Raw genomic sequence first — 40,682 nt, 5'->3', positions numbered from 1 at the left:
ATACAACACAACTTTTCTTCATAATTCATCTGATTTCGTTCTTTTTTGAATTTCATAATATAGTATAATATAATAAATATATAGTGTTCTTAACGATATTTTCTAAAAAATCAAGTTATTTAAAAACTAAAAGTTTGTATTTTATTATCTTTTAATAAATTGTATAATTCTGGATAATCTGACTCAATTATTATTTCTCAAAATCAACACTTCAGTCATTTTTCATTCTCGTAAGGTATACCTACTACAACAAAACAAGATCATCCTAATATTTTTCATTTTTTAAATACTTTGTAGTCTAATTTATAGTTTCAAGTCAAGTTTTCATGTTCAAACTTTTTATCTGTAAGAGAATTTTTGCAATTTTTTTTTAATTTATCTGTCATTTTCACTTCTTTTAACAATTTTTTCTCTTCAGATAAATCTTTGATAAATTTATTGTAGAACTCTTTGTATAAATCACCTCAAAGTATGCTTAATTGCATTAGAAAATTTCCATAGCGTCATCTCTCATGCATCCAGTTGTATGTCTTGCCATTTATTATTTCTTTAGCTAACATTTCAATTTTTTCTCTATTCTCATGGGCTTTTTTATACATTCAAAGCATTTTGGTTGTTTTTAGTAGGCAAAGAAGGGACTAAATCTTTAAACGGAATACTGTCGTGTAAATCCTCTTTATGGATTAATCATTTTTTCACTAATTCATTAATTCTTTTCCTTAATCAGGATATATCATCTTTATGGAATTTTTTTAGTGGTTTTGTCTCTGATGCGTATTGGGTCATATATGTTTCTTCTCATACCATGAACCTTTTCTTTTCCTCAAGCATTCTATTGAGTGACACAACATCCATACATACAACAAGTTTTTTTTTTATACCAGAGTTGTAGTTGTTGTAAAATATTACTTGTGCATTCATTTAATATTATTCAAATATATAAAAAGATGATTTTTCTTGATCTTCTTTTGCTTTGTCGATTATCATATCAATATACAAAAATCAGTCCTTATTTTTTTTATTCAATTTCTTAATGCTCATAATGTTTTTTTTCCAAAAGCTATCATTTTCTATCCACTCCAATACATAATCAATAGTCTTTCAGTCATATCATTTTCTTTCCAGCTTCCTATACTCAGCATATTGATCTTGTATATACTTCTCACTTCCTACTTTATCTATAATAGTCCTCATAGACTTTTTGTTTTTATATGCTTGTGCTGTAAATTTCTTTACAGATGGTATAAAATCTGTCACCTCGCCAGAGGTTTCTTTTATTTCTTTCACAATAGTTACATTATTATCCTTATCCTTATCCTTATCCCTATCCCTATCCCTATCCTTATCCCTATCCTTATCCTTATCGGTATAGTTCGTATCCGATTGTATACGTTTGTATTCAATCGTATTCGATTGTATGCGTTCGTACTGTTTCGTATTCCGTCTCTTATCGACGTTCTCACGGTTCTTTTGACACTTTTTCTTATATTTTTTCTCGTCTCTATCAAACTGATTCTTAAATGTTATATAACAAATGTCAACTACTGGATCGTGAGAATCGTATCATTCTTGTTTGTGATAATCTCTAATTTTTCTAAATAATTTGCCTATTTGTTCATCAGACAATCAATCAAATATTTCCAAACTGTCGTCATGTATAAGATAGTTTTTTTTCATTTTTTACTATAAAATAAAAACCTCATAGCACACCGACCAAGGAAGCTATAAGGCTTTTACCGTTTGTTTATACACCGTAATGCATAACTTTCATAAGGACTGCCCCTCATTTTCAAACTCAAACGATGGTCGGTGTTTGATACACTCACTATAACAATTTACATAAATAATGCAACTATATCTGCCACTAAAAGCATAAACAATATTATAGCTACAAAACATGCAAATTGTTGTACTCAATTGTGAAACATTTTGGTTTCAGTAATAAATTAAAAAGGACATTGTTCTCTTCATGCTTCATATCAAGTTTGTAAAGCATGATCTATACATGAATGGATATCATCTATTTCATCGGTGGATATACATATCATCTTTTGTATCTGTTTTGTCAAATAAGGTTCTATTTTATTTTTAATGTATCAATTTATGAATCAATCTATTTTCCTTTCTAATTCATAATCACTTACTTTTTTTTCAATATATTCATCAATCTTTTGGGATAGATGCTTAGATACATTGGAGTTAAACTCGTTCATTCGTGATGAAGTAAAATTCTTTGACTGATTAAACATAACTTCTTCTCACATTTTCTGCAATTCTTTATTTATCTCATCTTCAATTTTTTGTTTTTTTATTGTGTTTATATCATCTTCTAGGCAATACCTCAAGTATCACGAAAGAGATTTGTGTCATTCAATGTTTTCTTTTATGTACTTGTCTATAACATCTTGTGCGTTAAAATCTATTTCTATCTTCATGATAATATAATAATAAATTAAATATTTAATCAGTAATTATTCTCTTTTGCTTTCTCTCGTTGACTATCTGTAAGTGGTCTTGTTCTGCGTCTTTTCTTTGCTTCTTTTGGTATTGGTACTGCATATTTTCGAGGATGTACATTATATGTTGTTCATGCTCTATACTCTTTTTCTCGTTGCCCTGCAACACAATAATTTGTTCAATTTTTATCGGAATATATAAAAATAGCTTTTTGCTTATCTTCTAACGCTTCTTGCTCACTTTTGTCACTAACATAACACCAATCTCATTCTTTAAGTTCTCTGCTACCGACATGTATGTCGTTACCATATTCTTCATAGATGTACGTTGAAGATCACACTTCATCAATAAAATCTGTAACTTTTCTTTTAGGCATTATATAATATTAGATAATAAAACTATAGCCATCATAAATAACATTAGTATAGCATACGCTATAACTCAAAACATAAAATTATCGTTCATCATGTCGGGGTATTGTTATAGTATAAAATATAATAGATAAAAATAATCACATTATAATCATTGAAACAATGCTTAGCCCTGCAATATTAGCTATTACTCATCCCATAACGCCTGCAATAAACATTCATACGTTTACTTGTTTTTTATTCATGTTCTCTAATTATTAGATAAAAAAAAATTATTCAAATAGTAATATACAATAAAAAAAACATTCAATGATAAAAAAAGTTTTCAATTATAAATTTTATTGTTATCATTTATATATTTATCTTATAAAGATTGATTATTGACTAAATCAATACAATTTTCGCAAACTGTGCATATATACGTTTTTATTTTGTTTCTTTCCTCTGGCGTGATTTTACCTCTTCAATGCATATAGTTTTTTATTCTGTCCAATTTAACCCTTGCTTTACGTGCGATTTTTGCAACTGGTATTTCGCACGTTCTTATCATTTCTTTAGTATACATAGCGTTTTTGTAATAATATTATAAATAAAAGGAACTCATAAAATTGATATTTCAGACGCTGTGTCTTCAACGTCTTTTATTGTCTTATAATGTCGCATTCAGTTTTTATAAGATTTAGCTTTCACTATTAACCTTGCGTATAAAGTTTTTTGTAAGTCATCACTATTCATATTGCAACAAATAAACAAATAAAAAACTCAAAAGGTATAGACTCTATAAATCAAATGGCATATTTAAATCTAGTCATAGCATTGTAGTTTGTATAAATTTATTTAATAACTCTACTGTAAAATTTGTTTTTGTCTGTTTTTATAAGTTTATGATATACGTTTTTGTATTTTTTGGGTATTTTTGCTTTGTTTGTTGTTTCTCAATAAAAATCGAACTTTTCGTTTGTCGTCATTATTAGGCTATACATTGCAAAATCTCTTTCTTCTTCCGTTTCGCATACATATACTCTTGTAATAGGGTTTTTTGCATTGGAATAAATGTTTGGATCTGTTTTCGTTCAATAAACATATGTCATAATAATAATAATATAAGGGTGTAAAATGGTTTTATATTGTCATGTTGTCGTAATAATCAATTGTTATTGGCGAGCATTGGTATTCTCAAAATGTAACAAATCGATTTTTATTCTTTTGAAATACGTTGATCCTGTAATCAGACAAGTATTCATTCATCTTGCGTTTTGTTGATTCGGTATACCGTCAATCTGTGTTCAATTTGATATCATCGTTTGTTTTGTCTTTGATAACAATGTGTGTATATTCGTATAATATACCTTCTTTATCCTCGGTTTCTCGTTTGCATGTGTTATGAGATAATCTCTCAATTGTTGCACCTTTTGGGCATAGGTCAACAAAATGTTGAAGTTTCTTGTAGTTGTTCATGATATTAATAGTATAATATAATAAATAGTGTGATATTATTTTTGTTCTGTTGCTTCTTTAAGCTCTTCTCGGTCTATTTCTTCAATGTTTGGCAATAAATCAGTAATTAATAAGTTGTCTATATTGTCATACATTTCTTCTAATAAATACTTGGCGTTCTCTACGTCTTCGATTGTTTCAGGGTTAAAATGCAAGTTCACAAGTCGAGTTGCTCTGTTAGTTCGTCAGTTGTAAGTCATAATATAATATATAATATTGTAAAATAGATGTGGATATGAGATAGCATTGGTTACTCTACTGGCAACTATAGCTTAATAGCTACCATCTCAATATCACGATGACAACGTTATATTTATATTTATTAATAAATCAATAGATTTTACACTAAAAAGTGTAATTATATCTTGTATTGTAGTTAGGAACTGTATTTTGGTGCTTACGTAGTAGCTCCAAATACTGAAATATATATAAAAACTGTTTTACTTAATTATGATGTTATATCTAATCTAGAAAAGAAGGGGGATTTCTCATTTAGCTTCATTTATAAACAAAACAACAATACATAATACACAATATATACTCTCAACTCTTACCCTCAACTCTTACTCTCAATTCATAGTCTCAACTCTTACCCTCAACTCTTACTCTCAATTCTTACTCTCAATTCTTACTATCTACCATTATTTCAATATTTCACACCCAAATTATAGTACTAATTCTAATGCTTAATTTCTTACAAAACACGCACAAAAAAAACCTAAAAAGGGATCATTTTTTACAAAAATATACAAAAAATACACAAGATAGCTGTGTATTTCGTAATTTATCAAATGTCAAGTTACAGGAACTACCTATAGTTTGATAGGGTTTCACTGTATGTAGAGTATAAAGTCCAACATATTGACAATCCGAACTAATAGTTGATATTACTAGGTTGTGTATTTAGTTGCGATAATTGGTATTATAGTAACTAAATGTGTAGTTGTCATCGATACTATGTAAAATATAGGGGGCATGGGGGGGGTGTCGCCTCGCAACATTTATATATATATATTAGTTACACACACACGCAGCAAAAACAAAAAGAGGCATAAAAATTTGTTTGTAAATTTTCTGTATATTTTTTTTGAGTACTAAAAAGGGTAACTAAGAAGTTACCGTTCTAAAGGTTGATTTTCTAAGAAACATATGTATATTATATTAATATTTACATTATAGAAGTGAGATGCGTAAGACGGTTAAGAAGAGGTTGCTAGAGGTACTGGATCATGTAGCTGCGTGTTATACGTATCTTAGGGATAATTTTGTATGTTGGAAATGTGGGAAGAGCAATATGAGGACTCCAGACATGCAGTATAGTCATATAATTTCTAGGGCACAGAATGGAAGAATGAAGTATTATCATAAGAATGCTAAGACGTTGTGTTTGGTGTGTCATAAGTATTGGCGGCATTTGAATCCAACATTGGCATGAGAATGGTTTCAGGAGAATTATCCTGAGTTAGATGCTGAGTTGAAGGATATGAATGCGAACAGACCATTGGGTTCTATAAAGTTACAAGTTTTTGAGGATCAGTTAGAGTGGTTTATTGAGCAATTATCCACTATGGACTGGCAACGTCTCTCTAAGCACGTTTGAGTAAAGAGGTATGGGGTTTTATGTAAGATAATGGGAAATAAAGAGGATCGAAGGAGTGTTGTTTATAAATAGTATTGATATTTTACAGTAGAATGTTTACAGTAAATATGAAACCATATAAAGCTTCCTTGTGATTTATTGCAATAGCACACTTATGGTAGGCGTTAGCTAGAAGTGTTAATGTACAAACTTGTGTTGTATCGATGGCGCGCTCGTCTGATAATAACTAGCAAAAGTGTTTATTCCCGCCTCTGGGAAAAACTCCAAAGCATAGCGTACGTATGTGATGGTGAAGAGCCGAAAGGTTCTTTTTTTTATTAAATAAAAAACTGGCATATAGCCAGCTTATCGATTTTCTTTTTTATTGTGGTATCTCCGTAATATGAGATTTATTATATCTTCTATTTTTTTGCCTTCGTGTAGTCAATACCTCATTATAAAGTCTACCGTTGCTTCTTTTATGTTTTTACCGTAGCACGGTAGCATTGTTGCTAAGTCTGTATCAAAGAATATTTCTTTGTAGAACATATATTTTCCTTTACTTAATCTATCAGTAATCTTAATTAGCCTATCACATCACGTATATTCTTTGTGTAGACTTTCTAAACTTTTTTTACTTAGATGCTCCATATTATTTATCAAACAATTTAAAACCTTGCTCATGTAGTAGTATAATCATATCTGCTAGTGCGTTTGGTATACTATCTGATGGTACTTGCTCTACATAGTCATCGTATATTGCGTATGACACCCAAAAGTTTTTATTGTGTTTTTTGAAAAAAAGGTGTGGGTTTCTTTCAATGCGTAAATAATGGTCTGATCATAAAGTTTCTGGCAACAAATCAATCATTTCTGCTACTGTTGGGGCTATAAGATAATGTTCATCATATCCATTTTCAGGAATCTTTCACTTTTGTCAAAAGTCTAGAGGGATAGAAAAAAGTTCTATTCAAGATCAAGCATAATCCCCATGGAAAGGGACAAATTCTCAGTCTTTTTGATTGTATTGCTTATGTGGTTTTCTGGTGTCTTTAAAACAGAAATATCAATAGTCTTGAGGATACCCTATATCTTTTAGTTTCTTACATCTTTCTAGTGATGGTGTGTTCATAATATAACTATATTATAAAATAAATCCTCTGTTTACTAGTTCATCATATGCATAATCAACACATTGTTCTAGTGTTCATACGCAGTCTATAGGTCGTGATTTTTCTGTATAATCTATCTTATAAGAAAGGTTTATGAATAATTTATACATATTTTTTCAATCTACTTTTCATATACTAACTATATGTAGGTAAGTATCTTCATTTATAATAGCTTCTATTTTTTCACAATACTCACCTGGATTAAGACTGATCTTTTCTATCTTTTCTAATGTATCCATTAGTCTATATTATCAATTAAATGTGGGTGCTAGTATTTGTTCCCTATTATTTATCAAACAATTTAAAACCTTTCTCATGTAGTAGTATTATCATATCTGCTAGTGCATTTGGTAATTTTCATACTGTTGTTTCTGTCACACAATACTCAATCTCACCGTTACTAAAATCTATGTCATACTTTTCTAAGTAAAATCAATCACATCCTTTCATTATCCTTAATCAGTCTAAAGAAATAAAGTCTTTTGTTATAATATAAATCATCTCTGCTACTGTTGGTTGGTGTAAATCTATCATAACTTTCCTTCTCATTCAGCCACCAATCCTATCCTCCATTATATATCAAGGTTTTTGAGGATACCCTATCTCTTTTAGTTTCTTACATCTTTCTAGTGATGGTGTGTTCATTATAAATCATTTTCACAAATAAAAGCTACTAATTTTTCTATCAACTCTCTATTCTCTTTGTATCGTTCTTTTCATCAAAACCTATGGTATAGTATGTCTAATATTCTTTTTTGTCTTGGTTTTTCTGGTTTAGTTAGTTCTGCTCGATTAATACACATTATTCTATATTATTTATCAAATGAGTAAAAATAGTCTTTTATTTGTTCTTCTGTATGGTATACACATCAATCAATCCCATAGCGATCTTCGTAAATATTTACACTAGTCCATCAAGGAGTTATCTCGGACATGCTACATGTCATTGTGTAGCAACTATATATCAAAAACATTGGTACTTCAAACATTAGTCTATATTAATTAAAATAAATACGTTCTTCTTCTTTGGTGCAATACCTTATTTCATCCTGTCCGTATCGACTACAAAGATTCTTGTCAGAATTGTAACAATACGAAATTGTCTCTTTTACTCAGTTTCAATCGTTTTTAGGTATGTGATTCTTTTTTATAGAGAATATTGTAAAATAAGTTATATTTACGGCGTCCCAAGTATGTGCTACTTTGTCTCATATCTTAAACTTTGGTATATTCATTAGTTTATATTATCAAGTAAAATTACTTTCTTTCTATTACATATGTGATAACAAGAGAACTACAAACTATAGTTACTGCATTTGTTATATCTCATTGACTTGCAAAGTATAAAGATCACAGTATTAGCAATACCATTGCTACGATGTCTTTTATTTTCATTAGTCTATATTATTAAGTAAATGTGTGTGTTCGTAACGGTTGCCAACAACTTCATCTTGCATCTTTCCATCTGCTCGTACTCTGTATTTAGGTGTCATTATCAACATAGGTTAGAAATGTAAAGGTCTGAGTTTATAGCTAAACATGCAATAATAAGAAGAATGGCTATCCCTCATCAAAGCAAGTAAGGTCTTGCGTCGTAAAAGTCTACTTCGTACAAAGTGTCTCACTGTACGTAGTCTATTCATAGTCCATCTAACATATCTATAGTTTCTTGTGTAACCGTTACTGTTTTATATTTCATAATAGTATAATTAAGATATTAAAACATCAATTTCCTCTTTTGATAAGTTTAGTTCCTTGAAGAATTCTTTTTCTTCTTCAGTGAACTCACACATTTTTCTTGCATCTTCGCAAGATAAAATTCAAGTCTGTCAAAATTGCCAATCTATATAACCATCGCAACAAAACGCATAAACACCATCTTTTCTGTATAAGTCTGAGTCTGACCAATCGTTAGGTTGGAACTGTATATAGTCGTACTTATCTTCTGATCGTTTGCTTCATCATCAAGGATAATAAATATTAATCTTTCAATGATACTTTTCGAAAATCTTTGTTTTTCGAAGTATTGAACCAATAAAATCAAAAGAAAAATCGTGATATACAAAAACCTTTCGCAAAGGTGTGTGTTCCAAAAAAGTTCACTTAAATCATTCATGTACGTCTGACATTTTTGTCATTCATATTTTATTAGATGATTTTGATATTTTTTTTTGTTCTACGTTTTTACATACTTTCTTGTTGAATCTTTCTCTTTGTATTTCATCAATTTTTTTTAACAAAATCTTGTCAACATATCAAATTCAGTGTACCATTTCATATTCTTCAGTTTTGTATTTAGATATCTCTACCTCTCAAATAAAAGTATCTTCAGTAACTGATCAATCTTTTATGTATCATATTCACTTTGTCATCTTTATAATTAGTTATAAAACAGCTTACTTAATTTACAGATATTCACCATAATCACATCAATGGAAACCACAAAACCAATGAAAGGCATATGTATCTCAATATGTACTTTTCTCTAACTCTCATACACAAGCCACATCAGGTCATCAAGGTCGTTTTTTAATTACTTTGTATTTGTTCATAATATATAGTTGTATAAATTTATTTGCATTTTTGTTCAAGGTAGTCTTTGAATTTGCATCAATTTTCATTAACATCGTTCATAATTGATTCTACTGTGTAACCTAAGGGTTTTGCAATGCTTGTCCTATGACATATATTACATTTGTCCTGTAGGTCACTTACTTCTGAAGAAAAAATATTTGTATTGTTAGATAATCAAACTATTATCATGCAAAGAACAAATATAAGTGTTTGTTTTCTTGTTTTCATATAAAAAATTACGTTGTAAACGTAAACTTTATATTTTTTTTTTACATAAAATCAAGTCTTTTTATAAAAGTGTTGCTTTTGAAGGGTATTTTTGTATACCATAAGTAATATTTATATCTTTTTTAAAAAATGAGTTATAGTTATGATAGAAAAATGAATACTTCTTCTATTATTGATGAGGTTTCCAGAAGACTAAACTTTAGTAAAGAAAAAACAAAAACTGTTATAGATGAATTTATTGAGGTTATGTCTATTTGAATAAAAGATGAGTGAAAAGTACTATTGAGATGATTTTGAACTTTTTATAAATCTATGTATACAGGTAGAGAGACTTTAGATTTACGTACTTGAGAAAGGGTTCATACTAATTCTGTAAGTGTTGTAAAATTTAAACCATGAAAATCATTAAAAAGAATAGTTAGATAATTGTTTATTATTAATTCTTTTATGTCTAAAAGTAAGTGAAGAAGTTGATACGACGAAAAGCACAGAGCTAAAATATGTTTATCTATGATATTGGAATTTCTTAGATTACATGATGAGTTCAGAAAAGATGCTTCTGTAACTTCTTTTTCTCTACTGTCGTTCCAGACTTGGATTACTGGAAAACTTTATAAAAGAAATTTGACTGATGCCAAAAAACAAAAAAATTGCAATTAGTTGATCTTGAATAACAAAAGATGTTCTTTTGTGAAAAAAGACAAGAGGCATGAATGGTTCTTGTCCTTTTTATAAGACTCCAGAAGCTCTTGCTAATAGAATTGTAGAATATTTTAACTGAGGAATGTGTTCGAGAAAAAAAAGAATAAAAGTTTGAAAAGATTCTTATAAGGAATTGTATGTACCTAATCCTTCTCTATGAGATCTTTCTTTTTTTTTGTGATTTAGGGACAAGAGTAGTTTATACAAGTATGCAAAAAGATCTGACGAGTTTGATTACCTAATTAAAAGAGCAAAGACCCTTATAGAAGTGGAATATGAGAAATTACTACATGAAAATCCTACAGCTGCTATATTTGCTCTTAAAAATTATTGATGGAGTGATGTTGTTAGGCATGAAGATGCTGATTGAGGTAAAATATCTAGTAACAAAATAGTTATAGAACATGTAGTAAGAAGAATATGAGAATGAAAAGTTATTAATTCAAAAGATTTAGATGATAATATCGTTGAATGAAACTTAGAACAGGAAATGTCTTCCACAAAAACATAGAGTCTGACAAAAAGATAAAGATTAATAGGTGAGGTACTAGGTCAGGCAAAACATATTCTATACTACAAATAATCTGGAGATGGCTTATTACTGGTTACCTAGACTCAGAAGTTAACACTGAAGATTGTGTTTTTTGAAAAAAATGAGAATTAAAACAGTATCCAGAATGAGAAGAGGAATCTGCTAGTTGGATATGTACTGTTGTTAGAAAGTTTAAGAGTGACTTAAAATCAACAGTAATAAGGGATTTTGAGCAGATAATAGTTGATACATGAACTGTTTTTCTATTAAACAAAGAACATAGGAACAAAACAGATAAAACTTACACCTACAGATGAAGAATGGTAGAGTTTATGTGAGCAGATGATCAAGAAAAAATTAAGGGTAAGCGTCGTGATATATTATATTGTAATGAAGCTAATGCTTTAACGTTCCAAGAAGAATTTTTCCAGTTGATAGTCCGTACTAATGACAAAATATTTTTAGATTTTAATCCAGATAGTGAAGACATTTGGATAAATACAGAACTAGAGCAAAAAAGAGCTAAGCAGGAAGGAGATGTTGAGGTAATAGTTAGTACGTATAAAGATAATCCTTTTATATGAGAATCTCTCATAAAAGAAATTGAGTCTTTAAAGGAAAAGAATAAAAGACAGCGAGAAATTTATTGACTTTGAAAATATGGTAAGCTAGAGGGTGTCATTTTTAGTAAGTGGCAAATAGTTAACGATATTAACCCTGAAACAGAATGTAAGTTGATAGGTTACGGTATAGATTTTTGATATAACGATCCAGCTGCAGTTGTTTGAGTCTATAAATGGTCAGATGGTATACTTGTTGACGAATTAATTTATTCTCCATGAATATTGAACGACAAATTATATGCAAAAATAATTTCTTTTGGTATAAATACATCTGAGAGATTTATTGCTGATTCTTCTAGACCAGATTCGATAGAGGAGTTATATTTATTATGATTAAATATAAGACCTGTAAAAAAAACAAAAGGTTGAGTTGAGTCTTGAATATGATTTATGCAACAAAAAAAAATATATATTACATCTAGAAGTACTAATATTATACTAGAATTTAGGAATTACTGTTGGGATCAAGATAAGAACGGTAACTTTTTAGAAACTCCTATAGACGAATATAATCATGCTATTGATGCTATAAGGTATGTATTTATGGAGTTGATAGATAAATGAAATAGAAGTAATTTTAAATCGTTAGTAAGTAATTGGATTGATTAATTATATATTGTATGTTTGAAATATAATTAAAAATAAATACTATTGACAGTAATTTACGTTTGAATTAGCCATGTATATAAAAAACTGGAAGAAAAACCAAGCTATTTCGGAAAAAGATATAAAGAGCAATAAAAAGTTAAGAGAAGAGATAGTAACGGAGTTATGAAAGTGCTATAACAAGTCTCAATCTGCTGTTTCTGCTAAATTAGAATTATATAAAAGAATAGATGATAAAGTTAAAAGCATGAACGCATCTGGCAAGATGACATATGATTTGTTGTTTCAGATGAAGAAAACCTTTGTTGCTATGTTTAAGAATGAGTGAATTTCTCCTGTTTATACTGAATCAGACTTTAATGACAGAGATGTAGCACAAAAGCTTAATAAAATAGTAGATTTTGACCAAAAGGTAATGAGGAAACATATAAAAGATAAAGAAATGTTGTATGATGTTTTTGATTATGGTGTCTGAATACGTATTCCTTTGTGATGGAACAGATCTAAGCAGGTAGTGGATTTTATTAACATAGATCCATTGTGTTGGTATCCTGATACTAATGGTAACGTTATGGATAATAACTTTGATTTCCATCTAATGAGTCGGTCAACTAGCATTGGAGAGTTAAAAAGCAAAGAGAGTGTGGTGTGATGATATTTCGATTTAGATGAGGTTCAAGCATGACAGACCCTTTCAGAACAGAGATCTAATTTAAGAAAAAAACAACAAAGGCTAATAACTCAGATGGACAGTTACAATGATCCAGTATATGTGTTAAATTGTTTTGTATGTATTAATGGTAGGAAGTATTTCTGTACATTAGCTAATGCTCACTCGAAGATAATTAAACGAGAAGAGATAAAACCATTAACACCTCAAGAAAAAAAGTATCCTGATACTATACCTTTCCCAGTTGCTATATCTAACTCTTTCCCACTGATAGAAGACCCATGGGGTATCTCATATAGAGAGTTAATGTATCCTACACAAATAACAATGACAAAGCTAATTAATGCTATGCAGATAAAAGAAATGCGTGAAGCAGGTTTTGATAATTATTTTGTTGATGTAAGAGCTATAAATAACATAAATGACCTTTTAGATAGAGCAGAGAGTTGACCTAAATTTATACCTGTAGATTCTATGCAGGGTCAAATAACTCAGCCAGTACAAGAATTAAATAATACAAACCAATCTCAGCAGTTTTTCCAGTACATACAAAAACTAGCAGAGGATACTACGTGATTAACTGGTATAGTAAGATGACTGAGTCCTGATACAAATACATTATGAGACACTGAATTGCAATTGCAAAGGTCTAATGTTGTATTTGATGTAGATGCTGATAATCTAATGATTTGAGAGCAAATGTTTTGGGAAGTAATTTATATGAGATACATGAGGAAACATGTAAGAGATAATTGATGAAAGAAAGTAACTCAGCTATTAGATGATGATTGAGAATTATTGAAAATAACAGAGCAAGATTTTATCTCTGGTTTGAATCCTACTGTAGAAGTATTTTCAAGTAAGAAGAGAAGAGAGGATAATATGAGGAAACTATCTAATATGCAATCTATACTTCCAATAGTTCTACAAGATCCTAATGTGTCACCTATATCAGCTAAGATGTTTAAACGTGAAATGTATAGAAAAATGTGATTTGACGATGCTTTTATAGAAAGTATTGAACCAATGGATAGCAGCGAAAGACATTCTTTGATGATGAAAGAAATGATTAGCTCTTGATTAAAACCACAGAACATTTTTATTCCTTGATTGGATTTGCAAACTCTTTGGATATATATTAATTCTGCAATCAATAATGAATTAAAATTTGAAGTATTATCATTTCTCAACACATTAATGATAAGGGAGTGAGTCGATAAGCCAAAACCTGTTTGAGAATGATTAGAAATGACATGAATAGCTAATAGTATGGCAAGTCAAGCTATGACAAATAATATAGTTAAAACAAATGAGTCTTTAGATAATAAGGCAGCACTATAATGACAATTTACCAATTGTTTAATGAGAAAAAATTCCAAGATATAATTATAAATAGAATTATAAAGGAAAAGGAGGTTTTTAAATCAGATATTCTTTTTAATTTAAAAAAAGAATCTAGGGAGGTAATTTATACTGAATTAGATTTAAAAAGATTACTCGTTTTATATCTAGATGACTTTTTGTCAGTTCTAGGTAATGACTTGGTTTCATCAGCATGATGAGACGAAAAAAAACTCTCTGAATACCACAAACTTGCAAAAAAAATTATTTTTGATAAATTAGAGTTACATAAGCCACGTAAGGGCGGGCAATGACAATAAGACCTATTGTATTTATTATTAGTACGTGATCACATGGAAAAAGTCGACGAAAAGGATGTTCAACCTCAAAACGAACAAGATTTATCTTCATTAAAAGAAAAAGATGCCGTACAAAAAGACGACAAAGAAGAAAATGAAGAAGAAAAAATAGCTAGATTGGAAGAAGAAAACTCTTCTTTAAGAAAGAAGAATGAAAAACTTCTAAAGAAAAAACACAAAGCTATTCAAAGAAGACAGCAGGAAAATGAAGAAAGAGAAGAAATTGACTTAGAAGCTCATACTAAGGAAGTGCTCCAAAAAATTGAGATGGAAAAGGAAATATTGTCTCTGAAGCCTGATGCTAACATTGAAGCGATCAAAACAATCGCTGATGTTAAAGAAATGAGTCTTATGGAAGCAGCTAAAGATGTCTATGGTGACTTCACTTTGCCGAATACAAGATGACAAAGGAACGAGCCAGAGAATGGTTATAGTAGCTTACAGGAAGATATTAAGAAAAAACTATTTTGATAAGTTTTAATTTGTATTTATTTAAATGAGCTTTCAACTTTACACACCAGGTAGAAGTATGCCTGATTTGTCAGATCTTATCGCAAAAGATCCTGCAATTACAGATAATTTGATCGGTAAAATGATTACTATCGACCCTGCAACAGGTTTAGCTATTGAAGCTACTGCTGCATCTACAGAACTAGGTTTTTGTGTATCAGATAACGGAGAAGATATACAAGTTGTCGCTGATGCAGAAGCAATCTATAAAGGTAACGCAGATGCTCCTTTTGCTGCTATAAACAGAAATACTGAAGTAGATCTAGTTATTAATTCAGGAGTTCAAGAAATTGACCTTGGAGCAAGTACAACGGATGTATTCAAAGTATTATCTACAAAAAAAGCTGGTACAATCGGTGACACTACAGATGTACTTGTAAGAATCAATAAGCTAATCGCTGTATAATTTTATTTATTAATTAGTTAACTAATATGTTTGGAACTAACCAAGATATTCTAAGTTTTTGGAATTGATATACAAAAGCTACTAAACAAGTTATTGATAACACATCAGAGTACCCTATGGGTAAATCGGACTTTGCAGTTCTTTCTAGAGTAGAAGATACTACTGAAATTACTGAAAGATTTGTTTCTATTACTGGTCTTTCTGTTGCTGAAGACGTTGCTGAGGGTTCTAAGATACCACAAGGTAAATCTGCTAAAGGTTTCGTTACAGAACTATCTCCAATTAAACAAGCTGTTTCTTTGGACTACACACGAGAATATATGAAAGGTGTTATGGATAACACACAGAAACTAGAAAAACAATACCAAGTAGACGTAAGAGACAGACTATCTGCTGTATACAACAAGTTAAATACTACTGTATTTGAACTTATTAACAAAGGTTTTACTGACACTCTATCTCCAGATGGTGAATTGCTTTTCTCTGCTAACCATCTTCTTAGCCCAGAATCTGCTATCGAGTTTGATAACCTACTTCCTGCTGCTGCTCCTTCTGTTGAAGTACTAGACGAAGTAGAAAAAAGATCTAGAGGTTTCGTAGATGCTATTGGTAGACCAATGCCATTTAACACAAAAAGAATTTTGGTGAAAGACGGTGGTAAGGCACACCAAAAATGGAAAAAAATCTTAGGAGACAATGTTTCTCTACAATATAAACCAACAAAAATCGACGCTATCAATGAAGGTGTTAACCAACAACTAGGTAACGGTCGACAAATCATACCATCTGTATATGTAGAATCTGATACTGCATACTACTTTATGGCTGATTTTGATTCACAAATGATGGTAAATCCTATCTATACAGGTTTCCACCAAAGACCAACAATGGACGGTGAATTTGATTACGATAAAAGAACTCAACTGTATTCTGTTCCTTTCTTTGATTACTACAAAACTGGTGTAGTTAACACTCCAGTAGGAATGTATTGAAGTCAAGGTGCTTAATCTTTATAATAAGGAGGGTTAAGCCCTCCTTTTATTTAAAAAAAATAATATGCTACAATCTAAACAAGAGTTTATAGTTTGAAACAGGGTTTTGGATGTTAAACAATATAGAGAGTATATGAAGAAAAAGAGAGAGCAAATTATAAAAAAGCCTAACAACGAGGAAGTAAAACAATCTTCTTTTAGAAAGGCTGTAGAAGATAGAGAAATGTCAGAAGATGAAATTAAAGAGGAAAGTTCTGAAAATTCTGAAAGTCTAGAATCTTTGCATAAGCAATATCAAGAAAAATTTGGTAAAAAAGTATGACCAAGATTCAGCAATAATGCTGAACGGATAAAAAACAAATTATCTAATTAGGATATATAATGACTCCATCACAAATAATATCATTTGTTAGAGATCAAACATCTGTAACTCAAGATCAGATTGATGATAGTTCTATGTACAGATACATGAATATAGTTTATACACAATTGTGGCAAAGAGTTGCTCAAATAGATAAAAACTATGGACAATCAATATGGAAGACTGACTTAGTAGCGGGTCTTAATCAGTATGATTTAATGCCAGTTATGCAAGCTCCTTCTCAAGATTTTTGACAATATAAAATTGACAGTGTTACTGTTCAATATGCTGAATGATTGCAATATCCTATACGTTTAAAAAGGAGAGATTGGAATAACTTATATGAATCACCAGAGTTTTTTGAAGATATGCAAAATTGGAGCTTACACGAAGCTTTCTATATTTTAAGTAATTTCACATTATACTTATTCCCTAAGCCTGATGTAAGTATACCACAAGGTATCACATTATATGGTACAAAGAGACCATATGATCTAACAAGTAGTATGTCAGAGGAAGATATATTGTTAGAAAGAGAGTATCATGATATTATTGGAGAATGAATGTTTCAGTATGTATATCAAGAAAGGCAACTAATCGACTTAAAGAATAACTCTAGAGCTGAATATGAACAAAAAGTAAAGACAATGTTAACCAATTTAAAGATGAGGATAACAAATCCTGTTGTAGGAACTACTACTACAAGAAACTATGATCAATTCATCTGACCTGATTATAATTATTATAGGAACTGATATTAATGCCAAATCTACTCATAAATAATTTCTACGGTTGAATGTGAGATGATGATTTTGCTTTATGACAGGGTCAATATAACTTTTCTGACTCATTGGACGTAAAAACAAAACCAGAGGGATTCACATTACAAAGAGAAGTAGAAAACATCACTACTACAGGTGTGTCTCTTATGACTTGTAATATTGATGATTTCTATTGTTTTGGTGAAAACTGAGATTGATATGATTTAGATGGTAATAATTTTTTGAACCTACCAGGTGGTCATGATATATTAAACGCTATAAAGTTTATGTGAGATATTGTGTTGTTTTACAATCAATGATCTACTATAAGATTGGCTAGAGTTCCTTGACCTTCTCCGTACTCTTTCTGATCTGTAGACATAAACTATTATAAACAAGATGCTAGTTCTTTCCCACTACCTAATTTTGTATGAAGTTACACTGAGTGACCTTATTGTCCTTCTATAAATGATAGTGAAGATAGTTTATATTTCGCAATATGAAATACTGTATACTATATATTAGCTTCTCTTCCTACTGTTGTTAACGTAGGTATAGTTCTTGAAGAACAAGTAGTTTGATTGTCTAGAAATTGATCTTTGTATCAAGTATATTTAGTTACTTGAAGAAAATATTTTTGGGATTGATTTAGTGAGGAGCATGATTGATATGTTGATCTATGAATGCCTATACTATATATGCAAACTGCTAAGAACTTAGACAATATAGTAGCTCGTCCTTTTTGACCTCCATGAGCATCGAAGCTTTTTATATCTCAGTGACAGAATTTCACGTATTTGAGAGAAGGTAAGAAGGTAGTAGACGGTATACAAGAAAGGTTTAAATTCTGATATGGTCAGGAATATTTTTACTGAAATTTTAACATTGCTTATAATCAGGATAGTTATTTTATGATAAATGATGAAGAGTGATGAATAGAATCTATAGGTAAGAAAATAAATTGATTACCTCAAGCAATATCGTTAGATTTTAGTGGTTATAGTAGGATAGGTTGTTTGTGGAATTGATTTAGGAATGTATATGATAAAATAAGATTTTCTTACGATGATTGATCAAATGTTTGAATAGCTACTATATCATATGATACTATAAATACAAAAACGTATCAGAATAGTGGTGTCATGTATACAAGAAAGTATATGCCAAACCTAGGTCAACAATGAAGAGTTATAGAATATATTATACATTGTCAAACTCCTGTTTGAACAAAAATAAAGTTTTACCATAGTGTTGACTGATCAAATAATTACGAGTTAGTATCAGATATATCTTGAATTGATAAAAAAAATAGAAAGTTTTCTTTACCATCATCAAAAGATTTTTACGAGATACAATTTAAAATAGAACTAGAGACAACAAATACAAATGTTACTCCTATATTTTATACTTTAAATATGAGGTATGAGCAAATTAAATACTAGTGCTCCTGAAGAAAGTATAAAAGTAGAAGAAACTAAGCAAGATGAATTTTCTTTGGATGGAACATGGTGATATGGGAATCCTGCTCTTACACAAAAAGTATCAATAAGATGATTTAGATGGTTATGAGCTAGACCAGAAAGACCTGATAGACCAAAAAATTGAGATATGTACTATAATACAAATACTAGGAAAATAGAGATTTTTTTTACTGAAAGATATACAGATAATTTTGATGATAAGTGAATATATGAATACAATCCAGATAGATCTTACAACAAATGAGATATAGTTTATTATGACGAATGAAGTGGGAAAAAGGTTTATAAAGCTAATAATATAGTTCCTTCTTGATGATTTGATAAGTCATTTTGGGATATAGTGTGAATTATCTCTTGATGGGCTGAGCAGCAAAGATATTTTGTTAGGCTTTTTACAGTATGAGATAAAAATGTATTAACGTGAGAAAATGTTGTAGATTTTGATTTTTCTGATACAGAATATACATGACTAAACACCAGCAATACTGTATTTACTCCATATTCTTGATTATTTTTAGTTTATGCCTCATGTAAGTGGTGAGAAGACAGTTCTGAAATATATAGATCATCTAAGTTACAAATAGACGGTAATATTCGTAATGTAGATTCATATAGTCCTACTAAGATAACTGCAAATAGTGTTACTACATGAACAGACTCTGTTTGATGATCTATTAATGCAAACACTGTAACAACGATAAACTACGAGGACGCAACTTGAATATATACAAATAATCTTTATATTGGATACATGGAGTCTGCAACACCAATAAGACTATTAACAGAAGTTGATTCTGACACTACCTTAGCTTCATCTCCTGTAATATGAACCAACAATTGAGATGGTACTAATTTAACTGTAATAGGATTGTAATGGAAGAAACAAATACAATAGACAATGTTACATCTAAACCTAAAAGGGATAGAGATATAACACAGAGTATGCAAGTAGCACAATCTTGAAGGTTAAATGAACCTGCTGCACCAATTAGCCCAGATGCTCAAAGATTTTCTGCAGCAACAGCTATTACCGCACCGCTATCTCCTGAAGATAACGATATATCTAAATGATCAATTGCTGCACCTCTTGAACCTCAAATAGAAGAAACTACTCAGGTTTTTCCTACAACTCAAAAGACAGAACAAGTTAAAAGTCAAAAAGAACAACAGCCTTCTAATATATCTCAAGTTTCAAAAATTAGAACAGAAATATGAGAACCTGTTTCTATGATAGATACTGAAAAAATGTCCGATCTTGCTACACAAAGGTCTTTTGAAAGGATACAAGATAAAGCAAGAGAATGAACTATCACATGAGAAGACAAAGATCTAATTGTCGACGACACAATGGCAAAACTATGATTGCAGCCTGGTGATCAGAACTTTATTGAAGTAAGAGAGAGAGTAGAATCTCAAATATCTGACAAACTGCAGTGAGTTTGATTTGGTACTTTCTCAGACCTAGTCCAAGATGTTAGAACTTCATGACTAAGAAAATGATTTCTTGATAGAATGTCTGTAGATGAGTTAGCTGCATCTCTGAAGTCTTGATTAATATCACAAGAGGATATTTCATACATGAGGGATAGTGGTAAATTGGCAGAGGCTCAATCTATTCTTTCAGAAAGAGAAAAAGCAAGCGATAGAAACGCATCTGTTAATAATGAAGTAAAAAAAGATAATCCATCTGTTTCTAAGAAATCTGTGGAATCACAGATAGGTATATCTAAAGATGCACCTCAGGAGGTCAGAGAACAGGTAGAGTGATTGAAAGTAAATAATAATCTAAGAAATATAAGTAACCAGATTTCTAAATTAGATACAGAAATATCTGAAATAAACCAGAGAAAAGAGTCACTCAGATCTGACATACAAAAGGAATTTCCTACAAGTGTAAGTAAATCTGCATTAAACGCATATTACTATGATAAGGTAACTTCATTAAATCAAGAGCTTGATGCTAAGCTGTGAGAAAGACAGGCAAAAGCCATGGAATATGAAAGAATAAGAGAAGAAGAGCAAACTGCTCTTAAAAATCAATTAACGTTACAACAAAGAAATATTGACGCTCTTAATGCTAATAACGGACTAGCACTTATGAACATGAGCTCGCAAGAAATACAAAGTATGGCTGATATGTGACAACTTCCACAATCAGTTGCTGATGTGTACAAAATAACATCTGAGTGATTAACTATTAACACATTGAAACAAATGTGACAGTTAACACAAGATGATGTAAATTCAATAACAGCGTCTTTGAACTGAGGTATGACACCAGAAGAAATTATATCTTCAATGGTTGCTACTGGAAGATTTTCTGCTAGACCTGAATTTTCTGATAGGATAGCTAAAGACGCAGAAGGTAACTCTTATCAATTTAACACTGAAACATGAAGGTTTGATATTCCTGTTTGACTAAATACATACACAACTTCATGAATGTGATTGTCTAAAATGGGACAATGAGACTACTCTTGACCTTTACCTATGTATGATCAAAAATTCTTAGATTATGAAGGTAATGATTGAGCAGATTATCCAAAACCTGTTTGATCTGACTTGAGTGCTCCTATAGGTTGAGTGATAGAATCTATTGGAGAACTTAGTGGTTGAACTGGTATAAGAGTTAGATTCAAATGAGACGATTGAAGAACATATACTGTTGATCACCTTGCTCCATCTAGCTTAGACGTATTTTCTCCATGACAAAGAGTTGAGAGAGGTCAGCCTATGTGATTTGTTGGTAATACAGGTCATGTGATGACCCATGATTGAATAGTTATTACAGACAAGCAATGAAACGTTTTAAGACCAGACTTATTGGCGGCATGAAGATGATCTCATGCTAGTGTTAATATATTAGATCAGAATTGAAACAAACTACCATTATCTCAGGTTGATCAGATATTGAAAGGATATTCTGCTGATCCTTCAAAAGCACTAGAACTATCTCCTCAATATAAAAATGTGAAGGCTTTTGAAAGTGTAGCCTCAAAAATGTCGAAGGATAAGTTTGAGTCTTCTTCTAATATTTTTGAACAAGCATTCATTGATTGAGACAAAGATTTGATGCAGATAGAATCATACAATACTTTTCTAAGTGCAGATAAAAATGCTACGAAAGTACAGGGTTCTGCTGATGCATATCAAGCCTGAGAAAGATTTAAGTTTTTACTAGAAGAATACAAAAAGAAGAATGGGGATACATGATTGATTAGTTGAACTAAAGAGCAAATACTACAGCAATTATGAAAAACATCTGATCCAGTTTTGGCTGCCATAGGTACTGAACTATGAATAGCTCTTGCTAACTACTTGAATCTAATATCTTGAGCTGCTGTTACCGAGCAAGAATTTGATCGTGTACAATGATTCTATCCAGAAACTACAAATGAATTTGAATTAAATATGGCTAAAATAAATTGACTACAGAACTCTATGATAAATAGAGTTGATAACTCTTTCGCTGCTAGATATGGTGATGATTTTATGGATTATGTCTATGACTGATCTCTCTCGAATTACTTATATGATCCAGTGGACGAAGAATTATCAGTAAACAATGTGGAAGCTAATAGGCAAGAAATACTAAACCGCTTACAAAACAATTTACCTACACTGTAATAATATGTCTCAAAACATAATAAATACATGAAATAAAACACCACAGATTGATATTACTGCTTGATTCTCTGCGATACAGCCTGTTTTCTCGAAACCTACACAAATTACTCAGTCTACACCTCAAATGCAATGAATCTTGCAGAAAAAAATGCCTGAGGGTAGGATAGATTTGCAGGAAAGAATAATTCAAACAGACAATTCACAACAAGCAATGCAATGACAAAGTATGACTAACATGACCCCAACACAACTATTAGCTTCGCAAAGATTGCAAGAGAAGCAATTTGATATGTCTAAAATAGACAATGTAGCACAGCTAACAATTGATTCTTACCTTTGATGAGATGATTTGTGATTGAGTAAGGAAGAACTAGCAGAATATTACATGTTTAAAAATCCTGATGACTATTCAGTATATTCCATAAATTATGATCCAAGTCTTGAACCACAAGCTTGATGAACGAGAGGAATAGCTAATCAAATGAATCAATGACGATGAGCATTTGAGTGGATAAATCCAATATGAAAATGAGCGGAAGAAATAGATGATGTTGTTCAGTCATTATTACCAACATTCTCATTAAGAGAGATGGATGCTGAACTAGAAAGGAGAGTGGATTTTATGGATCAAGATAAAGCTAACCAATATATAGAAAAGTTTAACAGTTTGCCTCAATGGAAGCAAAACCTTTATGGTAATGCTAAAAACTACGCAAAAGATCAAGAAATGACATTTAAAGAAAAAATGTTAGGTGTATGAGAATCTGGTATAAGAGTACCAACGATGATAGCAAATATAATACCTTCTTGAATAAAGAATGCTTCTTCTGTGGGTAGAGCAATACTAAATCCGTATGATACTATAGAATCTCTTTATATGCTTACCACAACAGAGGAGGGTCAAGAGTTAATTCGTCAAAGGTATTGATCTATGGATGCTTTTAGCAGAACAGTAGAAGAAGATCCAGTTTGAGTAGCTTCTGACTTAATGTCTTTATACTGACTATGAGCTAGTGGTGTTTGAAAAGCTGCGTGATTAGCTTGAAAAGCATTATGAACTACTAGTAAAGTTGGTCGTGCATTAACAAGTGCTGCTCCTAAACTACTAGCTGAATGAGCTGCTGTATCTTCTGCTGCAGATTTCTGAATAGATGTTTGAATAGGGAACTTACGTTGATGACTGTCTGACTTTGCTAAGTCTGCTACTACTCCAGTTGGAAAAGTAGCGTGAACGGTTGCTGAAGCAGTAAAATTACAAACTGAACTTTGATGAGTAGCTAAGAATATACCACTTGGTGAGATAGCCAAAGTTCCTATTAAATTTTTATGATGAATAAAAGAAGAACAAATAAAACAAGTTGTAGAAAATCCAGATATAGATAAGAAAATTGTAGCATGAGAAATTACACAAGATACTGTAATCGATGATATTAAGAAATCTTACGAAAGCTTACAGAAAGAGGTATCTGATCTTTGAGGAGTTTATAAAAGGTTATGATGAAATGAAGTTAAGGTAGACCCACAGAATGTTAATAACCGTCTAGTAGATAAATGATTTGATCTTGTTATTTGAGATGATGGAAATGTTGTCTCAGCTACATTTAACAAGAACTACGATTTAACTCCTAGTGAGGTAGGTCTTATTAACAAACTGGCAGATAAATGAACTACGGATGTTTCTGATATGATGAATCTTAGATCGACTATATGATGAGAATATAATAAACTATCTGATAAATTTAACAAAAAAGGTTCTATAGATGCTATGAGAAATGTCGTTTGAGACATTCTAAAAGAACAAGTACCAGAAATAAGTAGAGCAGATAAAGAATTTTCTCCATTAAGAAAAGATTTACAAAACTTTGAAGATAACTTTGTGAATAAAAAAACATGAGATATAAAATATTCTGCAATTGAAAATTCTATAAAAAGTCCGTGAAAAGATAATGCATTTAAATTCGTAGAAACTGTAAATAAAGATATACCATGACAAATTAAAGGACTTATAGCAAGAAAGGTGTCATCAAATAGGTTGTTTTTATGACAACTTATAACAGCTATAGCTTCTTGAGGTGCATTGGAATATTGAGTATCTAGCGTTCCTGCATTAATATCTGGTGCTATTATAGGATGATTGGTAAACAGTCCATGAACAGCTCTTACAATATTAAGGTATATTGGTGAGGAAGGGAAAAAATCTCCAGATAAAATAAGTCAATCAGACGTAGAAAATGCTTTTAAAAAAGCAATAAAAGACGATTCTTGACAATGAGAAGAAGTAATTTGATCTATTATGTCTTTAATAGATGAGAAAACAGCTAAAGATATATTAGCTACACTACAATAATTTATTTATAACAAATAAAATGCCTACTAAAAACAAAATGATTAAAAGAAAAGATGGTTCATATTCAAAAAGATGACTATGGGATAATATTAGAGCTAAAGCTAAAAAAAATAAAAAGACTTGAGCTAAACCTAAAAAGCCAACTAAAGCTATGTTAAAGCAAGAAAAAAAAATAAAAGCTTCATCTCGTAAGAAAAAGAAATAATGGTTATAAGAGCATCTGCACAAAAAAAAAGTACTCGTAAAGACAAAAAATATATGAGGGTGGTAAAAGAATATAGGGACTGAAAAGTCGTGAGAAAAAAAACTGTACATTATGGAGATCCTAATATGAGGATTAAAAAATCTAACCCTGAAAGAAGATCGAACTTTAGATCTAGACATAAATGTTCTTCCTCTAAAGACAAGTTTTCACCTAGGTATCGAAGCTGTAAGAACTGGTAGATTCTTGCAAAAAAAAAGAAAATAAATATTATAGTAATATGACAACACGAAGTGATTATACGACACCTATGACTGATCTATATAAATGTCTTATTATTTGATGATATGATGATTTTGATATAGATTGAGATAATAATGTTGTAGCTGTTTACGATATATGACCTGCCACTCCTGTAATCTTTAATCCACGAACTCCAGCTTAATGACATGAAGAACTTTTCCAACAGATTATGATGTTGAGATTCCACAAGGTGTTGATCTTGTAAGGTTTTCTGATGACTCAGATTGAAATATATCAAAGGCTGGTAGAATAACAGAAATCACTAAAGCATGATTAAATTCTAATGATTCTGATGAACTTCCAGAAGGTAACAATAATTTGTACTTGCAGCCAACTGAGAGGGTTAAGCTTCAAAGTATAGAGACATGAGCTCAAGTTAACCAAGTTAATTCTGTACAGTGAGAACAATGAAATATTACTCTAACATTAGATGAAATACCAAATGGTGTAACGAGAGTTGCATGAGATGTAGCTTTTGATACAAATAAAAATAATAATATTAACTTAAATAATAATCACAGAGTAGATACAAATAATCCACATAACGTTACTAAAGCACAAGTGTGATTGTGAAATGTAATAGATGAGGAACAGCTATCTACAACTGCTGGTGACTTTGATAAACTTCCTCAGAAGCCAGATGTGCAATTACACCTTGGTGACAAATATGTTATCCAAGATAGCTCTGATGCTAATATAATAAAATCTATAGACCAACAAACAGATCTTATATGGAAAGCATCATTAATACAAGATTGGAATCCTTCTGTTAACTATTATGTATTTAATTTTACTGGTAGTACAGATTACGATATTAGAAGTTATGTATATATAGGATGAAACCTTTATAGATGTTTATTGCAACACCAATCAAGTGGTAGTTTCGCTGCTGATCTAGCTAATGGTTTCTGGCAACAAGTAACTTGATGAGGAACTTGAGGAGGTAATATACTAACTTCAGGTAATGGTTCACCAACTACTCCTGGTGTTAACGCATGAGATGTATATGTAGATTTGGTAAGTTGAGAATTATTCTACCGAGATGGTTCTGCTTGGCAGCCCGCTGGATCAACTGGAGGTTATACATGAGATGTTGTTGTCTTTACATGAACATGAGCTCCAGTTACTCCATGAGTTACTGCAGGCGATATTTATACAGATAATACGCCAGGTTCTGAAGCTATTTATGTATGGAATTGATCTGCTCGAGTTCAGGTTGCTCCTTCATGAGTTTCTGGATGAGTTAATTATGCAACTTCTCCTGTTACAGTATGAGATAGAATAGTTTTCTCTCAATGAGTTAGTGCTGATACTATAAACGAGTCTGCTATTAGTTACGATGATGTTACATGAACTATAGACTGGAATTGAACTACTCAAACTTGAACTACTACATTTGATAGTTGATACACTGCTAATTACGAATGATCTAATATAAATTATGATGGTGCTACTACTCAAAATAATTCTGGTATTGTTAATAACGAAGCAACTTCTGTAATAAACAACAATGGTGGTGATATTAATAATACAGGTACTACTGAGACAAACACATGAGTAACAGAGGATTATGATGTGACTAGTGTGACTAATCACGATTGAACACAGAATAATAGTGGTGATATAAACAATACTAATAACACTATAACAAATGTTGGTGTTACGGAAGAATATGATGCTACTAGCGTAGTTAACAATAATGGTAATGCAATAAACAATACTAATAACACTATAACAAATGTTGGTGTTACAGAAAACTATGATGCTACTAGCAATACCACACATGAAAACCTTACAGTAGAAAATCTTACAGTTAATAACCCAATATCTTGACCATGAGCTCCTTGAGTATGAGGTGAAGTTGTTAATTCTATTGATACCTTTGGTTCTACATATCCAGTAGGTACTTTATCTACTACATGATCAACTGTTCTAGTAAATCATTGATTATGAAGAATACCTACAGTAGCTCAGTTGCGAGTTCGTTTACATGGTGCATCGTCAGTTTTTCAGTTTGCTGCTGCCACTGGGTTAAATGCTACAACTGGTGTATTGGTTAATTCTTTTGATATAGATTTAGAATGATGAGCTGCCCAATATTTTATTAGAGTTTTGTCTGCTACAAGTACTACTCTAACAATAGAATGTAGAGATGCTTCATGAAGTTCTTTGAGCTTACAACGAGCGTATATTATTGCTCAATAATAATTTAAATAATAAATAATATAAAATGCAATTATGAGGTTACTATGCTACTATTGATGCTATTAAACTTAACAAAGAGATCGTTACATGGGTAGACGAGGCTGGATGAGGTGTTACTTATGTATGAAGATACTCAGTATGAGATAATCCTATTGATCCATCTGGTTCTTGATGGCGAATAGAACAGATATTTGTTACTTGAACAGAAACTAGAATACTTAAACCAGTAGATCCTGATACAGGAGTACATTTCAGGGAATCTCAAGTTTGGAATGATAGAGCAAGTTATACTTATAATTAATTTTATTTAAAATAAATAGAATGTGAATAAGAGTTAATATTTGACAACTTATAGATCCTGATTTATTTGTTGATGATGGAATACCACCAGTGACAACTCCACCTACAATAACATTATCTAGTCCACAGTCTTGAATATATGAACCTGGGCAGAATGTTTGACCTGTGACACTAAATGCAGTGACAACTGCATGAACATGAGCACCTATAACAGATGTAACGTTTTCTCAATGATGATTCCCCATAAATAGTGTTCCATCTCCTCAGCCAAACGGTTGAAACGAACAGTATATTGATCCAACAATATATACATCTAATGCTACTTTTACTGCAACTGTTACTTCTTGAAGCTGAACATGAACAAGTAACAGTGTTACAATTAGATACCAGAACAGGATATATCGATGATTTAATTCTGCTACATCAATAGGAGAAGCAGAAATAGAGTGATTAAATTACACTGTTTTGCAAAACAATTATCCTGGAACATATGAGTTTACAGATAATATCTTGTCTCATTACAAATATATATGTTATCCAACAGCCTTATGAGATTTGGATCTAACTCCTTGACCAAACTATGCAATAAAAGATTCTTGATGATTTCCTATACCAGTAATAAAACAAACTAACGTAACATTAACTAATGCTTTTGGTGCTAGTATAGAATACAATGTTTATAGACCATCAAATATACTTTGATGAATTGCTACTTGGACAGTTATTTAAAATATTAAAAATACTATGTCTATAAAAGATTGACAAATACCTGTAAGCTGATCACCAATATTTGATTGATGAGTTCCTCTTTCTTGATTTGTTGCACCAACAGATTATAGCAATCCTGACCCACAACAAATAGATATTTTATGAAAAGGTTGATTACAATGTTTTTTAACTATCTCTGACAGAGATTCTATAACTCAACAAAGACGTAGTTTTTGAATGATAGTTTCTGTTTATGGTGATCCTATAACATCAGACAACTGATATTATCAGTTATCTAATACAAACCTATGATGAGTAGATAATGATATAAACAATAATTTAAACCGAACAAAAGTTTCTATAACTGGAAGTATCGAAAAATATATATTTCCTTTTGATCAATCAGATGTTGTAGGTAATAGTGTAACTATAACACATAACCTAAACGAAACATGATTATGAGACGATGTAAAAGATGGTTTATGATCTTATGTTACTATGAGTGTACAAGAGATTAGTCCAAACGAAACAGTTATTGATGTTTCGTGATTTACTCCTCTTGTATGAATTTACGAACTAATATTGAAGTGATAATTATAAAGACCGAAAAGTCATAAAACTAATTTATATTGAAATTCTGCTATGGCAAGACCTACGTGAGACATTCTATTGAATGGACAAATTATTGGGAAAGCTGGACAAGATGTGCAAATTATCGCACCAGCTGGACAAAATGTTGACGTGGACAGTAAGAAAATTGTTAACCTTGCTGATCCTACATGAGCATTAGATGCTGTAAACCTACAGACAATGCAATCTGCTATTGCTGGTGGTTCTGACTTTGTATGACCATTTGACGCAAGTAGTGGTTCGTATCCTACTACAGGTTCTGGTAACGCTGGAGCAATCATTGCTTGAGATCGTTACTACATTACAGTTGGTGGTACACTGAACAATGGTTCTGGAACTGCTATCACAGTTGAAGCTGGTGATGAACTTGTTGCATTGGTAAACGACGCAACAGACAACGACCAGTTCTATGGGCTACAAAGAAACATGACAATCTCAGGAGGAGATGGTATCAGTTTCTGACCTGGTGATGTTATCGCAATTGACCTAGTTCCTACTATTTCTGGATTAGAGTTCAATGCATGACAATTACAAGTTAAGTGACTAGCTGACTACTCAAGTCCTACAGGAACAAACTTGGCAATTGGACAAGATGGTTCTGGTAACTTAGTTTTAGATAGTGCTTTGACTCCATTAAATGCAATTGATGGTAACGGTACTACTGTAAACGGTTCAGCTATTGATCTATGAGGAACAATCACTCAAAACACTACGCTAACTATTGGTGCTACTGAGTCTGTTATCTTTTCTAAAACTTCTGCTGCAACGACTTCATCTTTGAATATCTTTGCAAACGGTGTTATTAACATGGAGCACTCGTTCTCATGATGAGTTACTGCTATTGAAGCTGGTGCATCATCTGCAAATATTGCTAGAAGAGACTCATTTTGAGATACTAGAAACGCAATAAACGTTACAGACAATGTAACTACAATTGAAAACCCAAATGGTTCAAGACGAATGGAGTATGTAAACGACTACTCTACAAACTCTGGTAACATTGACAGAGCAATCCCAGATGTTGCTTTTGTAAATAGTTTGATTGGAGATACTTCTTTCAGACAATCATTCGTTGATGGTGATCTTACTGCTGGTGTGATTACAGTTACTCACAGTCTTGGAGAACAAATTGTAGACGTTACAGTTTACGACGGTAACAACGAACAAGTTACTCCAGACGGAATTACTCTTGATTCTACTACAGAATGTACTATTGACTTATCAAGTTATGGTGCATTAGTTGGTACATACAACGTTCTTGTAAAATCATAATTACATAGGGAGGTTTCCTCCCTTTATGTTCAAAACCCAGGTAGTTACTGGATTAGAGCTTTATTTATAAAAATATGTTATGAGAATTAATTGATCAGCTATGTTTAATTGAACAGTTGACCTTGGAGGGAATAAAATAGAAAATTTATGAGATCCTACAAATCCAAATGATGCAATCAATAAAAATTATTTTGATACAAATCTAGCAGTATGAACTAATAAGATAGTTTTGACATGTGAAAGAAATAATCCAGCTACATGAACATATGCTCGATGAAATGGTGCATCATCTGCACTATGACCTGTAATACCTTTCGATTGTAAAATAATAAATGTTTGATTAACAGATGAATGAGCGACTCCTACATGAAGTTATGAATTAAGAGTAGATTCTGCACCTGTTTTTTCTTTTTGATCTTGATGACTACCTATTGTAACAAACGACATTGATATTGATGTTACTGCATGACAAACTATACAATTTGCTTGTACTGCTTCTTGAACGTGAGGTGCTAGAGTATGAAGTATAACACTTGAAGCAATAACTCAAGGAATAAGATGAGAAAAATGAGAGCAATGACAAAATGCTTGAATAACAGTTTCACAAAACACTGCAACATTGCCTCCTGCAAATACTTACGTTGCATGAACAATTTTAAGAATTGATTTATGAACAAAAACAGGTGCTGATCAAGACGAATACATAACGGATTGAGTTTCTACTTGGACATTTTTGGGTAATGTTTTAGGGGCTACCTGATCTGGTACACAAGTTGAGTATGCAAAAGTATCTTTCACGAACTCAAATACTGTTAATGATTGAGCATGAACAGTTTTAAACACTTTTGATTCTACTATTTTTGAGTCTACAGTGTGATTAACAACAGTAATTTCTTGATGAGTAACGATAAGCCAAACATGAGTTTATGAGTGTACTTTTAGTGCATTGTATACCTCTACTGTTGCAAGAGTTAATCCCTCTGCTTTCTTTACGGTAGATTGAGTCGCACAGATAAACAGATCTGCTTCTGCTTATATAAGAGCTTCATCTTCTCACAACACGTCTAGCAACACATTGTCTGAGTTAATTCAGATAAATGCTGGACAAGTTTTGTGAATTACTCACGATCCAGCAGGGTTTACGCCATGAACTGTACAAATGCTGTGAGCCTCAACTTCTTTATCTATTACAAAAGTTTGATAATGCTTTTATACATTATTCCACAAAACGAGTCTGATTCTATAAATGCAGAGTTTCCTCAAGGTGTGTCCTTTACGTTTTTTTGCGATTGAGATTATGTTTTCCAATCATGAAATGAGCAATACTATGATTTTGATTATAATGCTATTTTTCAAAATTTATACAGTTTGGATTTATCAGAATATTTAGCTGAAAAAGAAATAAAAGAATCATATATTTATGAGCTTCCTTTTAGTAGTCAAAAGAACTTTCCTGGTTCTCTTGATGTAACAAAAGACGATGCAGTTACTAAAATAACGATTAGAAATTTTGCAGGTGGTGATGTAATAGATACTTATCATATAGATGATTTACAAGCCATAGAAATAGAATGAAAGGTTCGTGTTATATTTAAACATTCTAATAAGATACAATACGATCAAATACCTTTTGATTCTATAACTATACAATGAGAATCATATTGAGACTTGCAAACTACAATAAATCAATTAAATACAGTATTTTCTAATACATGAACATCTAACTGAAATAGTCCAGTTATTAACTCACCTTTGTCAGTAAATCTTGTACAATGAGAGGTTTTGAATTATGAATTGTCTGCAGATTATGGTGTGTGATATGAACGAAGCGGTTTGCCTTCATGAATAATAACAGTAGACTGAAATATTAGAAAGCTAGTGTGATGATCTAATCTTTCTGTATGAACATATAATATAGAAATGAAAGCTATAAACTATTACTGACAAGATACACAGACTTTGACCTTGAATGTAGAACAGCCTGATTTTGCAAACACTAAATCTATACAATTTAATAACAACCAATATCTTTGAGCAAATGCTGCTTTGTTAGATGATATTTTGTGAAGAGATTGAAATTGATCTTGATCAGATGATGCTTGGACTATTTCCTTATATTTTAAACCAGGTAATAGTGGAATATGAAACCAAAAAATAATTTACTTTGGGTGACAGTCAACAAACACAAGCACTGGTAATTTAAATATAAGGTATAGAGGTAATAATAAATCAATTAGCTTTTTTTATGGTACGCTCTTTAATAATCTAGAATTAAGAACAGATGATGATACTTTACAAGAAAACCAATGGCATCATATAGTTGTTACATACGACGGAGGAACAACTTGATCATGAAGTGATGACGTTGATGACTATTACGGAAGGTTTAAGATATTTATTGATGGTGTGCAGCAATCAACAACTAATTCTAATGACAACTATTGATATTCATGAAGTTTTTCTTGATTTAATTTTAGAATGTGACGTTACTCTTCTTGAAACTATCTAAGAAATTGAGCTAAAATAGATGAGGTAGCTATACGGCAATGAGATAAGAGTTCAATAGTATCTGATATATACAATAACTGATTGCCTTTTGATCTTAATGACTTAAACGATCAACCAGATCACCGACGAAGAATGGGAGATAACGATACATACCCTTTACTTCAAGATAGCTGAATTTCTTGAAATTGTCATTTTATTATGTATAACATGACTATATGAGATATAGTTAGTGACGTTCCAATGTGAAATTAAATTTGAAGAATTTAATTATTGTTTTATTATTATATAAATAATATGGATAACTTTAAAAATTCAGTAAGAACTTTAGTTAATGTTGTAACTAGTCCAAACACAAAAATTATGCCTTTATCATACCAAGAACAAAAAATGTTTTGCTCTGCTGTAGAAGAGGTTATAAAGTGATTAGATGAAAATACAGAAGATAAAACAAAATCAGTTAATAAAAAATCAACTGAGAAATTAGCAAAAAAATAGTATGGAGGAGTTTGGTATTATATATGCACTAGTAAATGATGGGAAAATACATGCAATTATGCTTACATGTGTAGTTGTGTTTTCCTTTCGTTTGCTTTCTTGAGTTCCAAAAGAACTAATACTAGATTTTGTAAAAAGAAAGTTTTGAAATAATAAAAATACACCTACAGAAAAAGCTAAAAAATATTTGAAAGAACACTTGTTTTTCACTCGTTTGAAAGAATATAAAGGTTTTATGATTGACCGTATGGTTTTTCATAAAACAAACGAGGTTAGGAATAAAATGGTTATAGACTTTATAAAAATAAAAATAAGTGAATATATAAAGACTTTTGAGGTTATTTGTTTTGAAACAGATGTAGAATCTATGGACAAAAAATCTTTTAAAAAATTGATAATAGATTCAATACATGATACTTGGACTAGATATGATAGTATATCATTAAAAGAGTGAGTCCCTTGACTATTTATAGAGAAGTATAATAAAAAAAGGGAAGATCTTGCATATGTTACTATAGAAAGGATAAAAGATTATTGTGACAGTGATAATTTTGACACTAACCTAATAACTTTAATGCGTATACTAGATGCATTGGTTTTTGTTTTTGGTTCAGTAATAACTGATGCTCAACATACAATTTCTAGCATAAATGGAGAACTCAGTGATTTACAATATAAATGACAGATTATATGAAAGTAGGATACTTTTTGATTTTTTTTATATTGTGATTTTTTGTAAGTTCTTTTTTGTCTTACAAATCTATTGAGTCGAGTTGACCTATGATTGTTGCTAGTAAAACAGGGAAAGTATGTTGGATAAAATGAACAATGAATAAACAACATTATAAAGAGTTTTACACCATACAAGAATGTTTACAATTTGTAGGTGATAACTAAATTTATATATACAAAAAAAATGGATCAAGTACGGACGGATAAAAAACACCCATGAGTAAACACATGTGAGTATATAATACTTCATCATACGGCAACCTGACTATGATCTAAGGAGTGACTTCTTAATGCTTTGCAAGACCCCAATTACCCCGCTTCTTACCACTATCTTGTAGATGAACATTGAGGCATCACCAAAATAAACAAGGACAATGATATATTACGACATTGTTGAGTAAGTGAACGAGATTGAAAAGAGGACATGAATAGGTATAGTATAGGGGTAGAAGTTATATGACCATGATTTACAGAGGAACAGCATATAGCTTGTCAACAGTTGATTATACAGTTGATGCAAGATCATCAGATAAGTGACAGCAATGTTCTTAGGCACTGGCACATAGCCCCAGACAGGAAACGAGACATAGCCCCAGAGTTCTACGAACCTAGATACTGATGATGGAAAGAATACACAAAGTTTTTATCTTACTTAGCATGAACAATGCAATTCTATGAGAAAATACGAAATGATGAAAACGGCAACACGGAAAAAGAAGAAAGAGTATTTCAAGACCCACAATGAGCAGTAGAAAGGATTAGTAATCTAAAGCCTGCGGAACAGATCAGCGAGACTATGTATCTGATGTGAGTATTGATAGAAAGGATTAGCAGAAAGATAGATGATTTACATTCTAATAAATAATATGTTTGATAAAAGTTCTGAAAAATTAGTAAAATTCCTCAGTGGTAAAAAAGGAGTAATTGCTAGTATTGTTTGAGTTGTCACTGCATATCTTGCAGCTGAATGAACTATAACACAAAATGATGTTATACTTATATGATCACTATCAACTATATTCTTTTGAGCGGCGTCATATGAGACAAAAAAGTATTACCAAACAAAGAAAAACAAGTAGTTTCGCTTATTTACTTTGAAAATATTTGTTTAATAAACACAAAAGAAGCCTAGTAGTATTTTATACCACTAGGCTTTCTTTCCTATTCATATTAAAACTTATTGTAAACTGTTTCTTTTGTAATTTAACATATTGTAAACACTTATTATATTCTACTGTTTTTGTATATATCATCTAGCATAGATCTATATAAATCATGCTTTACTTGCAAGGATATTTTTAGCTTTTTTCAATTGTGCCATACGTCTATTTTGCCATCTGCTTTTACAACACTAACTTTTTTACCTTTGTATATGGTTATACCCTGCATACCTATTATTTGTTATAAAACTTTTTTGATAATGTGTCTTGTATCTCTTCTGATATTCTTAAATGTATCATGTTTTTGTGGAACAGCATATCTTGAAAATGTCACATGTAATCCATAGAGTCATACTCTATGTATGTATCTGCTACAGATTCCCAATGTTTGACGGTCTGTCGCATTTTTGTATTGTGCATTTGTTTTTCTACATCTAACAGTTTATAATAATTTTTAAAGTAGAATGTTTGCATTTCATGTATTTCTTTTACCATCTGAGGACTTTTGATTATAAGGTGGTTTGTCTTCTCTCTGTATTTTCTTTTTATTTGGTGATACCTTTTTTTAGGTATATTCAAGACGCTATGTATATGATCGTGCATAGGTCTTCGTAAATATATCCTATTGTATTCTTTGTCGTGTCAATGTATTGATACTGGTGTCATATGATGATTGTCGAATATATGTTTATTTGCTTTTTTTATAAAGTCTCTTAATTTTACAGCGTATTCTTTTGCATATTCATTTCACATATATTTATCTATCATTTTTTTGTTTTTAGTAAAATCTGTGACTAATAACTTTTTCTAGATCTCTTCTTAACTGGTTTATTTCTAGTTCTGTCATGTTAAAAATGTTATTTATTTTTTCTTCATATTTATCGCATATATCTTCTATTTTAGAGTTTTCTTTTATCTTATTGCAATATCCTTGTAATCTTTGCATTTCTTTAGCTTTGTTCATTTGTTGTATAAATTATAAAATTATTTTTTGACTATAAGGTTTTGTATTAACTCATTCGCTAACTTTTCTGTTGCAGGTTCGTAAGGCAAACAATCTTTCTTTACATGCAATACTGCATAGCATTCATGGCTTATCTCTTCGCCTACATACTCAATTCATAGAGCATCTGCTTTTGATCGATTGATTTTTTCTGGTGTCATAAATTCGTAATATAACCCTTTATCTCGTATGTACATTTTATTTTCATATGTAAAAATTAATTAGGCAATGATCATCAGTTTTCTATAACCTCAACAATTTTTTCTGAAAAAAGTACAGTATCTTCAATAGATTTATAATATTTTAATATCTCGAATTTCTCTTTTTCTGATTCACAGGTGTAATGCCTGAAACAATCAAAAACCATTCATATTTCCTCTGCAAATCAAGGAGTGCCAACAAAGTAATCTCTTTCTCAATTTTTTGGAGGAGTAACTCCAAATACTAAGTTTTTTTCTTTATCAATCATTTTGTAATAATAAATTTATAAAATATTTAATTAATAACTAATTACCTAAAAACATATTTTATTCTCTGTTTTTCGTACTCTCCACCGTAAAATATTATCTGTATCAAAAACTAAATAAAAACCATCACAATCAGCTATATATTCTTTATCACTAACTCGTCATCATTCTCTTATATCGCACTCATGTTTCATATCATAGTAAGGTATTACTTCTCTAACTGGCTCTAAACTACCAGTGTGTGATGCTCATATAACATACAATGTTATTGCTAGTATTGTTCAAGTCATTTTATTTATTAATATCTAAAGGTTTATTCATTATATTTATTGCATATTGTACATTTCATTCTCGATCTTGACAGTGGTCTGTACAGTAGTTTCATTTTGGTAAGACCCAGTAAGAAGTGTCTTGTCTATATTGCCGATACTTTTTATACCTTCTCACAAAATCAGTTATGCTTTCTTTGTGGCTATCATATCCTTTCACAGTTCTTTTATTTCAGTTTCGATCTGGTCGGTGCATTATCCCAAAACAGTTATTCTTGCTGCTAGCCTTTTGACACAGCGAGCTCTCTGCTTTCATTATTCATACAGTAAATTTATAACAATGTTGCCGATCTCAAGATCAATTACATTCACCAACAACATGCAATGCTAGTTCTAAATCAAGTCACAAATGAACAACAGAATTATAAACTATAACAGTATTTTCATCATAAGTTTTATTTGCATAACTTCCTAAACAAAACAAAACTCAAAAAAAATAATAAATGCGTTAATATAATTTCTCATAATAATATATAAGTAATAAAAACTAAGATTTGTAATCTATATATATATTTTTCATTTTTTGCTCATGCCTAACAGCTTGTATAACTTCTTTTTTAGTAAGAAGTCTGTCTTTAAGAGACATATATATATCTTTTATCTTTTCATATGATGATAGTCACATTTCTTCGCAATAAGCCTTTGCTTCTGTTTCTGCTCTAGCTTGAGACATCGATTCTCCTAATTCTCTTTTTTTTTTATATACTCAGATTTATATTTACTTTTCATTTCAGAGTGTTTAAGTTCCATTTGGAATATTAAATCTGCTACATCTGATATATATTTTGCCATATTTGTGCTATCTTTCTCATCCATAACTTTATCTTGTATCTTTTTTATTTTATCAAAATAACTATCGATAGTATTCAATACTCTCTTTTCTGCATTGTCAGTATATTCTTTCATTTCTTCTATTGCTGGTTCTATTATACCTAATACTTCTTTCTCTAACTCTTCTGACATTTCTATAACTATCTCTTTAACTCATATCTTTTTTGGTTTATATTTTTCTACAATTTTAGGCATAGTCAGTTTAACGTCTTTTGGATCGAAATCTTTACATAAAGAAATTAAATCTGATTTCCTGTATCAAGATCATGATGGTGAAATAGTAAGATCTTTTTTTAATGTTTCTATAAAGACAACCTTTTTAACTCATGATAACTTCATGTAAATATATCATTGTATTTTATATTTTTGTTCGTTTGTAAGGTTTGGACTAAATGGACTTTTAAATCAAGATCACATTTTTGTATGACTTGCAACAAACTTATAATCAATGATGCAATCTTCAGTTAATAGATCAACATATCATATTATTTCATTTCATAATAATTCTCATTTTACAAGTCATTCTACTTGTCATGATGATTTTTTTATTCAATTTTTATAATAGTGATTTACAAAGTTATTTATTGCTCTTTCTACAACTAAAGAATCATTAATATTTGTTTCATAACACAAGTTAGAGTCATCTATCTTTTGCATACATTCTCATAATACAAATTTATTTACAATTTCTCGATCAATTTCTCCATATCTATTTATATGCTCGACAGCAAGGTGACAAGCTTTACCTATGACTTTTGCTGAGCTATAATTATCTTCTTTATTTCAAAGAACATACTTCCAATACCATTCTCATTTAAAATTTATAAATTTTTCTATTTGTGAATAGGATAATCTCATTTTCTAGGTTAATAATAAAATTTTTAATTAAAAAAGAAAATCATCTTTTTCTTCTTCCAAGAATCCCAAAATGTCTTTTTCTGATGTTTCCTCTTTGCTTTTTTCAAATAACTCACTAATTTTAAGCAATCATTCAAATAAAGTTTCGTCAAATTTTGTTTTATTAGCTATTTTCTGACCTTTAAAATCATCATATGTAATCATTGATTTCTCTTCTTCCTTGCTATATTTTCGTTGTGTTTTATCTCATTCACAATATAAATATCAGTTCTTATAAATGTTTTTGTCTATTTTGTTTTCACGTACTTTAAAGGTTAACTTTTTTCATAAATCTTCTAAAGAAAGTCACAAAATAGAATTAATTATTGATCTTGTAACATTATTCATGCTTGCTGATCGTTCCATAAGTCATTCTTCATCTTTCAAAGTAATGATAAAAGTGTCTATTTTTTGTCATTGTCGTTCATATTCACTACGTTTTGCTCAAACAAAATATCATTCAATACCTTCGTATGTAGACTTTTCTTCTCAAGATATTATACAAAACTTAGCTTCTTCTCACTGTCTCATTCACAATAACTTTACAAATCTTGTTTGTCTTTTACTTTCTAAATTTTCTTTAATACCTCACATAATATAATAATAATATATAAAATTAACTAACTTTTATTTAAGTTTTTAAATATATCTTCTCAACTGTTTTTATTAATCAATTGCAAATATTCTGTCTCCGATATGTCTATGATATCAGCCTTTGATATATTAATAGCTAATTCATAAGAGCTTTTTTGCTGTTCTGATACTAATGCAGTAGTAGGATGTTCATAAAAAGCATCACCTTTTTCATTGTAACAAATAATTTTTTGAAACATAATATAGTATAATATAATAAAACTTAGTCTACACGTTTGTATTGTACTCAATTTAAAGTAATGTAATCATTATATATGTCTTTGCTTAGAAAAAGTAAACTACTACGGTAATGTTATCGTCATCATCTATGAGGTCAAAAAACATTTGTGCTTGTTCTCTTATAACTTCGTCCTCATCTTTTAGTGCTTCTTCAGTCCATCACAATGCCCTATATGCTTCTAATCTAATATCTCTATCTTCGTCTTTCAATGCTTCTTTAGTCCATCACAATGCTTTATATGCTTCTAATCTAACATCTTCATCTTTATCATTAAATGCTTCTTTAGTCCATCACAACGCTCTATATGCTTCTAGTCTAACACGATAATGTTGATCTTTTAGTGCTTCTTTAGTAAATCCCAATGCTCTATATGCTTCTAATCTAACATCTTCATCTTTATCATTAAATGCTTCTTTAGTCCATCACAATAATCTATATGCTCGCAATCTAACACTTCGATCTTCATCTTTTAGTGCTTCTTCAGGAAAGTACTTTATACAACACAACTTTTCTTCATAATTCATCTGATTTCGTTCTTTTTTGAATTTCATAATATAGTATAATATAATA

20 protein-coding genes and 3 pseudogenes are annotated in these 40,682 nt (G+C 30.7%); 16 read left to right on the top strand and 7 right to left on the bottom strand.

Annotated features, from left to right (window positions below; genetic code table 11):
- Positions 1-1,110: 1,110 nt before the first annotated feature.
- Together MK119_RS24460 and MK119_RS21085 are read right to left on the bottom strand one after the other, a co-directional pair.
- Positions 1,111-1,542: pseudogene (locus MK119_RS24460) on the bottom strand (hypothetical protein); the annotation flags it as partial.
- A gap of 2,779 nt (positions 1,543-4,321) precedes the next feature.
- Positions 4,322-4,486 carry a hypothetical protein gene (locus MK119_RS21085; RefSeq protein ID WP_290683091.1) on the bottom strand — a complete coding sequence of 55 codons (165 nt, stop codon included), beginning with the start codon at positions 4,484-4,486 and terminating at the stop codon, positions 4,322-4,324.
- A gap of 1,025 nt (positions 4,487-5,511) precedes the next feature.
- On the opposite strand from MK119_RS21085, the gene MK119_RS24455 reads away from it, so the two are divergent.
- The 12 genes and pseudogenes from MK119_RS24455 (at position 5,512) to MK119_RS21040 (ending at position 23,609) form a co-directional block, all read left to right on the top strand.
- Positions 5,512-5,760: an HNH endonuclease gene (locus MK119_RS24455; RefSeq protein WP_366512854.1), complete on the top strand. Its 249-nt coding sequence runs from the start codon at positions 5,512-5,514 to the stop codon at positions 5,758-5,760.
- 5,705 nt (positions 5,761-11,465) lie between these two features.
- Positions 11,466-11,696, top strand: a pseudogene (locus MK119_RS24450) (phage terminase large subunit); the annotation flags it as partial.
- A gap of 429 nt (positions 11,697-12,125) precedes the next feature.
- Positions 12,126-12,299 (top strand): terminase large subunit, encoded by a 174-nt coding sequence (locus MK119_RS24445; RefSeq protein ID WP_366512853.1) that lies wholly within the window; start codon positions 12,126-12,128, stop codon positions 12,297-12,299.
- 787 nt (positions 12,300-13,086) lie between these two features.
- Positions 13,087-13,461, top strand: a complete 375-nt coding sequence (locus tag MK119_RS21080) for a hypothetical protein (protein WP_290683089.1) — start codon at positions 13,087-13,089, stop codon at positions 13,459-13,461.
- Between the two features lie 1,244 nt (positions 13,462-14,705).
- Positions 14,706-15,116 (top strand): hypothetical protein, encoded by a 411-nt coding sequence (locus MK119_RS21075; RefSeq protein WP_290683087.1) that lies wholly within the window; start codon positions 14,706-14,708, stop codon positions 15,114-15,116.
- Between the two features lie 91 nt (positions 15,117-15,207).
- Positions 15,208-15,627, top strand: a complete 420-nt coding sequence (locus MK119_RS21070; RefSeq protein WP_290683085.1) for a hypothetical protein — start codon at positions 15,208-15,210, stop codon at positions 15,625-15,627.
- A 116-nt stretch (positions 15,628-15,743) separates the two neighbouring features.
- The gene (locus MK119_RS21065) at positions 15,744-16,619 is read left to right on the top strand and encodes a hypothetical protein (RefSeq protein ID WP_290683083.1); all 876 of its coding nucleotides are present in this window, start codon (positions 15,744-15,746) and stop codon (positions 16,617-16,619) included.
- A gap of 133 nt (positions 16,620-16,752) precedes the next feature.
- Entirely contained in the window at positions 16,753-16,941 is a 189-nt protein-coding gene (locus tag MK119_RS21060; protein WP_290683081.1) for a hypothetical protein, read from the top strand.
- Positions 16,942-17,000: 59 nt separating this feature from the next.
- Complete coding sequence (locus MK119_RS21055) at positions 17,001-17,234, top strand: hypothetical protein (protein ID WP_290683079.1); 234 nt, start codon at positions 17,001-17,003, stop codon at positions 17,232-17,234.
- Positions 17,235-20,800: 3,566 nt separating this feature from the next.
- Positions 20,801-20,989: a hypothetical protein gene (locus tag MK119_RS21050; protein ID WP_290683077.1), complete on the top strand. Its 189-nt coding sequence runs from the start codon at positions 20,801-20,803 to the stop codon at positions 20,987-20,989.
- Positions 20,990-21,211: 222 nt separating this feature from the next.
- Positions 21,212-21,364 (top strand): hypothetical protein, encoded by a 153-nt coding sequence (locus MK119_RS21045; RefSeq protein WP_290683075.1) that lies wholly within the window; start codon positions 21,212-21,214, stop codon positions 21,362-21,364.
- Positions 21,365-23,438: 2,074 nt separating this feature from the next.
- On the top strand, positions 23,439-23,609 hold the full coding sequence (locus MK119_RS21040; RefSeq protein WP_290683073.1) for a hypothetical protein: 171 nt from the start codon (positions 23,439-23,441) through the stop codon (positions 23,607-23,609).
- 155 nt (positions 23,610-23,764) lie between these two features.
- Here the strand turns inward: MK119_RS21040 and MK119_RS21035 are convergent, their stop codons facing one another.
- Together MK119_RS21035 and MK119_RS21030 are read right to left on the bottom strand one after the other, a co-directional pair.
- Positions 23,765-24,157, bottom strand: coding sequence for a hypothetical protein (locus MK119_RS21035; RefSeq protein ID WP_290683071.1), 393 nt, complete (start codon positions 24,155-24,157; stop codon positions 23,765-23,767).
- A 5,368-nt stretch (positions 24,158-29,525) separates the two neighbouring features.
- Positions 29,526-29,825 (bottom strand): hypothetical protein, encoded by a 300-nt coding sequence (locus tag MK119_RS21030; protein WP_290683069.1) that lies wholly within the window; start codon positions 29,823-29,825, stop codon positions 29,526-29,528.
- Positions 29,826-30,504: 679 nt separating this feature from the next.
- Between MK119_RS21030 and MK119_RS21025 the strand changes: the two genes are divergently transcribed.
- The 4 genes and pseudogenes from MK119_RS21025 (at position 30,505) to MK119_RS21015 (ending at position 34,273) form a co-directional block, all read left to right on the top strand.
- Positions 30,505-30,816: a hypothetical protein gene (locus tag MK119_RS21025; RefSeq protein WP_290683067.1), complete on the top strand. Its 312-nt coding sequence runs from the start codon at positions 30,505-30,507 to the stop codon at positions 30,814-30,816.
- Positions 30,817-32,184: 1,368 nt separating this feature from the next.
- On the top strand, positions 32,185-32,391 hold the full coding sequence (locus MK119_RS21020) for a hypothetical protein (RefSeq protein WP_290683065.1): 207 nt from the start codon (positions 32,185-32,187) through the stop codon (positions 32,389-32,391).
- 621 nt (positions 32,392-33,012) lie between these two features.
- A pseudogene (locus MK119_RS24440) lies at positions 33,013-33,165 on the top strand (hypothetical protein); the annotation flags it as partial.
- A gap of 841 nt (positions 33,166-34,006) precedes the next feature.
- Positions 34,007-34,273 carry a hypothetical protein gene (locus MK119_RS21015; RefSeq protein WP_290683063.1) on the top strand — a complete coding sequence of 89 codons (267 nt, stop codon included), beginning with the start codon at positions 34,007-34,009 and terminating at the stop codon, positions 34,271-34,273.
- A 1,768-nt stretch (positions 34,274-36,041) separates the two neighbouring features.
- On the opposite strand, the gene MK119_RS21010 is transcribed toward MK119_RS21015, so the two are convergent.
- The 3 genes from MK119_RS21010 to MK119_RS21000 form a co-directional block, all read right to left on the bottom strand.
- The gene (locus tag MK119_RS21010; RefSeq protein WP_290683061.1) at positions 36,042-36,206 is read right to left on the bottom strand and encodes a hypothetical protein; all 165 of its coding nucleotides are present in this window, start codon (positions 36,204-36,206) and stop codon (positions 36,042-36,044) included.
- Positions 36,207-36,489: 283 nt separating this feature from the next.
- Positions 36,490-36,675, bottom strand: a complete 186-nt coding sequence (locus MK119_RS21005; protein ID WP_290683059.1) for a hypothetical protein — start codon at positions 36,673-36,675, stop codon at positions 36,490-36,492.
- A 1,516-nt stretch (positions 36,676-38,191) separates the two neighbouring features.
- Entirely contained in the window at positions 38,192-38,473 is a 282-nt protein-coding gene (locus MK119_RS21000; RefSeq protein ID WP_290683057.1) for a hypothetical protein, read from the bottom strand.
- Between the last annotated feature and the right edge of the window lie 2,209 nt (positions 38,474-40,682).

This window comes from Kordia sp. (assembly GCF_022447245.1).
GTDB lineage: Bacteria > Bacteroidota > Bacteroidia > Flavobacteriales > Flavobacteriaceae > Kordia.
Note: the sequence above shows the minus strand (reverse complement) of the source record. Positions and strands in the feature narration are given on the sequence as shown.

Coding starts and splice junctions, on each gene's coding strand:
- MK119_RS24455 (WP_366512854.1), top strand. CDS start 5,512: ATGCGTAAGACGGTTAAGAAGAGGTTGCTAGAGGTACTGGATCATGTA.
- MK119_RS24445 (WP_366512853.1), top strand. CDS start 12,126: ATGCAACAAAAAAAAATATATATTACATCTAGAAGTACTAATATTATA.
- MK119_RS21080 (WP_290683089.1), top strand. CDS start 13,087: ATGGACAGTTACAATGATCCAGTATATGTGTTAAATTGTTTTGTATGT.
- MK119_RS21075 (WP_290683087.1), top strand. CDS start 14,706: ATGGAAAAAGTCGACGAAAAGGATGTTCAACCTCAAAACGAACAAGAT.
- MK119_RS21070 (WP_290683085.1), top strand. CDS start 15,208: ATGAGCTTTCAACTTTACACACCAGGTAGAAGTATGCCTGATTTGTCA.
- MK119_RS21065 (WP_290683083.1), top strand. CDS start 15,744: ATGGGTAAATCGGACTTTGCAGTTCTTTCTAGAGTAGAAGATACTACT.
- MK119_RS21060 (WP_290683081.1), top strand. CDS start 16,753: ATGAAGAAAAAGAGAGAGCAAATTATAAAAAAGCCTAACAACGAGGAA.
- MK119_RS21055 (WP_290683079.1), top strand. CDS start 17,001: ATGACTCCATCACAAATAATATCATTTGTTAGAGATCAAACATCTGTA.
- MK119_RS21050 (WP_290683077.1), top strand. CDS start 20,801: ATGAGGGATAGTGGTAAATTGGCAGAGGCTCAATCTATTCTTTCAGAA.
- MK119_RS21045 (WP_290683075.1), top strand. CDS start 21,212: ATGGAATATGAAAGAATAAGAGAAGAAGAGCAAACTGCTCTTAAAAAT.
- MK119_RS21040 (WP_290683073.1), top strand. CDS start 23,439: ATGGATGCTGAACTAGAAAGGAGAGTGGATTTTATGGATCAAGATAAA.
- MK119_RS21030 (WP_290683069.1), bottom strand. CDS start 29,825: ATGATTGCTCCAGCGTTACCAGAACCTGTAGTAGGATACGAACCACTA.
- MK119_RS21025 (WP_290683067.1), top strand. CDS start 30,505: ATGGAGTATGTAAACGACTACTCTACAAACTCTGGTAACATTGACAGA.
- MK119_RS21010 (WP_290683061.1), bottom strand. CDS start 36,206: ATGGTAAAAGAAATACATGAAATGCAAACATTCTACTTTAAAAATTAT.
- MK119_RS21005 (WP_290683059.1), bottom strand. CDS start 36,675: ATGAACAAAGCTAAAGAAATGCAAAGATTACAAGGATATTGCAATAAG.
- MK119_RS21000 (WP_290683057.1), bottom strand. CDS start 38,473: ATGTCAGAAGAGTTAGAGAAAGAAGTATTAGGTATAATAGAACCAGCA.